General features: G+C 63.4%; 55 protein-coding genes (2 of these 55 cut by a window edge). 34 read left to right on the forward strand and 21 right to left on the reverse strand.

All coding sequences use genetic code 11. The features are described from left to right. From gap to AC1RQ5_RS26015, 10 genes are all read left to right on the forward strand, one after another. Positions 1-557, forward strand: partial view of a type I glyceraldehyde-3-phosphate dehydrogenase gene (gene gap, locus AC1RQ5_RS25970; RefSeq protein ID WP_493202826.1) — the 3' portion only. It extends 454 nt beyond the left edge of the window; the window shows 557 of its 1,011 coding nt (coding positions 455-1,011); the start codon falls outside the window, past its left edge; its stop codon occupies positions 555-557. 147 nt (positions 558-704) lie between these two features. Further along, positions 705-1,898, forward strand: a complete 1,194-nt coding sequence (locus tag AC1RQ5_RS25975; RefSeq protein WP_493202828.1) for a phosphoglycerate kinase — start codon at positions 705-707, stop codon at positions 1,896-1,898. A gap of 57 nt (positions 1,899-1,955) precedes the next feature. Beyond that, on the forward strand, positions 1,956-2,192 hold the full coding sequence (locus AC1RQ5_RS25980; protein ID WP_493202830.1) for a hypothetical protein: 237 nt from the start codon (positions 1,956-1,958) through the stop codon (positions 2,190-2,192). Positions 2,193-2,363: 171 nt separating this feature from the next. After that, positions 2,364-3,431, forward strand: a complete 1,068-nt coding sequence (fba, locus tag AC1RQ5_RS25985) for a class II fructose-bisphosphate aldolase (RefSeq protein WP_398481520.1) — start codon at positions 2,364-2,366, stop codon at positions 3,429-3,431. A gap of 85 nt (positions 3,432-3,516) precedes the next feature. Then, positions 3,517-3,723, forward strand: a complete 207-nt coding sequence (locus AC1RQ5_RS25990; RefSeq protein ID WP_398481518.1) for an antitoxin MazE family protein — start codon at positions 3,517-3,519, stop codon at positions 3,721-3,723. Continuing rightward, positions 3,720-4,046 (forward strand): type II toxin-antitoxin system PemK/MazF family toxin, encoded by a 327-nt coding sequence (locus tag AC1RQ5_RS25995; protein ID WP_493202833.1) that lies wholly within the window; start codon positions 3,720-3,722, stop codon positions 4,044-4,046. Before AC1RQ5_RS25990 ends, AC1RQ5_RS25995 begins: the two co-directional genes overlap by 4 nt. Positions 4,047-4,096: 50 nt before the next feature. After that, a complete protein-coding gene (locus tag AC1RQ5_RS26000; protein WP_493202834.1) occupies positions 4,097-5,119 on the forward strand; it encodes a class I fructose-bisphosphate aldolase in 1,023 nt (340 codons plus the stop codon). Then, a complete protein-coding gene (locus AC1RQ5_RS26005) occupies positions 5,116-5,799 on the forward strand; it encodes a thiamine phosphate synthase (RefSeq protein ID WP_493202836.1) in 684 nt (227 codons plus the stop codon). The genes AC1RQ5_RS26000 and AC1RQ5_RS26005 overlap by 4 nt, the downstream gene beginning before the upstream one ends. A gap of 23 nt (positions 5,800-5,822) precedes the next feature. Continuing rightward, a complete protein-coding gene (locus AC1RQ5_RS26010) occupies positions 5,823-6,884 on the forward strand; it encodes a tetratricopeptide repeat protein (RefSeq protein WP_493202838.1) in 1,062 nt (353 codons plus the stop codon). Positions 6,885-7,087: 203 nt separating this feature from the next. Beyond that, positions 7,088-7,882, forward strand: coding sequence for an inositol monophosphatase family protein (locus AC1RQ5_RS26015; RefSeq protein ID WP_398481510.1), 795 nt, complete (start codon positions 7,088-7,090; stop codon positions 7,880-7,882). Between the two features lie 155 nt (positions 7,883-8,037). Here the strand turns inward: AC1RQ5_RS26015 and AC1RQ5_RS26020 are convergent, their stop codons facing one another. The 4 genes from AC1RQ5_RS26020 to AC1RQ5_RS26035 all read right to left on the reverse strand — a co-directional run bounded on the left by AC1RQ5_RS26020 (position 8,038) and on the right by AC1RQ5_RS26035 (position 14,497). After that, positions 8,038-11,205 carry a multidrug efflux RND transporter permease subunit gene (locus tag AC1RQ5_RS26020; protein WP_493202840.1) on the reverse strand — a complete coding sequence of 1,056 codons (3,168 nt, stop codon included), beginning with the start codon at positions 11,203-11,205 and terminating at the stop codon, positions 8,038-8,040. Positions 11,206-11,215: 10 nt separating this feature from the next. Then, positions 11,216-12,427 (reverse strand): efflux RND transporter periplasmic adaptor subunit, encoded by a 1,212-nt coding sequence (locus tag AC1RQ5_RS26025; protein WP_398482479.1) that lies wholly within the window; start codon positions 12,425-12,427, stop codon positions 11,216-11,218. Between the two features lie 211 nt (positions 12,428-12,638). After that, positions 12,639-13,685, reverse strand: a complete 1,047-nt coding sequence (locus AC1RQ5_RS26030; RefSeq protein WP_493202842.1) for an SAM-dependent methyltransferase — start codon at positions 13,683-13,685, stop codon at positions 12,639-12,641. After that, on the reverse strand, positions 13,682-14,497 hold the full coding sequence (locus AC1RQ5_RS26035) for a DUF1295 domain-containing protein (RefSeq protein WP_493202843.1): 816 nt from the start codon (positions 14,495-14,497) through the stop codon (positions 13,682-13,684). The genes AC1RQ5_RS26030 and AC1RQ5_RS26035 overlap by 4 nt, the downstream gene beginning before the upstream one ends. Positions 14,498-14,677: 180 nt before the next feature. Between AC1RQ5_RS26035 and AC1RQ5_RS26040 the strand changes: the two genes are divergently transcribed. Genes AC1RQ5_RS26040 through AC1RQ5_RS26060 form a run of 5 tightly spaced genes read left to right on the forward strand, consistent with a single transcriptional unit; the run spans position 14,678 to position 17,733 of the window. Further along, positions 14,678-15,700 (forward strand): flagellar motor protein MotA, encoded by a 1,023-nt coding sequence (locus AC1RQ5_RS26040; protein WP_493202845.1) that lies wholly within the window; start codon positions 14,678-14,680, stop codon positions 15,698-15,700. A 3-nt stretch (positions 15,701-15,703) separates the two neighbouring features. Then, positions 15,704-16,735, forward strand: a complete 1,032-nt coding sequence (locus AC1RQ5_RS26045; protein WP_398482471.1) for a peptidoglycan -binding protein — start codon at positions 15,704-15,706, stop codon at positions 16,733-16,735. 1 nt (position 16,736) lies between these two features. After that, on the forward strand, positions 16,737-17,174 hold the full coding sequence (locus AC1RQ5_RS26050) for a GNAT family N-acetyltransferase (RefSeq protein WP_493202846.1): 438 nt from the start codon (positions 16,737-16,739) through the stop codon (positions 17,172-17,174). A gap of 53 nt (positions 17,175-17,227) precedes the next feature. Continuing rightward, complete coding sequence (locus AC1RQ5_RS26055; RefSeq protein ID WP_398482467.1) at positions 17,228-17,455, forward strand: hypothetical protein; 228 nt, start codon at positions 17,228-17,230, stop codon at positions 17,453-17,455. Continuing rightward, positions 17,452-17,733 carry a type II toxin-antitoxin system RelE/ParE family toxin gene (locus AC1RQ5_RS26060; RefSeq protein WP_493202849.1) on the forward strand — a complete coding sequence of 94 codons (282 nt, stop codon included), beginning with the start codon at positions 17,452-17,454 and terminating at the stop codon, positions 17,731-17,733. The genes AC1RQ5_RS26055 and AC1RQ5_RS26060 overlap by 4 nt, the downstream gene beginning before the upstream one ends. Before the next feature lie 9 nt (positions 17,734-17,742). Here the strand turns inward: AC1RQ5_RS26060 and AC1RQ5_RS26065 are convergent, their stop codons facing one another. Continuing rightward, complete coding sequence (locus AC1RQ5_RS26065) at positions 17,743-19,614, reverse strand: ABC transporter ATP-binding protein/permease (protein WP_493202851.1); 1,872 nt, start codon at positions 19,612-19,614, stop codon at positions 17,743-17,745. A gap of 217 nt (positions 19,615-19,831) precedes the next feature. Between AC1RQ5_RS26065 and rpmE the strand changes: the two genes are divergently transcribed. Continuing rightward, entirely contained in the window at positions 19,832-20,059 is a 228-nt protein-coding gene (gene rpmE, locus AC1RQ5_RS26070) for a 50S ribosomal protein L31 (protein ID WP_398482461.1), read from the forward strand. A gap of 130 nt (positions 20,060-20,189) precedes the next feature. Next, entirely contained in the window at positions 20,190-20,987 is a 798-nt protein-coding gene (locus AC1RQ5_RS26075) for a hypothetical protein (RefSeq protein ID WP_493202853.1), read from the forward strand. A 117-nt stretch (positions 20,988-21,104) separates the two neighbouring features. On the opposite strand, the gene mutS is transcribed toward AC1RQ5_RS26075, so the two are convergent. Beyond that, entirely contained in the window at positions 21,105-23,831 is a 2,727-nt protein-coding gene (gene mutS, locus AC1RQ5_RS26080; protein ID WP_493202854.1) for a DNA mismatch repair protein MutS, read from the reverse strand. A 228-nt stretch (positions 23,832-24,059) separates the two neighbouring features. On the opposite strand from mutS, the gene pcaF reads away from it, so the two are divergent. From pcaF to pcaG, 3 genes are all read left to right on the forward strand, one after another. Continuing rightward, complete coding sequence (gene pcaF / locus AC1RQ5_RS26085) at positions 24,060-25,268, forward strand: 3-oxoadipyl-CoA thiolase (protein ID WP_493202855.1); 1,209 nt, start codon at positions 24,060-24,062, stop codon at positions 25,266-25,268. Between the two features lie 121 nt (positions 25,269-25,389). After that, positions 25,390-26,091: a protocatechuate 3,4-dioxygenase subunit beta gene (gene pcaH / locus AC1RQ5_RS26090; protein WP_493202856.1), complete on the forward strand. Its 702-nt coding sequence runs from the start codon at positions 25,390-25,392 to the stop codon at positions 26,089-26,091. Beyond that, positions 26,091-26,672: a protocatechuate 3,4-dioxygenase subunit alpha gene (gene pcaG / locus AC1RQ5_RS26095; RefSeq protein ID WP_398482449.1), complete on the forward strand. Its 582-nt coding sequence runs from the start codon at positions 26,091-26,093 to the stop codon at positions 26,670-26,672. Before pcaH ends, pcaG begins: the two co-directional genes overlap by 1 nt. A 144-nt stretch (positions 26,673-26,816) precedes the next feature. Here pcaG and AC1RQ5_RS26100 read toward each other — a convergent pair whose 3' ends face one another. From AC1RQ5_RS26100 to AC1RQ5_RS26110, 3 genes are read right to left on the reverse strand one after another with little or no spacing between them, the layout of a single operon-like run. Beyond that, on the reverse strand, positions 26,817-28,382 hold the full coding sequence (locus AC1RQ5_RS26100) for a DHA2 family efflux MFS transporter permease subunit (protein WP_398482447.1): 1,566 nt from the start codon (positions 28,380-28,382) through the stop codon (positions 26,817-26,819). 4 nt (positions 28,383-28,386) lie between these two features. Next, positions 28,387-29,541 carry an HlyD family secretion protein gene (locus AC1RQ5_RS26105; RefSeq protein ID WP_493202857.1) on the reverse strand — a complete coding sequence of 385 codons (1,155 nt, stop codon included), beginning with the start codon at positions 29,539-29,541 and terminating at the stop codon, positions 28,387-28,389. After that, on the reverse strand, positions 29,534-30,010 hold the full coding sequence (locus tag AC1RQ5_RS26110) for a MarR family winged helix-turn-helix transcriptional regulator (protein WP_493202859.1): 477 nt from the start codon (positions 30,008-30,010) through the stop codon (positions 29,534-29,536). The genes AC1RQ5_RS26105 and AC1RQ5_RS26110 overlap by 8 nt, the downstream gene beginning before the upstream one ends. 170 nt (positions 30,011-30,180) lie before the next feature. Between AC1RQ5_RS26110 and AC1RQ5_RS26115 the strand changes: the two genes are divergently transcribed. Genes AC1RQ5_RS26115 through ispG form a run of 3 tightly spaced genes read left to right on the forward strand, consistent with a single transcriptional unit; the run spans position 30,181 to position 32,955 of the window. Beyond that, positions 30,181-30,666 carry a Fur family transcriptional regulator gene (locus tag AC1RQ5_RS26115; protein WP_398482483.1) on the forward strand — a complete coding sequence of 162 codons (486 nt, stop codon included), beginning with the start codon at positions 30,181-30,183 and terminating at the stop codon, positions 30,664-30,666. 41 nt (positions 30,667-30,707) lie between these two features. Further along, a complete protein-coding gene (locus tag AC1RQ5_RS26120) occupies positions 30,708-31,658 on the forward strand; it encodes a DMT family transporter (protein WP_493202861.1) in 951 nt (316 codons plus the stop codon). 13 nt (positions 31,659-31,671) lie between these two features. Next, positions 31,672-32,955, forward strand: coding sequence for a flavodoxin-dependent (E)-4-hydroxy-3-methylbut-2-enyl-diphosphate synthase (gene ispG, locus AC1RQ5_RS26125; protein WP_493202863.1), 1,284 nt, complete (start codon positions 31,672-31,674; stop codon positions 32,953-32,955). Between the two features lie 26 nt (positions 32,956-32,981). Here the strand turns inward: ispG and AC1RQ5_RS26130 are convergent, their stop codons facing one another. The 5 genes from AC1RQ5_RS26130 to AC1RQ5_RS26150 all read right to left on the reverse strand — a co-directional run bounded on the left by AC1RQ5_RS26130 (position 32,982) and on the right by AC1RQ5_RS26150 (position 37,499). Further along, positions 32,982-33,287 carry a type II toxin-antitoxin system RelE/ParE family toxin gene (locus tag AC1RQ5_RS26130; protein WP_493202865.1) on the reverse strand — a complete coding sequence of 102 codons (306 nt, stop codon included), beginning with the start codon at positions 33,285-33,287 and terminating at the stop codon, positions 32,982-32,984. Beyond that, positions 33,287-33,508: a hypothetical protein gene (locus AC1RQ5_RS26135; protein ID WP_493202866.1), complete on the reverse strand. Its 222-nt coding sequence runs from the start codon at positions 33,506-33,508 to the stop codon at positions 33,287-33,289. Before AC1RQ5_RS26135 ends, AC1RQ5_RS26130 begins: the two co-directional genes overlap by 1 nt. Before the next feature lie 589 nt (positions 33,509-34,097). Then, positions 34,098-35,702 (reverse strand): Na+/H+ antiporter, encoded by a 1,605-nt coding sequence (locus AC1RQ5_RS26140; protein WP_493202867.1) that lies wholly within the window; start codon positions 35,700-35,702, stop codon positions 34,098-34,100. 168 nt (positions 35,703-35,870) lie between these two features. Beyond that, a complete protein-coding gene (locus AC1RQ5_RS26145; protein ID WP_398484626.1) occupies positions 35,871-36,560 on the reverse strand; it encodes a DUF1345 domain-containing protein in 690 nt (229 codons plus the stop codon). Positions 36,561-36,572: 12 nt separating this feature from the next. Beyond that, the gene (locus tag AC1RQ5_RS26150) at positions 36,573-37,499 is read right to left on the reverse strand and encodes a polyprenyl synthetase family protein (RefSeq protein WP_493202869.1); all 927 of its coding nucleotides are present in this window, start codon (positions 37,497-37,499) and stop codon (positions 36,573-36,575) included. Positions 37,500-37,667: 168 nt separating this feature from the next. Here AC1RQ5_RS26150 and mtgA point away from each other — a divergent pair, with 168 nt between their 5' ends. From mtgA to AC1RQ5_RS26165, 3 genes are all read left to right on the forward strand, one after another. Beyond that, positions 37,668-38,330: a monofunctional biosynthetic peptidoglycan transglycosylase gene (gene mtgA / locus AC1RQ5_RS26155; RefSeq protein WP_493202871.1), complete on the forward strand. Its 663-nt coding sequence runs from the start codon at positions 37,668-37,670 to the stop codon at positions 38,328-38,330. Positions 38,331-38,607: 277 nt separating this feature from the next. Further along, entirely contained in the window at positions 38,608-38,793 is a 186-nt protein-coding gene (gene rpmF, locus AC1RQ5_RS26160) for a 50S ribosomal protein L32 (RefSeq protein WP_211911819.1), read from the forward strand. Between the two features lie 301 nt (positions 38,794-39,094). Next, positions 39,095-39,811 carry a hypothetical protein gene (locus tag AC1RQ5_RS26165; RefSeq protein ID WP_493202872.1) on the forward strand — a complete coding sequence of 239 codons (717 nt, stop codon included), beginning with the start codon at positions 39,095-39,097 and terminating at the stop codon, positions 39,809-39,811. Positions 39,812-39,998: 187 nt separating this feature from the next. On the opposite strand, the gene AC1RQ5_RS26170 is transcribed toward AC1RQ5_RS26165, so the two are convergent. Then, positions 39,999-40,328: a hypothetical protein gene (locus tag AC1RQ5_RS26170; protein ID WP_493202874.1), complete on the reverse strand. Its 330-nt coding sequence runs from the start codon at positions 40,326-40,328 to the stop codon at positions 39,999-40,001. Positions 40,329-40,563: 235 nt separating this feature from the next. Between AC1RQ5_RS26170 and AC1RQ5_RS26175 the strand changes: the two genes are divergently transcribed. Next, entirely contained in the window at positions 40,564-42,279 is a 1,716-nt protein-coding gene (locus AC1RQ5_RS26175; protein ID WP_493202876.1) for an EAL domain-containing protein, read from the forward strand. A 68-nt stretch (positions 42,280-42,347) separates the two neighbouring features. Here AC1RQ5_RS26175 and AC1RQ5_RS26180 read toward each other — a convergent pair whose 3' ends face one another. Next, the gene (locus tag AC1RQ5_RS26180; protein WP_493202877.1) at positions 42,348-43,529 is read right to left on the reverse strand and encodes a GAF domain-containing sensor histidine kinase; all 1,182 of its coding nucleotides are present in this window, start codon (positions 43,527-43,529) and stop codon (positions 42,348-42,350) included. Positions 43,530-43,659: 130 nt separating this feature from the next. Here AC1RQ5_RS26180 and AC1RQ5_RS26185 point away from each other — a divergent pair, with 130 nt between their 5' ends. Together AC1RQ5_RS26185 and AC1RQ5_RS26190 are read left to right on the forward strand one after the other, a co-directional pair. Next, positions 43,660-44,025: a DUF1304 domain-containing protein gene (locus AC1RQ5_RS26185; protein WP_493202879.1), complete on the forward strand. Its 366-nt coding sequence runs from the start codon at positions 43,660-43,662 to the stop codon at positions 44,023-44,025. Positions 44,026-44,285: 260 nt separating this feature from the next. Next, positions 44,286-45,521: an ABC transporter substrate-binding protein gene (locus AC1RQ5_RS26190; RefSeq protein WP_493202880.1), complete on the forward strand. Its 1,236-nt coding sequence runs from the start codon at positions 44,286-44,288 to the stop codon at positions 45,519-45,521. A 160-nt stretch (positions 45,522-45,681) separates the two neighbouring features. Here AC1RQ5_RS26190 and AC1RQ5_RS26195 read toward each other — a convergent pair whose 3' ends face one another. Further along, positions 45,682-46,020 carry a hypothetical protein gene (locus tag AC1RQ5_RS26195; protein ID WP_398481060.1) on the reverse strand — a complete coding sequence of 113 codons (339 nt, stop codon included), beginning with the start codon at positions 46,018-46,020 and terminating at the stop codon, positions 45,682-45,684. 663 nt (positions 46,021-46,683) lie between these two features. Here AC1RQ5_RS26195 and AC1RQ5_RS26200 point away from each other — a divergent pair. Then, a complete protein-coding gene (locus tag AC1RQ5_RS26200) occupies positions 46,684-47,088 on the forward strand; it encodes a DUF930 domain-containing protein (RefSeq protein ID WP_493202883.1) in 405 nt (134 codons plus the stop codon). 190 nt (positions 47,089-47,278) lie between these two features. Further along, complete coding sequence (locus tag AC1RQ5_RS26205) at positions 47,279-48,940, forward strand: SGNH/GDSL hydrolase family protein (protein ID WP_493202885.1); 1,662 nt, start codon at positions 47,279-47,281, stop codon at positions 48,938-48,940. Positions 48,941-49,015: 75 nt separating this feature from the next. Here the strand turns inward: AC1RQ5_RS26205 and AC1RQ5_RS26210 are convergent, their stop codons facing one another. Then, a complete protein-coding gene (locus AC1RQ5_RS26210; protein WP_398481067.1) occupies positions 49,016-49,378 on the reverse strand; it encodes a CsbD family protein in 363 nt (120 codons plus the stop codon). Between the two features lie 162 nt (positions 49,379-49,540). On the opposite strand from AC1RQ5_RS26210, the gene AC1RQ5_RS26215 reads away from it, so the two are divergent. Further along, positions 49,541-50,320, forward strand: coding sequence for an SDR family NAD(P)-dependent oxidoreductase (locus AC1RQ5_RS26215; RefSeq protein ID WP_493202887.1), 780 nt, complete (start codon positions 49,541-49,543; stop codon positions 50,318-50,320). 3 nt (positions 50,321-50,323) lie between these two features. On the opposite strand, the gene AC1RQ5_RS26220 is transcribed toward AC1RQ5_RS26215, so the two are convergent. Both AC1RQ5_RS26220 and AC1RQ5_RS26225 read right to left on the reverse strand, forming a co-directional pair. Further along, complete coding sequence (locus AC1RQ5_RS26220; protein ID WP_493202889.1) at positions 50,324-51,229, reverse strand: Bug family tripartite tricarboxylate transporter substrate binding protein; 906 nt, start codon at positions 51,227-51,229, stop codon at positions 50,324-50,326. Positions 51,230-51,257: 28 nt separating this feature from the next. Continuing rightward, positions 51,258-52,601: a lytic murein transglycosylase gene (locus tag AC1RQ5_RS26225; RefSeq protein WP_493203578.1), complete on the reverse strand. Its 1,344-nt coding sequence runs from the start codon at positions 52,599-52,601 to the stop codon at positions 51,258-51,260. Positions 52,602-52,898: 297 nt separating this feature from the next. Between AC1RQ5_RS26225 and galU the strand changes: the two genes are divergently transcribed. Then, a complete protein-coding gene (galU, locus tag AC1RQ5_RS26230; RefSeq protein ID WP_398481073.1) occupies positions 52,899-53,783 on the forward strand; it encodes a UTP--glucose-1-phosphate uridylyltransferase GalU in 885 nt (294 codons plus the stop codon). A 123-nt stretch (positions 53,784-53,906) separates the two neighbouring features. Here the strand turns inward: galU and AC1RQ5_RS26235 are convergent, their stop codons facing one another. Beyond that, entirely contained in the window at positions 53,907-55,400 is a 1,494-nt protein-coding gene (locus AC1RQ5_RS26235; protein WP_493202892.1) for a sensor domain-containing diguanylate cyclase, read from the reverse strand. 204 nt (positions 55,401-55,604) lie between these two features. On the opposite strand from AC1RQ5_RS26235, the gene AC1RQ5_RS26240 reads away from it, so the two are divergent. Beyond that, positions 55,605-55,736, forward strand: partial view of a DUF7662 domain-containing protein gene (locus tag AC1RQ5_RS26240; protein ID WP_398481078.1) — the 5' portion only. The gene runs 141 nt beyond the window's last position; only the first 132 of its 273 coding nucleotides appear in the window; its start codon is at positions 55,605-55,607; its stop codon lies off the right edge, out of view.

Raw genomic sequence — 55,736 nt, forward strand, 5'->3', positions numbered from 1 at the left:
GCTCCTGCACCACCAACTGCCTGGCGCCGGTTGCCAAGGTGCTGAACGAGACCGTCGGTATCGAGACCGGCTTCATGACCACGATCCATGCCTACACCGGCGACCAGCCAACGCTCGACACGCTGCACAGCGATCTCTATCGCGGCCGTGCAGCAGCCATGTCGATGATCCCGACCTCGACGGGTGCTGCCAAGGCCATCGGCCTGGTGATGCCTGAACTGGCCGGCAAGCTCGACGGCGTCTCGATCCGCGTGCCGACCCCGAACGTCTCGGTCGTCGACCTCAAGATCATCGCCAAGAAGGCGACGACCAAAGAAGAGATCAACGAAGCCATCAAGAAGGCCGCCGCCGGCGAGCTGAAGGGCGTGCTCGGCACCACCGCGCACCCGAACGTGTCGATCGACTTCAACCACGACCCGCATTCGTCGACCTTCGCCTTCGACCAGACCAAGGTACAGAACGGCACGCTGGTGCGCGTGCTGTCCTGGTATGACAACGAGTGGGGCTTCTCCAACCGCATGGCCGACACGGCCGTCGCGATGGGCAAGCTGCTGTAAGCAGACCGACTAACTCATGGTTCGAGACGCGCGCCTGTGGGCGCGCTTCTCACCATGAGGGTTCTTCTCCAGAACTCCGCCTCATCCTGAGGAGCCGCGCCTCGGCGCGGCGTCTCGAAGGATGAGAGCCAACCGACCGAGCCAGCCATGACCAATTCTTTCCGCACCCTCGATGATGTCGATGTGAAGGGTAAGCGCGTTCTCGTGCGCGTCGATCTCAATGTCCCCATGGACAGCGGCAAGGTCACCGACGCGACCCGGCTTGAGCGCATTGCGCCGACCATCACCAGCATCTCCGACAAAGGCGGCAAGGTCATCCTGCTCGCACATTTCGGCCGCCCCAAGGGCCGCGACGAGAAGAACTCGCTGAAGCCGGTCGCTGCCGCGCTGGCCAATGTCCTCAACAAGCAGATCGCCTTCGCCGACGATTGCATCGGTGAGGCTGCCGCGAAGGCCGTGGCCGCGATGAAGGATGGCGACATCCTCTGCCTGGAAAACACCCGCTTCCACGCCGGCGAAGAAAAGAACGATCCGGCTTTCGTGGCCGAACTCGCCAAGCTCGGCGACATCTGGGTCAATGATGCGTTCTCGGCGGCACATCGCGCGCACGCGACCACCGAAGGCCTCGGCCATAAACTGCCGGCCTATGCCGGCCGCACCATGCAGGCCGAGCTTGATGCGCTCGGCAAGGCACTGGATGCGCCAAAACGCCCTGTGATCGCTGTCGTCGGCGGCGCAAAGGTCTCGACCAAGATCGATCTGCTCGAAAACCTCGTCAGCAAGGTCCAGGCGTTGGTGATCGGTGGCGGCATGGCCAACACCTTCCTGCATGCGCAGGGCATCGGCGTCGGCAAGTCACTGTGTGAAAAGGATCTGGCGCCAACGGCGCTGCGCATTCTCGAGAAGGCCGAACAAGCCGGCTGCGCGATCATCTTGCCGGTGGATGCGACGGTCGCATTCAAGTTTGAAGCCAACACGCCGTCGCAAGCCTATGGCCTCGATGCGATCCCGGCAGATGGCATGATCCTCGATGTCGGCCCGCAATCGATCGAGCGCATCCATGCGGCGATCGACGATGCCGCAACGCTGGTATGGAACGGCCCGGTGGGCGCGTTCGAAATCGCACCGTTCGATCGCGGCACCGTGGTGGCTGCAAAGCATGCCGCCAAGCGGACCAACGAAGGCAAGCTGATCTCGGTGGCTGGCGGCGGTGACACTGTTGCTGCGCTCAACCATGCAGGCGTGGCGGATGATTTCACCTACATTTCCACAGCTGGCGGCGCCTTCCTCGAATGGATGGAAGGCAAGCCGCTCCCGGGCGTCGAAGTGCTGAAGAAGTAGTTTTTAGCAACTTCAGATTGCCGTTGCAGGCCGATACGTTTATGATATGTTCCTGCAATGGCAACCGAACCGATCAACATCACGACAGATATCCTGATCGCAATCCGAGAGGATATTTCGTTATTTCGCCAGTCGGTCGAGCAGCGTCTTGATCGACTGGAGGAAATAAGCCGCAAGCAGCGCCGTGACGCTGCCGGCATGCTCGTCATGATGCGGGCAACGGCTGGTGATTTCGACGAGAGAGTGACCGAAGTTGAAGAACGTGTCGCTGCACTTGAGTCCGGCGAGCATTAGGCGTCTCTTATTTCCGCTTGCTGGAACGGCATACCACTTCGCGCATTAACGCTGGCCGCTCGCGCGACGTCTGGCGTCTTGGATTCGCCTCGGGCTCGCGCTATGAGCGGGGTATCCCTTTGGCGCGAACCCGTGCCCGTCTCATAAAACCATAACTCAGGAGTTTCCCGCATGGCCCGTATCACGTTGCGTCAACTGCTCGATCATGCGGCGGAAAACGACTACGGCGTACCGGCCTTCAACATCAACAATATGGAGCAGGCGCTGGCCATCATGGAAGCCGCCAACTCCGTTGATGCGCCGGTGATCATCCAGGCGTCCCGCGGCGCGCGCTCCTACGCCAATGACATCATGCTCAAGCACATGATGGACGCCGTCACCGAAATCTATCCGCACATCCCGGTCTGCGTGCATCTCGACCACGGCAACGAGGCCGCCACCTGCATGACCGCGATCCAGGCCGGCTTCACCTCGGTGATGATGGACGGCTCGCTGAAGGCCGATGGCAAGACGCCGGGCGACTGGGACTACAATGTCGGCGTGACCAAGACCGTGACCGACATGGCGCATCTCGGCGGCATCTCGGTGGAAGGCGAACTCGGCGTGCTCGGCTCGCTGGAAACCGGCGAAGGCGAAGCCGAGGACGGCCACGGCGCCGAGGGCAAGCTGTCCCATGACCAGCTGCTGACCAATCCCGATGAAGCCGTGAAATTCGTCAAGGAAACCCAGGTAGACGCGCTGGCGATCGCCATGGGCACCTCGCATGGCGCCTACAAGTTCACCCGCAAGCCGGATGGCGACATCCTCGCCATGAACGTGATCGAGGAAATCCACCGCAAGCTGCCGAACACGCATCTGGTGATGCACGGCTCATCCTCGGTGCCGCAGGATCTGCAGGACATCATCAACAAGTTCGGCGGCCAGATGAAGCCGACCTGGGGCGTGCCGGTGGCCGAGATCCAGCGCGGCATCAAGCATGGCGTGCGCAAGATCAATATCGACACCGATAACCGCATGGCGATGACCGGCCAGATCCGCAAGATCCTGTCCGAAAATCCCAGCGAATTCGATCCGCGCAAATATCTGAAGCCGGCGATGGAAGCGATGACCAAGCTCTGCAAGCAGCGCCTGCAGGAGTTCAACACCGCCGGCCAGGCCAGCAAGGTGAAGCGCGTGCTGACCACCGCCGAGATGGCCAAGCGCTATGCCGCAGGCGAGCTGAACGCGAAGATCGCCTGATTGCACGCATCCCGAACGGATGCACGCATGACTTGCAGACCAGGACGACTTTCGCTATGTTACATGTAACAAAGTGGAGGTCGTCATGGCGACAGGCGCCGAACGGGTCCGCAAGCACCGCGCAAAGATGAAGGCCGCCGGCCTGAAGCCGGTGACCATCTGGGTGCCGGATGTGAATTCGCCGGAATTCAAGGCGCAGATCGCGCGCGAGATTGCAGCGATCAATGCCAGCCCGGATGAGAAACAAATTCTCGAAGAGCTTTCCGGCATCGAGATCGATGGCTGGACATGAAACGGGGCGACCTTGTGACCGTGGTCATGCAGGGAGCTTATGGAAAAGCACGCCCTGCTGTCATCGTTCAGGCGATCTGGGATGAAGGTCTGGATTCCGTAACATTTCTACCGCTAACCAGTAACGTAACGAGCATTGCTCGAACGCTTCGAATCCTGATCGAGCCAAACGCCGACAACGGGCTCGAGGTGAGATCGCAGGTGATGGCCGACAAATGCGCAACCTTGCCGAGGTCAAAAATCGGCGAGGTATTCGGGCATCTCGACGCCCATGATATGGACCGGGTTAACCGCGCCCTCGCCGTTTTCCTCGGATTTGCCTGACATCCGTCGTTATTGTCCGTAAGAAGCAGCCATCTTTCAGGACCGCTCCGATGAACCTCGCCGATCTCAACAAAATCGCCCGCGCCATGGTCGCGCCCGGCAAGGGCCTGCTCGCGGCCGATGAGTCCTCGGGCACCATCAAGAAGCGGTTCGATGCGATCGGCGTGGAATCGACCGAAACGACGCGCCGCGACTATCGCGAGATGCTGTTCCGCTCCCGCGAGGCCATGAGCAACGCCATTTCCGGCGTCATCCTCTATGACGAGACGATCTGGCAGGATGCCAAGGACGGCACGCCGCTGGTCCGCCTGATCGAGGAAGCCGGCGCCATTCCCGGCATCAAGGTCGACGAAGGCACCCAGACGCTGCCGAACTGCCCCGGCGAACTCATCACCGTCGGCCTCGACAGACTGGCCGAACGGCTGCCGAAATATTACGAGCGCGGCGCGCGCTTTGCCAAATGGCGGGCGGTGATCGATATCGGCAGCGGCATCCCGTCGATGGCCGCGATCTCGGTGAATGCCCATGCGCTCGCGCGCTATGCGGCGCTGTGCCAGCAGGCGCAGATCGTGCCGATCGTCGAGCCGGAAGTGCTGATGGATGGCGATCACGATATCGATCGCTGCGTCGAGGTGACGACGCGCGTGCTCAACAAGACCTTTCAGGAATTGCGCATCCAGCGCGTGGCGCTGGAGGGCATGATCCTGAAGCCGAACATGGCGATCTCCGGCAAGACATCGAAGACGCAGGCAAGCGTCGGCGACGTCGCCGAGAAGACCGTCCGCATGTTGAAGAACTGCGTCCCCGCATCGGTGCCGGGCATCGCGTTTCTCTCCGGTGGCCAGTCCGATGAAGAGGCCACCGCACATCTCGACGCGATGAACAAGATCGGCGGCTTGCCCTGGCCGCTCACGTTCTCCTATGGCCGTGCGCTTCAGGCCGCGCCGCAGAAGGCGTGGGCAGGCAAGGCCGAGAACGTGGTCGCCGGACAACAAGCTTTCACCCATCGCGCGCGGATGAATTCGCTCGCCGCGTCCGGCACATGGACCGCCGAACAAGAAAAGGCTGCATGATCTTGGCTGCTAAATCTCCAGCGCCCCCCGCTCCGCGGCTTTATCTCGCGACGCCCGTGATTGAAGACCCGGCCGCGCTGGTTGGCGCATTGCCGGCATTGCTCGGCAAGGCCGATGTCGCCGCCGTGTTGCTGCGCCTGGCGCCTTCGGATCCGCGAAGCCTCACCAGCCGCATCAAGGCCGTCGCTCAGGTGGCGCAAAATGCAGACGCCGCATTGCTGGTTGAAGGCCATGCCGACCTCGTCGCGCGCGGCGGCGCCGATGGTGCGCATTTGCCCGGCCTCGCGCCCATGCAAGAGGCGCTACCGGCGCTGAAGCCCGACTGGATCGCCGGCTGCGGCGGATTGACGACGCGGCATCACGCGATGTCGGCCGGTGAAGCCGGCGCCGACTATGTGCTGTTCGGCGAGCCGGATACCAAGGGCCAACGCCCGTCCGCAGATGCCATTGCGGAGCGCGTGGAATGGTGGGCTGAATTGTTCGAACCGCCTTGCGTTGCCTATGCGGCCACGCTTGCCGAAGCCGAACAGTTTGCTGCCGCCGGTGCAGACTTCGTGCTGGTCGGCGATCTCGTCTGGGACGATCAGCGTGGCGCCGCTACAGCGCTCGCCGAGGTCGAACAAGCGATCAAGCAGGGCCATGCCGCGCTGCTTGCGCGCTTCCAAGCGGCACAGGGCTGAGTTTCGTGAAGACGCTGCGCACAATGCTCGTGACGACCGGCTGCCTGCTCACGACGGCGGCCTTCGCGCAGATGTCGCTGACACCGCCTGCCGCCCAGACACCGCCAAGTCAGAAGGCTGCCCCGAAGCAGCCGCCGGCCAAGGCGCCTGCGAAAGCGCCGGACGCCGCGAAGAAAGCCCCCGACAGCGCCAAGAAGGCGCCGCCCACGAAGCAGCCGGAAAAAACCGCCGAAGAGCCCGTCGATCCCCGCGCCGACCTCGTCTACGGCGCCTATCAGCGCGGCCTGTACAAGACCGCCCTCGACCTCGCCACCAAGCGCGCCACGGAGAACAATGATCCGAAGGCGATGACCATGCTGGGCGAGCTCTATTCCAACGGCATCGGCATCAAGCGCAATTATCAGCAGGCTGCGGAATGGTACAAGCGCGCCGCCGATCGCGGCGACCGCGAGGCGATGTTCGCGCTGGCGATGCTGCGCATATCCGAACGGACGAATCCGGGCGGCCGCGACGAGGCCGTGAAACTGCTGGCGTCCTCCGCCAAACTCGGCAATCCCAAGGCCGCCTATAATCTCGCGCTGCTCTATCTCGACGGGCAGACCCTGCCGCAGGACGTCAAGCGCTCGGCCGAGCTGCTGCGACAGGCCGCCGACGCCGGCAATCCGGAAGCGCAATATGCGCTGGCCACCTTCTACAAGGAGGGCACCGGCGTGGAGAAGGACATCAACAAGGCGGTCCGCCTGCTGCAGGCGGCCTCGATGGCCGACAATGTGGATGCCGAGGTGGAATATGCCATCGCGCTCTATAACGGCACGGGAACCTCGAAAAACGAGGCGGCGGCCATCACCCTGCTCCGCAAGGCAGCCCGGCAGAACAGCCCGATCGCGCAGAACCGCCTCGCCCGGGTGCTTGCCTTGCGCACAAATACCGATGACCGGATGGAAGGCCTGCGCTGGCACATCGTGGCCAAGACCGCCGGCAAGGGCGACCTGATGCTGGACGAACTGCTGGCCGGCGCGAGCCCCCAGGAGCGCGCCCAGGCCCAGCAGGCGGCCAATAAATGGCTCGGCTCGACGCTGAAGTGACTATTTGCGGCCCGTAGGGTGGGCAAAGGAGCGGAGCGACGTGCCCACCACCGCTTACGGGTTGAGATGGTGGGCGCGCTCCGCTTTGCCCACCCTGCAGTCTGAAACGATCCACCCTTGACGCGATGGCCCCCAACGGGCACCCATCGCCCTAGCAACCCCCATTCTGAAGACCTGACGACAGGTCGTCGCGAGACGAGATCATGATCAATTCGGCCCTTATGAACGTCATGGTGAAGGCCGCGCGCCGCGCCGGCCGCAGCCTCAAGCGTGACCTCGGCGAAATCGAGCATCTGCAGGTGTCTCTGAAGGGCCCTGCCAATTTCGTCTCCCTCGCCGACAAGCGCGCCGAGGAGATGCTCTATACGGACCTCAACAAGGCGCGCCCCGGCTACGGCTTTCTCGGCGAGGAAGGCGGCAGCCGCGAAGGCACGGACAAGAGCCACACCTGGATCGTCGATCCGCTCGACGGCACCACCAACTTCCTGCACGGCATTCCGCAATTCGCGATCTCGATCGGCCTTCTCCGCGAGGACCAGATCATTGCCGGCGTGATCTACAATCCCGGCAATGAAGAACTCTACATGGCCGAGAAGGGCGCCGGCGCGTTTCTCAATGACAGCCGCCTGCGCGTGGCCGGCCGTCAGCAGCTGCATGACTGCGTGATCGCCTGTGGCCTGCCGCATATCGGCCGCGGCGATTTCGAGCTGTCGCGCAACGAAATGGCGGCGCTGCAGCCGAAGGTCGCCGGCCTCCGCCGTTTTGGCGCAGCGTCGCTGGACATGGCCTTCGTGGCGGCCGGGCGTCTCGATGGCTATTGGGAGCGCAACCTGCAGCCCTGGGATGTCGCAGCCGGCATCATCATGATCAAGGAAGCCGGCGGCCTCGTCAGCGATATCGATGGCGGCGACCTGCTGAAGACCGGCGATGTCGTGTGCGGCAACGAAGTCGTGCACAACACGCTGGTGAAGCTGCTGCGGCCTTTGTCGAAGAAGTAAGCAAGGCGTAGGGCGGATGAGTCGTAGCCGTCATCCGCCGCGGAGTTTCCCAATGAATTCGGCCGGCGGATGACGCTTCGCTCATCCGCCCTACGCTCTGAACAAAAAAGCCCGGATGGCTCGCCGCCATCCGGGCTTTTTTGTTTGCGGTCTCGTCAGCCGTGCGAAGGGGCCGGTGTCGCAGCGCCTTCGGTGTCTTTCGCGTCTTCCTTCGCCTCATCCTTCTTCGGCTTGTCCGGTGAGAACAGGTTCTGCACCCAGACGAAGAAGATCGGCACGAACAGCAGCGCCAGGATGACCACTGCGAGCATGCCACCGGCGACGCCGGTGCCGAGCGCCTGCTGGCTCTTCGAGCCTGCGCCGGACGACACCACCATCGGCAGCACGCCGCAGATAAAGGCCATGCCGGTCATCACGATCGGGCGGAAGCGCAACTGACATGCCTCCATCGTCGCATCGTAAAGCGACTTGCCCTGGGCGCGCAGATCCTTGGCGAATTCGATGATCAGGATGGCGTCCTTGGCCGCCAGACCGATGATCGTGATCAGGCCCACCGTGAAATAGACGCCATTGGGCATGTCGCGCAGCGTCGAGGCCAGCACCGCGCCGATGATGCCGAGTGGCACCGTCATCAGCACGGCCACCGGGATCGTCCAGCTCTCGTAAAGCGCCGCGAGAATCAGGAACACCACCAGCGCCGACAATCCGAGCAGCAACGGCGCCATCGAGCCCGACAGCTTCTCCTGCAGTGACTGCCCCGCCCATTCATAACCGAAGCCGCGCGGCAGTTTGCCTGCCAGCCGCTCCATCTCGTTGATCGTGTCGCCCGACGTGAAGCCGGGCTTGGCCTCGCCGGAAATACGGATCGCCGGATAGTAGTTGAAGCCGATGATCTGGCTCGGACCGCGCGCCCATTCCACCGTGGCGAAGGACGAGAACGGCACCAGCTGGCCGCGATTGTTCTTCACATTGTAGTTCAGGATATCCGATGCATTCATACGCATGGCTGCATCCGCCTGGACCAGCACACGCTGCATACGCCCGCGGTTCGGGAAGTCGTTGGTGTAGGCCGAACCGAGATTGGTCGAGATCGTGTTGTTGATGTCCTCGAACGTGACGCCGAAAGCGCCGGCCTTTTCACGGTCGATCGTCAGATTGACGATCGGTGCCTGTGGCAGGCCTTCGATATAGGCGTTCTGGATGACGGAGCCGGCATTGGCTTCGGTGACCAGCTTGTTGGCCGCTTCGACCAGCCCCTCAAAGCCCTTCTGGCCGCGATCCTGCAGACGGAAGCTGAAGCCCGCGGAGACGCCGAGATTGTCGACCGGCGGCGGCTGCTGGCCGGAGATTTCGGCGTCGCGGATGCTGGCGAGATCCTTGTTGATGTCCTCAACGATCTGCGCCGCGGATTCCTTGTCGGATCGCTCCGACCAGTCCTTCAGCGAGATGAAGGCCTGGGCGGTATTGAGGCCCTGACCAAGGAAGCTGAAGCCGGTCAGGAACACGACATTGGCGACGCCTTCCTTCTTGGCGAGATATTCCTCGACCTGCTTGATGGCGCCTTCGGTACGGGCATAGGACGAATCCGACGGCGTCTGCACGTCGGTGGTGATGAAGCCCTGGTCGTCGATGGGCAGGAAGCCGCCAGGCATGCGCACGAAGGCCCAGCCGAGGCCGACCAGCAACGCCACATAGACCAGCATCAGGCGACCGGTGCGCTTCAGCGACCACGCCACCGTGCCGGTGTAACGATCGCGCACATTGTCGAGGCCACGATTGAACCAGCCGAACAGGCCGGAATGCGAATGGCCGTGGCCCTTCTCGATCGGCTTCAGCAGGGTCGCGCACAATGCCGGCGTCAGCGACAGCGCCAGCAACGCCGAGAAGGCGATGGCGGCGATCATGGTGACAGAGAACTGCTTGTAGACGATGCCGACCGAACCGGGGAAGAACGCCATCGGAATGAACACGCCCATCAGCACCAGCGTGATGCCGATGATCGCGCTGGTGATCTGGTCCATCGCCTTCTTGGTGGCTTCCTTCGGCGACAGCCCCTCTTCGCTCATGATGCGCTCGACGTTTTCCACCACCACGATGGCGTCGTCGACGAGAATGCCCACGGCGAGCACCATGCCGAACATGGTCAGCATGTTGATGGAATAGCCCACCGTCAGCAGCACCGCGCTGGTGCCGAGCAATGCGATCGGCACCACGATGGTGGGGATCAGCGTGTAGCGGAAATTCTGCAGGAACAGGAACATCACGATAAAGACGAGGACGACCGCCTCGAGCAGCGTCATCAGCACCTTGTTGATGGCGGCATTGATGACCGGCGTGACGTTGTAGGGAATCTCGATCTTGATATTGGCCGGGAAGTTGTTCGACAGTTCCTTCATCTTGGCGTCGATGGCGCCCGCGGTCGCGACCGCGTTGCCGGTCGGCGACATCAGCACCGCCAGGCCAGCCACCGGCTTGCCGTTCTGGCGCGTCTTGAACTGATAATTAAAGCCCGCGATCTCGACCCGCGCCACATCGCGCAGGCGCACCGCCGAGCCGTCCGGATTGGCGCGCAGCACGATCGCGCCGAATTCCTCCGGCGTGGTCAACTGGCCCTTGACCAGCACCAGTGCCGATGTGCGCTGCTCCGCGGGGCTTGGCTCCGAGCCGATCGCGCCCGACGCCACCTGCGCGTTTTGCGCCGTGACGGCCTTGCTGACATCGTCGGAAGTGAGGTTGTAGCCGACCAGCTTGGCCGGATCGACCCAGACGCGCAGCGCGCGCTCCGTCGAATACAACTGCACGCGGCCGACGCCGGGAATACGCCGGATCTCGCCGACGATATTACGCGTCATGAAATCGCCGAGGCCGACCTCATCGAGGCTGCCATCGGTGGAACTGACGGTGATGATCTGCAGCACCTGCGCAGATGCTTCCTGGATGCGGATGCCCTGCTGGATCACCGCACGCGGCAGCCGCGGCTCGACGCGCTTGATGCGGTTCTGTGCTTCGACCGATGCTGCGCTGATTTCGGTGCCGGGCTCGAAGCTGGCGAGAATTTCGACGGAGCCGAGGGAGTCGCTGGTGGATTCGAAGAACAGCAGGCCGGGCGTGCCGTTGAGCTCTTCCTCGATCAGGCGGGTGACGCTGTTGTAGAGATTTTCGGGCGACGCACCGGGATAGCTGGCGCTGATCGAAATCAGCGGCGGCGCGATGATCGGATATTGTGCGATCGGCAGCAGCGGGATTGCGATCGCGCCGAACAGGCACGTGAAAAGCGCGACGACCCAGGCGAAAATCGGCCTGTCGATAAAAAATCTAGCCATGTTCTCTTACTCAGGGCCGCGCTTGCGTGGTCTTCTGGGGCTCGCCGGAGAAATTCGCCGCCAGGCTTGGATCAGACCACTTCACGGTCTTGACCTTGTCGCCAGCCGTGAACTTCTGGAAGCCCTCGACGACGATCTGCTCGCCGCCCTTGAGGCCTTCCATCACGAACCACAAACCATCCTGCACGGCGCCGGTCTTGACCGGCTGCACCGCGACATGGCCGTCGCTCTTGACGACGAAGACTTCGGCACCACCACCGCCATTGCGCTGGATCGCCTGTTGCGGAACGGCGATGGCATCGGTGTCGATGCCCTGCTCGATCTGCACGCGGACATACATGCCCGGCAGCAGTTCACGCTTCGGATTCGGGAATTCGCCGCGCAGCGTCACCTGGCCGGTGAAGGTATCGACCTTGGCTTCCGAGAACAGAAGCTTGCCGACCAGCGGATAGATCGAGCCGTCGTCGAATACGAGGCGCACCTTGGCGGCATCGGGCGCGATGCGCTCGAGATCGCCGGTCTCGAACGAGCGGCGCAGATTGTTCAGCTCCGACACCGACTGCGTGAAGTCCGCATAGATCGGATCGAGCTGCTGGATGGTGGCGAGATTGGTGGTGTCGTTCTGCGCGACCAGCGCACCTTCGGTCACAAGCGCCGCACCGACGATGCCGTCGATCGGGGCACGGATGGTCGCGTAATCCAGATTGAGGCGGGCGCGGGCGACATCGGCCTTGCGCGCGGCGATCTCCGCTTCGGCCTGGCGCTGGGCGCCGGTCGCACGCTCGCCTTCAGCTTCGGACACGGCTTTCTGCTGCGCCAGATTCGTCAGGCGTCGCGCCTGCAGTGTGGCCGTCTCATAGGCGGCCTCAGCCTTCTGCAGCGACGCCTTGGCAGCCTGCAGTTCAACTTCGAACGGCTTCGGGTCGATGCGATACAGCGTATCGCCCGCCTTCACCTCGGTGCCCTGATGGAAGGCACGCTCGATGATGATGCCGGACACGCGCGAGCGCACGTCGGCGACGCGGGTCGGCGCGATACGGCCCGGCAGTTCACGCACGATGGCGCGCGCCTGCTGCTTGACGGTTACGACGCTCACCTCGGTCTCCGGTGCTGCCGGCGCCGCTGCCACCGCATCCTTCGGTTCGTTGCATCCCGCAAGCACAGGCGCGAGCCCTGCCAGCAGAAGCGCGAAGCCTGCAGCGCGTGCATTGATGATCGTCATCGATTTTAATTTCCCAATTTGCAATTCGAACAAGCATCGACGTCTGCGTAGGACATGATCGCCTCTCACGCGCAGACGGATTTATCGAACGTGATACGGGCAAAATAAAAACCGCCCTATTGCAGCGCAACACATATCGTGGCGGCGCATTGCCACACAGTCTATCACGTTGAAAACAAATACGCATTCAGGCTTCACGCGAACGTGACGCCTATGGAACTCTTACCATGCGGTTAACCGCGGTCATGCGGTAGTGACTGACGCCCCACTCGCTGCCATCGGCGAAGCCGAACAGACCTTCTGTCGCCAGGAAGAACCAGCGCCAGCGCCGCATCCATAGCGCAGTGTCGCGTCCATAGACGGGCTTGAAAATGCGTTCGATGGCATCGCGATGCGCATCGAAATTGTCGAGCCAATCCCGTGCGGTGCGCGCGTAATGCGTGCCGCTCCAGGCCCATTCCTTTTCGACCGCGAAGATGTCGCGATATTGCTGGACCAGCGAGTGGCTCGGCATCACGCCGCCGGTGAAGAAATGCTGCGCGATCCAGTCTTCCTTGTCGCTGCGATCGAACAGATAAGTACCGGAGCGATGGGTGAAGATATGCATGAAGAAGCGGCCATCCGGGGCCAGCCATGATTTCACGCGCGTCATCAGCTCGCGCCAGTTCATCATGTGTTCGAACATTTCCACCGACACGATGCGATCGAATGTCTGCTCGGGCTGGAAGACATTCATGTCCTTGGTGACGACGCGCAGATTCGCATAACCGCACTCCACGGCCTGCGCCTCGATGTAAGCGCGCTGCGAGTTGGAATTGGACACCGCCGTGATCGATGCATTCGGAAACTGCCGCGCCATCGAGAGCGACAGCGAGCCCCAGCCGCAGCCAAGTTCGAGAATAGACTGGCCATCCTGCAGATCGGCATGCTCGACCGTCTGACGCAATGCCTCTTCCTCGGCTTCCCGCAAGGTCGTGGCCTCGTCCTTGTAGAAGCAGCTCGAATATTTCCGGTTGGGACCGAGCACGAGCGCGAAGAATTCCGCGGGCACTTCGTAATGCTGCTCATTCGCAGCATCCGTGTGCTCGGCCACGGCCCGCGTGGCCATTTCGCGAGCGAAGATCGCGTCGGTCTCCCGATCGCATTCAGCGAGTTTCAACGCCGTGCGTGCGCATAGCTGCTGGATGCCGGCACGGATCACCAGATCGGGCAACGGCACGCGCTCGGCCGTCTCGATCATGCGCGCAACAAAGCTCATGCAGCGGCTCCCGGACGGCGCGGCGGCAGCGGGAAGAACACGCTGGTGCGGGCCTGATAGGCGCGGTAGCCGTCGCCGCGCGATTTCAACATCTGCTCTTCCAACGGCGGCACGCCGGTGACGTGACGCAGGATCCAGTACATGAACAGCGGCGCCAGCAGCGTTGCGAGGCTCCACGGATAATTCACCGACAATGCGATGACGGGATAAGCCAGCCAGCCGAACCATTCGAAGAAGTAATTCGGATGTCGCGACCAGCGCCACAGGCCGATGTCGCAGACTTTGCCCTTGTTGGCGGGATCGGAGCGAAAGGTTTTCAGTTGCCTGTCTGCCAGCGCCTCGCCGGCAATGCCGGTGAAGAGGATCAGCACGCCGAGATAATCCTGCAACCGCAGCGCGTCCGACGGGAAGCGCGACGCGACGAAAATGGCGAACACCAGCGGGACCGAGCCGAGCCCCTGGTTCTGCAGAAAGAGAAACATCTTTCGCGGCGAATCGGCGCCCCATTCCTTTGCGAAGGCGGCATAGCGCGGATCATCGGTGATGCCCGCGGTCCGCGCCGCGATGTGGGAGCCAAGCCGCACCGACCAGATCACAACAAGCGCTGCCACCAGCCACTGCCGAACATTCGGCGGCTGATCGGCGATCGGCCACAGAGCCGCTGCGGCACCCACGAGACCGAGCGAGAATGTCCAGATCGTATCGACCCAACCCGAGTTGCCGGTGCGCTGTTGCACCACCCAGGCAAGAGCCATCAGCACCGACAGCGCCACTGCAATCATCAGCAGTGCCTGCAAGTATACAATCACCATCCTCAGCCCCGTAAACGTCTCATTGCAAAGGTCTTTTACAAATACGCAGCTCATCAAGCGCAGTTTCAGCCTGAAGTTCCGAACAACGTTGCCTTTTCCGCACTATCTGATCTTTTTTTGTCGTCCGGCTGTGCCATATTGCTCGTCCGACCGTGATCCTCCCAAGCAGATGAAGCACCCATGGCGACAGCTCCCTCTTCCCGCTCCGCGATAGAGATCGAACTGACAAAACTGTCATCGCCACGGATCTTCCTGGTCCGCATGCTGGTGTTTCTGGTGCTGTGCGGGCTGATCGGCACGGTGCTGTACAAGCAGATTTATGCGGCTTTCCTCGCCAATCCCGGCCTGAACGCACTGATCGGCGGCGTGCTCCTGATCGGCATCATCCTGTCGTTCCGACAGGTGATACGGCTCTATCCCGAGGTGCGCTGGGTCAACAATTTCCGCATTTCCGATCCCGGCCTCGCGATGGAGCGCCGCCCCACATTGCTGGCACCGATGGCCGCGATTCTCGGCGGCGAGCGCACCGGACGGATGTCGATCTCGCAGCAGACCATGCGGCACCTGCTGGATTCCATCGCCACGCGCCTCGACGAGGCCCGCGACATTTCGCGCTACATGACCGGCTTGCTGGTCTTCCTCGGCCTGCTCGGCACCTTCTGGGGCCTGATCGAGACCGTGGGCTCGGTGGGCAAGGTGATCGAAGGTCTCAAGGTCGGCGGTGATTCCGGTTCGCTGTTCGATACGCTGAAGGAAGGACTTGCCGCGCCGCTGAGCGGCATGGGCATTTCATTCTCGTCCTCGCTGTTCGGCCTCGCCGGCTCGCTGATCCTCGGCTTCCTCGACCTGCAATCGAGCCAGGCGCAGAACCGCTTCTACACCGACCTCGAAGACTGGCTCGCCTCCACCGTCACCGAATATTCCGGCGCGCCTGCCATCGCGCCCGTTGCCTCTGCCACGCCGACTGGCGCGCCGCCGGAATTGCTGGAAGCCATCGAGCGGCTGCGCCGCTCCGTCGAGGACAGCGGCAGCCGCAGCACCTCGACGGCCATGGCCAATCTCGCCGACGCCATCCAGGGCCTCGTCTCGCATATGCGCAGCGAGCAGGAGATGATCCGCGAATGGGCGGACAGCCAGGGCGAGCAGAGCAAAGAGATCCGGAAACTGCTGGAGCACATCGCCCGCCAGCCGGAGAAGAGCTGACCCATGGCGCTCGCACGCGGCCGACGCAACTCTTCCGAGATGAATTACTGGCCGGGCTTCGTCGATGCCCTGTCGACGCTGGTGCTGTCCATCGTCTTCCTGCTGTCGGTGTTTTTGGTCGTGCAGTTCTTCCTGTCGCAGGAAGTGACGGGGAAGGACAAGGCGATCGACGAGCTGAACGCCAAGCTCGCCCAGCTCAGCGACATGCTGTCGCTGGAGAAACTCGGCAAGGTCAATCTCGATGAGCAGCTGACATCGCTGCGCGCCGGCCTCGCCGCCGTGCAGGCCGATCGCGACCGCGTCAAGGGCCTGTATGATGGCCTCGCCGGTGCTGGCGCCGATGCGCAGGGCCGCAACAGCGAACTCAACAAGGCGCTGGATTCCGAGAAGCAGGTATCATCGCGCGCGCTGGCGCAGATCGAGGTGCTGAACCAGCAGATCTCCGCGCTGCGCCGCCAGCTCGCCGCGCTGGAGGATGCGCTCGATGCCTCCGAGAAGCGCGACCGGGAATCCCAGGGCCGCATCACCGATCTTGGCCAGCGCCTCAACGTTGCGCTGGCGCAGCGTGTGCAGGAATTGTCGCGCTATCGTTCGGAATTCTTCGGCCGCCTGCGCGCCATTCTCGGCAACCGTCCGGATATCCGCGTGGTCGGCGACCGTTTCGTATTCCAGTCGGAAGTGTTCTTCGATGCCGGCAAGGCCGAGCTGCTGCCGGAAGGCCGCGCCGAACTCGACAAGGTGGCCAGCGCCCTGACCGAACTCGACAAGCAGATCCCGCAGGAGATCCCCTGGGTGATGCGCGTCGATGGCCACACCGACTCGCGGCCGATCCTCAACAATCCCGTCTTCAAGACGAATTGGGAGCTGTCGGCGGGACGCGCGATCTCGGTGGTGCAGTATCTGGTGTCGCTCGGCGTCCCGGCCCAGCGCCTGCTTGCTGCGGGCTTTGCAGAGTTTCAGCCGCTTGATGTGGCGCAGACGGATGACGCCTACAAGCGCAACCGTCGCATCGAGCTCAAGCTGACTGAGCGATGAGATGACGAAGCTGCGCCCCTATCGCGCCGAGGACGAAGACGCCTCCATCGCGCTGTGGCTGGAGACCTGGAAGCTCGCTTATCCCTCGATCGATTTCGACAAGCGCGTGGACTGGTGGCGCGAGCGCTGGCGCACCGAGCTGGTGCCGGCAGCGCAGATCGTGGTGGCCGAGCAGGACGGTGCGTTAGTCGGCTTCGTCACCATCGATGGCACGGGCTATCTCGATCAGCTCGTGGTCGGCCCTGCACAGTGGGGCAGCGATGTTGCGCGGAAGCTGATGAACGAGGCCAAACGGCTGTCGCCCGGCGGCGTGACGCTGAAGGTCAATGCGGACAATGTGCGGGCTATCAAGTTTTATCTGCGCAACGGATTTGTAAAATCCACTGAGGAAGTGAACTCATCAGGCCGAGCCGTCGATGTGATGGAGTGGAAGACTTAAGAACCCCTTCCAGATATCTTCCCGGCAGAGCCCGTCTGTAGTATACTCCCGCTATGACCAAGCTGCTCGACCAGGCTGTGGAAATCGCTCGCGCCCTTCCGGCGGACGCCCAGGACGACATTGCTCGTATCGTGCTGCAGCTTGCAGGCGATGAAGGCGCACCCGTTGCTCTATCCCCTGAGGAGCGAGCTGCGATCGCCGAGTCAAAAGCGCAAGCGGCTAAAGGGCAGTTCGCGACGGATGACGAAGTCCGCGCCGTCTGGGCCAAGCACGGATTATGAGTCCGCGGTATACACCGCGCGCGCTCAACGACCTCACCACTATCCTCGATTATATCGCGCAGCACTCGCCGACAGGCGCAAAGCGCGTTCACCAGCGTATCCAGCTGACGGTCGATCTGCTCGCGCGCAACCCGTATATCGGCGTCCTGACCGAAGATCCGACGGTCAGGCGAATTACGACATTACCCTATCGATATCTGGTGTTCTACGAAGTCAGCGATGAAGAAGTGATCATCCACACGATACGGCACTCGTCGCGTGCCGCATCAGATTTGTAGCTCGCGGTCTCACACCCCGAACTGCAATCGCGCCAGCCTTGCATAGAGCCCGTTCGCCGCGACCAGCGAGGCATGCGTGCCCTGCTCGACGATGCGGCCATGCTCCATCACCAGGATGCGGTCGCAGGACAGCACGGTGGCGAGGCGGTGCGCAATCACCAGCGTGGTGCGGTGCTTCATCAGCTCTTCCAGCGCGGTCTGCACCAGCGTCTCGGATTCCGCATCGAGCGCCGAAGTGGCCTCGTCCAGCAGCAGCAGCGGCGCGTCGCGCAGGATGGCGCGGGCGATGGCGATGCGCTGGCGCTGGCCACCGGACAGTGTCACGCCACGCTCACCGAGCGGCGCGTCAAATCCTTCCGGCAGACGGCGGATGAATTCGGTGGCGTGCGCCAGATCGGCGGCGCGCTCGACTTCGGCATCGCTCGCATCCGGACGGCCAAAGCGAATATTTTCGCGCGCAGTGGCAGCGAAGACGACCGAGTCCTGCGGCACCAGCGCGATGCGGGTGCGCAGCTCCTGCGGATCGGCCTCACGGATCGGCACGCTATCCATGGAGATGGTGCCACTCTTCGGATCGTAGAAGCGCAGCAGGAGATGGAACAGGGTGCTCTTGCCCGCACCGGACGGCCCGACGATCGCAACCTTCTCGCCAGCCTTGACCGACAGGGAGACACCGGCGGCAGACAGCACGTCGGGACGGGTCGGATAAGCGAAGGAGACATTGTCGAAGGCGAGGTCCCCGCGCGCCGGCACCGGCAAGGCGCGCGGCTTTTCCGGCGCCGCAACATCGGACTTCACATTGAGAAGCTCGAACAGCCGTTCGGAGGCACCGGAGGCGGAGGAAATCTCGCCCCAGACTTCACTGAGCTGGCCGAGGCTCGACGCCGCGAAGGCAGCATAAAGCACGAACTGGCCGAGCCGACCCGGCGTCATTTCGCCGAGCAAGACATCATGCGAGCCGACCCAGAGAATGCCGACCACGCTCGAGAACACGATGAAGATGATGATGGCCGTCAGCACGGCGCGCGCGCGGGTGGCGCCACGGGCGGCTTCATAGGCTTGTTCGACCTCGCCACCGAAACGCGCATTGGCGTAGGACTCATTGGTATAGGCCTGGACCGTGCGCATGCCGCCGACCAGTTCGCTGGCATAGGCGGAGGCGCTGGCCAGCGTATCCTGCGCGTTGCGCGACAGCCGGCGCACCCAGCGGCCGAAGGCTACCAGCGGGATCACGATCAGCGGAATCGCCGCCAGCACGAAGCCGGACAGTTTCGGGCTCGACACCACCATCATGGCGGCGGCGCCGAGGAACAGCACGATGTTGCGGAGCGCGATGGAGACCGAAGCACCGACGGCAGACTTGATCTGCGTGGTGTCGGCGGTGAGGCGCGACACCAGTTCGCCCGAGCGCGACGTATCGAAGAAGGCCGGCGACAGCGCGGTGAGATGCTTGAACACATCGCTGCGAAGATCGGCAACAATGCGCTCGCCGATGGTCATCACCAGATAATAGCGGGCCGCGCTGGCGCCTGCGAGCACCACCACCACCGCGATCATCACGCTGAAATAGCTGTTGATCATCGCGATGCCTTCGGGGCTGAAGCCGAAGTCAATCATGCGGCGAGCTGCGATGGGGACGACGAGGGTCGTGATGGCGGCGATCAGCAGCGATACCAGCGCCAGCAGCGCCCGGCCGCGATAGCGCGCCACATAGGGCGCCAGCGCCAGCAACGGGCGCAGCTTGGCGCGGCTCGGCGCCGGCGGGGTGACCACGGTATCGGCCAATGTGGGCTCTTCCAGCACGGGCTCCGGCTGCGGAACCGGTGCGAGGGCCTTGTCCGGGGCGCCGCGGGAATCGTCGAGCCGTTCGACTGCACTCATGATTTATAACCGTTCTTGTCGTTGCGGCCTCAGATAGGCCGATGCGCGCCGGCTGGCAAATGACATAGGTCAACGGATCCGGGGAAACGGGTCCGGATCAATGGTTCTGGACCAATTGCGACAAGTCCTTGTCGGACGGGCGTTCCTGCGATATAGACGCGGCAAATCCGCCATCGCAATCCCGAGATTCAGGCGCATCTGCGCCGAAGGAACCGTCATGAAAGCCGAAATTCACCCGGATTATCATAACATTACCGTCGTTATGACTGACGGTACCGAGTATCAGACCCGCTCGACCTGGGGCAAGGACGGCGACAAGCTGAACCTCGACATCGATCCGAAGTCGCACCCGGCCTGGACCGGCGGCACCACCCAGCTGCTCGATCGCGGCGGCCGTGTGTCGCGCTTCCAGAAGAAGTTTTCGGGCTTCCTCAAGAAGGACTGAGGCCTCGCGCCCAGCCCGGCTTGCCAGCCTTGAAACGCCCCGCCTCGCGCGGGGCGTTTTCTTTTGGGGAGCATGGTCCCGTCAGCCATGATGCCCGGCGTGACGCCCGAGACGACAAGAAGAACAAAAAATGTCCGCCGATCTCACCTTTGTGGCCATCCTCCTCCTGCGCATGGCAATCACCGCCGCTTTCGTGATTTCCGCCTCGGTCATCACCGAACGCTCGGGCCCGGTGATCGGGGCATTGGTCGCCACGCTGCCGATCTCCGCCGGCCCGTCCTATGTCTTCCTCGCCATGGATCACGATGCCGCCTTCATCGCGCAGGGCGCGCTGGCGAGCCTGCCGATCAACGCCGCGACCATGTTTCTCGGGCTGACCTATATTCTTCTCGCTCAGCGCAACAATGTGGTGATCAGCCTCGGCGCCGCTGTGATCGTCTGGTTCGGGCTCGCTTACTTGATCCGTCTGATCGACTGGACGCTGCTCGGCGGCATCGCTGTCAATGTCGTCACCTTCGCGATCTGCCTGCCGCTGATGCAGCGGTTTCGCCATGCCAAAATGCCGCTGATCACCCGCCGCTGGTACGACATCCCGTTGCGCGCGACGCTTGTCGCCACGCTGGTCGGCGCCGTGGTGACGTTGTCCGCCACCATCGGCCCGACCGGCAGCGGCATGCTGGCGCTGTATCCGATCGTCTTCACCAGCCTGATGCTGATCCTGCATCCCCGCATCGGCGGCCCACCCACCGCCGCAGTGATCGCCAATGGTGGCTGGGGCTTGATGGGGTTCGGGATCGCGGTGGCGCTGATGCAAGTGACGGCGGTGCGTTTCGGCTCGGTGATTGCGCTGAGCGGTGCGCTGGCGACATGCGTGGCCTGGAATCTCGGGCTGTGGGCATGGGGACGCTGGCGGGTGCGCTACGTCTGAGGCTCTCATGGTGAGGAGCGCGTCTTCGCGCGTCTCGAACCATGAGCTGTTTTGCGCAGGAGCTTGCGGCCATCCTTCGAGACGCGGCCAAGAGGCCGCTCCTCAGGATGAGGGTTGTTATTGTTTCGCCACCTTCGCCTTCAACGCATAAAGCGCATCCAGCGCCTCGCGCGGTGACATCTCATCGGGATGCAGCGCCTTCACCGCTTCCATCAACAGATCCGCCTCGCTCGGGGGCGCCGCTTCGTCCGGTGCACGCGAGGTGATGGCGAACAGCGGCAGGTCATCGACCAGCACCTTGGCGCCCTGACCGCGATCCTGCGCTTCCAGTTTTGCCAGCACCGATTTTGCCCGCGCGATCACCGCCGGCGGCAGGCCGGCGAGTTTTGCGACCTGGATGCCGTAGGAGCGATCCGCCGAGCCCGGCAGTACCTCGTGCAGGAACACGACATCGCCGTGCCATTCCTTCACCCGCACCGTCGCATTGAACAGCCGCGGCAGCTTGGCGGAGAGTGCGGTGAGTTCGTGATAATGCGTCGCGAACAACGAACGGCAGCGGTTGCTCTCATGCAGGTGCTCGATCGCCGCCCAGGCGATCGACAAGCCATCAAACGTGGCCGTGCCGCGGCCGATCTCGTCGAGGATCACCAACGCGCGTTCGGTCGCCTGATTGAGGATGACCGCGGTCTCCACCATCTCGACCATGAAGGTCGACCGCCCGCGCGCGAGATCGTCGGCGGCACCGACGCGCGAGAACAGCCGGTCGACGATGCCGATCCGCGCCCGCGAGGCCGGCACGAAACTGCCGATCTGCGCCAACAGCGCGATCAGCGCGTTCTGGCGCAGGAAGGTCGATTTACCGGCCATGTTCGGACCGGTGATCAGCCAGATCTGCCCGGATTTCTGCCCCGGCCCAGGCGACAGGTCACTGGCATTCGCAATGAAGGGCTGGCCATCGCGGCGCAGCGCCTGCTCGACCACGGGATGACGGCCGCCCTCGATGGCGAATAGCAGGGACTCGTCGACTTCGGGGCGGACATAGTTGTCATCCACCGCCAGCTTCGCCAGCGCGGTCGCCACATCGAGCTGAGCAAAGGCATGCGAGGCCGCATAGAGATCGTCGGAATCCTCCGCGACCATGGTCGCCAGCCGCTCGAAGATTTCCAGCTCGAGGCCGAGCGCGCGATCGCCGGCGTTCGCAATCTTGGCTTCGATCTCGCCGAGTTCGGAGGTGGTGAAACGCACCTGTCCGGCCAGCGTCTGGCGGTGGATGAAGCTCGCATTCAGCGGCGGCTGCATCAGCTTGTCGCCGTGCTGCGCGGTCACTTCGACGAAATAGCCGAGCACATTGTTGTGCCGGATCTTGAGACCTTTAACGCCGGTGTCCTCGGCATAGCGCGCCTGCATCGAGGCAACGACAAGCCGCGACGCATCGCGCAGATTGCGGGTCTCGTCGAGCACGGGCTCGAAGCCGGCGCGGACGAAGCCGCCGTCGCGCTTCATCAGCGGCAGCTCGTCATCAAGCGCACGCGCAAAGGTCGCGGCGAGCTCGCGCGACGGCCGGCGCAGGCCGGCCATCGCCGCGGTGATATCCGCCGGCAGGTTCTCGGCCGCACCGAGGCGATCCAGCACCTGGTCCGCCGCCATGACGCCATCGCGGATGCAAACGAGATCGCGTGGGCCGCCGCGGCCGACCGACAGACGCGCCAGCGCGCGCGACATGTCCGGCGCCGTCTTTAGCGCGGCGCGCAGGTCGTCGCGCAGGCCACTATCGGCCACGAATGTCGCCACCGCATCATGGCGCCGCGCAATGCCCGCCGCATCGGTGAGCGGAGCCGCAAGCCGCTGCGCCAGCAGACGCGAGCCGGCAGCCGTGACGGTGCAGTCGATCGCATCGAGCAGCGAGCCGCGGCGTTCGCCGCCCAGCGTTCGCGTCAGTTCGAGATTGGCGCGCGTGGCCGGATCGATCGCCATCGTGGTGCCGACCGCCTCGCGGCTCGGCGGCGACAGCGGGATGCGCTTGCCGATCTGGGTGCGTTCCACATAGGTGACGCAGGCGGCAGCCGCGGTGGCCTCCAGCCGCGACATCGCGCTGAGGCCGTCCATGGTGGCGACGGCGAAATAATCGCACAGCCGGCGCTCGGCGGTGGCGCCGTCGAACACGTCACGGGTCAGCGGCGTGACCGCCGGCAATTCGCGCAGCAGCTGGCTGAGATCGGGATCGCCATAGAGCGCATCCGTCACGATCACTTCATTGGGATTGATGCGCGCAAGCGTCGCGCCGAGTTCGCCGGTCGCGCATTCGGTGACGATGAATTCCGCGGTGGAAATATCGATCCAGGCGAGGCCGATGCGGTCGGCACCTGACGAGCCCTTCGCCCGCGCAATCGCCATCAGATAATTATTGGCGTGGGCATCCAGCAGGTTCTCTTCGGTCAACGTGCCCGGCGTCACCACACGGACGACGTCGCGTCGCACCACGCTCTTGCCGCCGCGCTTCTTCGCTTCCGCCGGATCCTCCATCTGCTCGCAGACGGCGACGCGGATGCCGAGCGAAATCAGGCGGTGCAGATAATCATCGGCGCGCACCACCGGCACGCCGCACATGGGGATATCCATGCCCTGATGCTTGCCGCGCTTGGTCAGCACGATGCCGAGGGAGCGCGAGGCCAGTTCCGCATCCTCGAAGAAGATCTCGTAGAAATCGCCCATCCGGTAGAACAGCAGCAGGCCGGGATTGGCGGCCTTGATCTCTAGATATTGCTGCATCATCGGCGACACCTTGGTGTCGTCCGTGGCGGGGGCCGGCTGTTCCGGGGCGGTAATGGCTTGCTGGATCGTCATGGCGGCGGACGCTAGCAAATTTCACCCCGCTGATCCCATCCGCCACGACGGGAAAGGCCACGTTTTCCCCACCGCAACACCCGGTTGACAAGTCAACCGCGCGCGATTATCCGACATCCAGGGTGTGACAATCCACGCAACAGCCATGATTTGACCGGGTCGGTGGGCCTTCCTACAAACCACCGCGAAAATCCGGCACATGCGCGGATGCAGCCCAGGAGGAAAATGATGAGCGATGTGTTTATTTGCGACGCCGTGCGCACCCCGATCGGCCGTTTTGGCGGTTCGCTCGCCAAAGTCCGCGCCGACGACCTCGCCGCTGCTCCGATCAAGGCGCTGAAAGAGCGCAATCCGAACGTCAAATGGGACGAGATCGACGAAGTCTTCTTCGGCTGCGCCAACCAGGCCGGTGAAGACAACCGCAACGTCGCCCGCATGGCCGCCCTCCTCGCCGGCCTGCCGGAAAGCGTCCCCGGCCAGACTCTCAACCGCCTGTGCGCCTCCGGCCTCGATGCCGTCGGCGCCGGTGCCCGCGCCATCCGCGCCGGCGAAATCGATTTCGCCATTGCCGGCGGCGTCGAATCCATGACCCGCGCGCCCTTCGTGCAGGGCAAGGCGACCGAAGCCTTTTCGCGCGCCGCGGAAATCTACGACACCACCATCGGCTGGCGTTTCATCAATCCCCTGATGCGCGAACAGTATGGCGTCGATGCCATGCCGGAGACCGGCGAGAACGTCGCCCAGGATTTCCAGATCTCGCGCGCCGACCAGGACGCCTTCGCGATCCGCTCGCAGCAGAATGCCGGCAAGGCGATTGCCTCGGGCTATTTTGCGGAAGAAATCGTCGCCGTGCAGGTGCCGGGCGGCAAGGCCGGCCCGATCACCGTGGACAAGGACGAGCATCCGCGCCCCGAAACCACGCTGGAAGGCCTGTCCAAACTGCGCCCGATCGTGCGCAAGGATGGCACCGTCACCGCCGGCAACGCCTCGGGCGTCAATGACGGCGCCGCCGCATTGATCCTCGCCTCGGCCGCCGCCGTGAAGAAATACGGCCTCACTCCGCGCGCCCGCATCCTCGGCCTCGCATCCGCCGGTGTTGCCCCGCGCATCATGGGCATCGGCCCGGTGCCGGCGACGCAGAAGCTGATGGAGCGCCTCGGTCTCAAGATCAGCGACTTCGATCTCATCGAGCTCAACGAAGCCTTCGCCTCCCAGGGCATCGCAGTGCTGCGCCAGCTCGGCGTCAAGGAAGATGCCGACTTCGTCAACCCGCATGGCGGCGCGATTGCGCTCGGCCATCCGCTCGGCATGAGCGGCGCTCGTCTCGCGCTGACCGCCGTGCATGCGATGGAAAAGGGCAAGGGCAAGCTCGCCCTCGCCACCATGTGCGTCGGCGTCGGCCAGGGCGTCGCCATGGCGATCGAGAAGCTGAACTAACCCTCATCCTGAGGAGCGGCCGCAGGCCGCGTCTCGAAGGATGAGCACCACACTCCTCATGGTTCGAGACGCGCGAAGACGCGCTCCTCACCATGAGGGGGCGACCCAAGGGGAAACCAGCATGACGCTAATCTATCCCGTCGAGAGCAATGCGGCGCACGCGCCGCGCCTCTCACCCGGCTACAAGAGCACCACCCTGCGCGCGCCGCAGAAGCAGCGCATCCTGATGCCGCACACGATGTCTGAATTGACCGGTCCCGTTTATGGCCACGAGACCGTGCGTCCCGGCGATCATGATCTCACCACGATGCATACCGGCGAGCCGCTCGGCGAGCGCATCATCGTGCATGGCACCGTGATGGACGAGGACGGCCGCGGCGTACCGAACACGCTGGTCGAACTCTGGCAGGCCAATGCCTGCGGCCGCTATGTCCATGTCTGGGACCAGCATCCCGCCCCGCTCGATCCGAATTTCACCGGCGCCGGTCGCGCCGTGACGGATGCTGCGGGCAACTACAAATTCATCACCATCAAGCCCGGCGCCTATCCGTGGGGCAACCACCACAATGCGTGGCGTCCGGCGCATATCCATTTCTCGGTGTTCGGCCATTCCTTCGTCTCGCGCCTGGTGACGCAGATGTATTTCCCGAATGACCCGCTGTTTCCATTCGATCCGATCTTCAATTCGGTGACGGACGAAAAGGCGCGCCTGCGCATGGTGTCGGATTTCGATCTCGACCACACCGAGCCCGGCTGGGCGCTGGCCTATCGCTTCAACATCGTTTTGCGCGGCCGCAACGCGACCCCGACGGAGACTCACTGATGCCTGGAATTACTCCGTCGCAGACCGTCGGCCCGTTCTATGCTTACGGCCTGACGCCCAACGGCAAATATGCCTGGAACGACGCCTTCACCAACAACCTGCTGACCCCCGACGTCACCGGCGACAAGATCCGCATTGAAGGCGTGATCTATGACGGCGCCGGCAAGCTGGTGCCCGATGCCGTGCTGGAAATCTGGCAGGCCGATGCGCAGGGTCGGTTCGCCGATCCGCAGGACAGCCGCGGGCTGTCGAATTCCAGCTGGCGCGGTTTTGGTCGCTCTGGCACCACAGATGCGGGTGAGTATTCATTCGACACCGTCAAACCCGGCGCCGTCCCCGGCATCGACGGCAAGGATCAGGCGCCGCATATCGTGATGGCGGTGTTCGGCCGCGGCATGACCATGCAGTCGATGACGCGCATCTATTTCGACGACGAAGCGGCGACGGCGGATGACGCCGTCATGCAGCTGGTGCCGGCGGATCGGCGCGGGACGCTGATTGCGAAGAAGACGGCCGCGGGGGTGTATCGGTTCGATATCCACCTGCAGGGGGATAACGAGACGGTGTTTTTCGACGTGTGAGGTTTCCTCTCCCTCTCCCGCTTGCGGGGGAGGGTCGTGGTGGGGGCAGCCCCACGCTTCGGAGTTTGTGGCTGCCCCCACCCGGCGCTACGCGCCACCCTCCCCCGCAAGCGGGAGAGGGAATCCATCACCACCTCAGCTCAATCACTCCATCACCGCCGGATGCTCATCCCCGCCCGGCTTGGCCGCCTGCGCGCGGAGCTGCGCCTTTGATGACCCGATAATCAGCGCCATCGGGATCGCCGCCAGCGTCACCAGCATGATCAGCTGGTAATCCAGCCCGAACGCAATGATCGTCGCCTGCAAGGTCACGATCGCATCCATCATCGCGCGGCCGGTATCGGTCGCCAGATTGATCGCACCCGCCACATTCGGCATCTGCAGTGCATTGTTGAATGGCGTCACATGCTCGACCAGCACCGCATGCGCCATCCGCGTGCCCGATGTCAGGTTGGCGATCACGATCGAAATGCCCACCGAACTCGCCACGTTGCGCAGCAGCGTCAGCATCGAGGTGCCGTCGGTGCGCAGGTGATTGGGCAGCGTCAGGAAAGCCACCGTCGACAGCGGCACGAAGACAAGGCCCAGCCCAAATCCCTGCGCCACGCTGACGATGATGAATTCCGGCACGCCGGTCTGGTCGGTCCATTTCGCGGTGAAATACATCGATACCGACAGCAGCACCATGCCGGTCATGATCAGCGTGCGCGCCTCGATATATTTCATCATGCGGCCGACCAGCATCATCGCCACGAAGGTGCCCGAGCCGCGCGTTGCCAGCAGCAGGCCCGCCGTCAGGATCGGATAGCCGATGACATTTTGCAGGAACGGCGACGACAGCGACATGGTGGAATAGAGCACCAGCCCCATCACGCACATGAAGATACAGCCGCCGACAAAGTTCTTGTCCTTGAAGATCGCGAACTGGATGAACGGCCGATCCGTCGTGAAGGAATGCGCGAAGAAATAATAGAAGCCGACCACCGCCACGATCGCCTCGATGATGATCTCGTTGGATTCCAGCCAGCCGAGCTGCTCGCCGCGGTCGAGCGCCAGCTGCATCGAGCCGATGCCGATGGCGAGCGCGAGAAAGCCGAACCAGTCGAACTTCATCTTCAGGTTCAGATCGGTCTCGTCCATGAACACCATAAGGCCCGCCACGGTGACGATGCCGAATGGCAGATTGACGAAGAACACCCAGTGCCAGGAATAGGTCTCGGTGAGCCAGGCACCGAGCGACGGGCCCATGATCGGGCCAAGCATCACGCCCATGCCCCAGATCGACATGGCCTTGGCGCGCTCATGCAGCGCGTAGGAGTCCAGCATCACCGCCTGTGACAACGGCACCAGGGCCGCGCCAAAGACGCCCTGCAGCAGTCGGAAGCCGACCATCTGCGTGATGTCCTGCGCAAGGCCGCACAGCACCGAGGCGATGGTGAAGCCGGCCGAGCAGACGATGAAGACCTTCTTGCGGCCGAAGCGGTTGGCGATGAAACCCACCGGCGCCGTCATGATGGCGGCGGCCACGATGTATGAGGTCAGCACCCAGTTGACCTGATCCTGCGACGCCGACAGCGAGCCCTGCATATAAGGCAGCGCCACATTGGCAATCGTGGTGTCGAGCGCCTGCATGATGGTTGCGGTCATGGCGCACACCGTCACCATGTTGCGACGCATGCCGGGAACTGCGCTGGGTGAGGACGTGCTCATGGGATCAGTCCTGGGCCGCCTTCGCGGAGGACAGGCCGAGCACGCCTGCCAGCGTACGGCGATGTTCGGTATCGATGGTCGTATAGGTGCTCATGCCGGCCTTGAGCTTCTTCACGGCCGCATCGTCGTAATCGAGATAGATGCGCACAGGCACGCGCTGCACGACTTTCACGAAATTGCCGGTGGCATTCTGCGGCGGCAGGATCGCGAACTGCGCGCCGGTACCGGGCGAGAGCGAGCCGACGGTGCCGTGGAAGGCATGGTTCGGGAACGCATCGACCTCGATGTCCACCTTCTGGCCGACATTCACATAGGTCAGATCCGATTCCTTCATATTCGCGTCGACCCACGGCCGTGCATCGTCGATCACCGTGAGGATCGGCGTCGATGCGGCGACGAAGCGGCCGAGCTGGATATTGTCCACCTGCGTCGCCACGCCCGCGATCGGCGCCTTCAGCACGGTGTGATCGAGATTGCGCTGGGCATCGCCGAGTGCTGCTTTTGCTTGCGAATAGGCCGGAAACTGCTCAAGCGGCAGATCGGGATTGCCGAGCAGCTTGTCCTTGGACGTACCGAGCTGCTGCTGCAGCAATTCAAGCTGCGCGCGCGCCATCACATAATTGGTGGTGGCGGTATCAAGATCGAGCTGCGATCCCGAAAGAGACTTCACCAGCGTCGTCTTGCGTTCGACATCGCGCTGTTTCAGCTCGACGCCCTGGCGCGCGAGTTCGAGCATGTCGCCATATGATTTGATGTTGGATTTCAGCGTCGCGAACGACACCCTGGCATCGTCGAGCTTGGCCTGCGCCTGCTGAAGCGCAAGCTGGAATGGTACCGGATCGATTTCGAACAGCGTATCGCCGGCATTCACATGCTGGCCTTCACGCACCACGACGCGCGACACCTTGCCGGCGATTTCCGGCGTGATCAGCACTTTCTGCGCGCCAACATAAGCGTCGTCGGTGCCGACATAGCGGCCGCCGGAAAGATAGAAGGCGAAGCCGCCGACGAGCACGATCGCCGGCAGCACGATTAGCAACAGCGGACGTCGATAGCGCTTGAAGAAGCCAGCCGCGCCTTGACGCTGCTTGGTCGCGCTCCCCTCGCCGCCGCCGTCCGATGCGTCCTTGTCTGGAAATTTCAGCACGGGGTCAGCCATAAGCCTGTTCCTTGGTCTTGCCCGCGGCAGGCGCAAGCGCAGCACGGATGTTGGATTTGATGGTTTCGAGGTAATCGACGAGCCGGTGCATGTCTTGATCAGCCATCCGGTCGAACGCGACCTGCATCAGATCAGCGCGCAGCACGGCAAGTTTCGCCATCAGCGGGCGCGCAGCGTCGGTGAGATAGAGCCGTTTGATGCGGCGATCGGCATCGTCATTGCGGCGTTCGATCAGGCCGCTGTCGCAGAGCTTGTCGATCAGACGGGTCAGGCTGATCGGCGCCATCTCCATGGCATCGGCCAGCTCGGCCTGCTTCTGCCCTTCGTTGCGCTCGACCTTGGCCAGCACGGCCCATTGGGCGCGGGTCATGCCGAGATGGCGCGCTTCCTTGTCGGCCAGTTGCCGCAGCATCCGCTGGGTTTCGAACAGAGCTGAGAGAAAATCGGTGCCGAGATCCCGGTCGGGCATGGCAAACTCCTAAGTCTGGCTCAAAGTAAGGAAGCTTATATTTTCGACCACCTGTGCCAAAGTGTCGCAGATATGCGTAAAGCGCATAGGTCAGCATTTCCGACGCCTTCTTGGGGAGGTTCATATGGCTGCCATGGGCGAACCGCCGGAAAGTGATTACATTGCTGCTAATGACCGCGCTGAAACCGACTTTCCCCGCCCCGGACCACGATCACGACCGCTGCACCGCGGACGCGATGCATCATGCCGAGCACGTATGCGCCAAGCGCTCGCAAAAGCTGACGCCGATCCGGCGCCAGGTGTTCGAGGCGCTGCTCGCCAGCCACCGCCCGCTCGGCGCCTATGAGATCATCGAGGAACTGGCCAAGACCGTGTCCCGGCCGGCGCCGATCACGATCTATCGTGCGCTCGATTTCCTGATGGCCAACGACCTCGTGCATCGCATCGAGAGCCGCAACGCTTTCCTCGCCTGCGTCCATGATCACGGGACCACATCGATGGTGGCCTTCCTGATCTGCGACAAATGCGGATCGGTCGGCGAAGTCCCGGCGGCACAGGTCGCGCAAAGCCTCAATGACGCCGCCCGCTTGACAGGCTTCACGCCGAAGCTCTCTGTGGTGGAGATCACAGGCACCTGCGCGCATTGCCAGGCCTGAGCCACACATAACAACACGGCGGCAAGCCGGACCGAGGCCAGATGTCTGCAGAGCCAAGCCCATCCCCGCCCGGCGGACGTCCGCTCACCGTCGGCGCCATCGCTCTCGTGCTGATGCTGTGCCTGACCTGGGGCTTCAACCAGATCGCCATCAAACTCGTGCTGCGCGAGATCCCGCCTTACACCCAGGCCGCACTCCGCTCCGCCGGGGCGCTGCTGGTGATTCTCGCCATCGCCTGGTTTCGCGGCGTCAAACTGTTCGAGCGCGACGGCACGCTTGGTGCGGGCCTGTTCGTTGGCACCATTTTCGGCTTCGAGTTCCTGGTGATCTTTCACGGGCTCGAACTGACGACCGCCAGCCGCGCCGTCGTCTTCCTTTATACGATGCCGTTCTTCGTCGCCCTCGGCGCCTATCAGCTGCTCGGTGAACGGCTTCGTCCTGCGCAATGGGCAGGCCTTGCCGTGAGCTTTGCCGGCGTGGCCGTCGCGATCGGCGTTCCGCAGCCCAACGTCACCGCAAGCGTCCTGTTTGGCGACCTCTTGATGATCTTGGGCGCTGCCATGTGGGCGGCGACGACGCTGGTGGTCAAGCGGACCAGATTGATTACCGCCGCCCCCGAAAAGGCATTGGGGTACCAAGTGGGACTATCGATCCCGATTCTTGGCCTCGGCGCACTGCTGGCAGGCGAACGAATTCCCGCGGTTCCCGGCGCCCTGACAATCTCGCTCCTGTCATTTCAGGCGTTTTGGGTGGTCGGACTTACCTTTTTACTCTGGTTCAGCCTGATCAGAACCTACTCCGCCAGCAAATTGGCGGCTTTCACCTTCATCACCCCTTTATTCGGCGTCGCGGCGGGCTATCTGATCCTGGGAGATCAGCTTACCCCCGCCTTCGGGCTGGCTGCGCTATTGGTCATCGCCGGGCTGGTTCTCGTTAACCGACCGGCGCGCTCCGCAGCCACTAACGCATTGCTGAATGTCACTAAAACCTGATATTCGAGACCCCATGAACAAGTTCGAAATTCCGCAGGATGTCGCCGGCCCGGCGCCGCGCCATCTCACCACGCAGGTCATGGTCGGCAATGTCGCCGTCGGCGGCGGCGCGCCGATCGTCGTGCAGTCGATGACCAACACCGACACCGCTGACATCCAGGGCACCATCGACCAGGTCGCAGCGCTGTCGCGCGCCGGCTCCGAGATGGTCCGCATCACCGTCGATCGCGACGAGGCTGCCGCCGCTGTGCCGCATATCCGCGAAGCGCTCGACAAGCAGGGCATCACGACCCCGCTGGTCGGCGACTTCCATTATATCGGCCACAAGCTGCTCGCCGAATATCCGGCCTGCGCTGCGGCGCTCGACAAGTACCGCATCAATCCCGGCAATGTCGGCTTCAAGAGCAAGCGCGACAGCCAGTTCGCCGACATCATCGAGATCGCGAACAAGAACAACAAGGCCGTCCGCATCGGCGCCAACTGGGGGTCGCTCGATCAGGAGCTGCTCACCAAGCTGATGGACGAGAACGCGCTCTCGGCAAATCCGAAAGACGTTCGCGCGGTGACGCGCGAAGCCATGGTGCAGTCGGCGCTGCTGTCGGCTGCGCGTGCCGAAGAGCTCGGCATGCCGAAGAACAAGATGATCCTCTCCGCCAAGGTCTCGGCGGTGCAGGACCTCATCGCGGTCTACCAGACGCTGGCCTCGCGCTCCGACTATGCGATCCATCTCGGCCTCACCGAAGCCGGCATGGGCTCGAAAGGCATCGTTGCCTCTTCGGCCGCGCTCGGCATCCTGCTGCAGCAGGGCATCGGCGACACCATCCGCATCTCGCTGACGCCCGAGCCCGGTGGCGATCGCACGCTGGAGGTTCAGGTCGCGCAGGAACTGCTGCAGACCATGGGCTTCCGCACCTTCGTGCCGCTGGTGGCCGCCTGCCCCGGCTGCGGCCGCACCACCTCGACCACGTTCCAGGAACTGGCCCGCTCGATCCAGGATTTCATCCGCGTCGAAATGCCGGGCTGGAAGACCCAGTATCCGGGCGTCGAGAATCTCAACGTCGCGGTCATGGGCTGCATCGTGAATGGTCCCGGCGAATCCAAGCACGCCAATATCGGCATCTCGCTCCCCGGCACCGGCGAAACCCCGGCGGCCCCGGTGTTCGTCGACGGCGAAAAATTCCGCACGCTGCGCGGCCCGACCATCGCGGCCGACTTCAAGGCGCTGGTGATCGACTATATCGACCAGCGTTATGGCAAGGGCAACCAGACGCCCGAGATCATCACCGCGGCCGAGTAAGCCCGGCACATCATCGACGACAGAAATCAGCCGGCGCGCGGATCATCCGCCGCCGGCTTTTTTCGTGCTGTGTGGCGGACGTGCAGGATCACGACCTCGCCAAGCGATTCATCGACGGCGTAGTACAGCATGTAAGGATAACGCACGATCGCGAGCGTCCTCGTGCCGGCTTCGCTCGTTTCCTCGCCGGTGTACGGAAAAAGTTCGAGACGTTCGCTGGCATGCTCGATCCGCTCGACGACAGATCGCGCACCCATCCCGCTGTGATCGTTGATATAAAGAAATATCGTTTCGAGTTCGATCAAGGCGGTCTTTGACCACCTGACTTCCATCAGCGAAAGCGATCGAAGAGGGCGGTGACCTCTTCTCGACTTGCTAGCTGTCGTGCGCGCATCTCAGCGAGCCCACGGCGTACTGCTGCGACTTCGTCTTCCGTCAACTGACGAACGTGTTTCGCACTAATCTGCCTGAACGACGCGACAAATTCCGCCTGCGCCTCATCAGACCAAGTGGCCACTTGTTCGAACATGAATTCCACATCGTCGCGGGTCATGCCTAAACAATAGCACATTCCAGATGCGCTCGCAATTTTTTCTATTTATAGTTTTGTTTCACATACTGACGCCCACAGAGCGATCAATGGTGCTTAGCATTCGTCACCGAACACCGCCGCTCCGTAAAGCCTGCGGCGTCTTGCTCACGGCGCTAACACTCGTCTTTGCTCCAGCCTGCGTGGCGCAAACCTTCAGCCTGCCGAGCCGAGTATCGCGAGACGGTCCCGCCTCATCGTCGCAAATGCCGCCACCGCCGATCTCGGCCATGAAACCGCAAGGCAGAGCTCACGGCAACGCCTGGGCAAGGCAGTTTTATCTGCAAGTTCGACGTTGCTGGAGACATCCGCAGAACTACGATCGCGATCCCGTCGAAGCAGTTTTCGTGATCAAGCTGACGCGAACCGGTCATCTCGATGGTTCGCCAACGCCACTCCAGTTGCCGAAAACGGACTACGAAAAGAGGTATCACGCCAGTGCCCTTGCGGCACTTGTCACCTGCCAACCGTACCACCTTCCGCAAGACGCCTATGACAGATGGCGACGGTTCGAACCTGTCTTTCACGAACGCGCCCGGTAAGCCGGGTTGCGCTAAAGCGGCATCCGTTGATATTCCCGGTTGATCAGCCCTGCCTCTTCGAGATCCAGATCCCGCTCAATCCGACGCCGGCTCTCATCCGTGATCTTGCCGTCTCGCAATTGCGCGTGGATGAACTTGCGCTCTTCCTTGATCAGTTCGCGCACCAGATCAGTGCCGAGGGCAGAGACATCGACTTCGGGATCGAGTTCGCTCGGAAGCTGGTTCGATCGGCTCTCATGTCGTGCGCGGAGAATTTTCACGACCTCGTCCGAGAGTTCGCGATCATCGGTCATCGCATCCAGCGATGCCAGCGCCTTGGCCAGTGCTTCGCGGCGGGCATGCAGTTCGGCCTCGTGCTCGGCGATATGTTCACGCTGGCCGATCTTGTCCATTTTCATCCATTTCACCACCAGCGGCAGGCCAAGGCCGAAGCCGACCAGCGTGATCAGGATCACGTTGAAGGACACGAACAGGATCAGGTCCCGCGCCGGAAAGGCCTCGCCGGACACCATTGTGAACGGGAGAGCCAATGCCGCGGCAAGCGAGACGGCGCCGCGCACGCCGGTGAAAGCGAGCACAAACGTCCATTGCCAGTTCGGCGCGGGATCGCGTTTCTTCAGGCCGGCGCTCAGCATGCGCGGCACATAGATCGCTGCGTAGACCCAGACAAAACGCGCAACGACGATCACGGTCATCACCAGCGCCGTCGCGGCGATGATCTCGGCGATCGGAAACGCCTTGGATTTCTCGATCAGGGCCCGCATCTGAAAGCCGGTCATCAGGAACAACAGGCCCTCGATCAGATAGATGATCAAATCCCAGAAGAAGATGCCCTGCAGGCGCGTCGCCGCGGAGATCAGCAGCGGTCCATTCCACGAAATGTAGAGCCCGCAGGCGACGGTGGCGATGACTCCGGAGCCACCAAAATGTTCGGGGATGAGATAGGCGACATAGGGCGTCAGCAGCGACAGCGTGATCTCGACCTGCGGATCACGCGCGCGATGACGCAGGCGCAGGCTGAGCCAGCCGATGAGAATGCCGAATGCGAGCTCGCAGGCGAGGATGGCAACGAAGGTGCCGCCCGCTTTTGGCAGCGAGAATGCGCCGGTGGTGATCGCAGCCACGGCGAAGCGATACAGGATCAGCGTGGTCGCATCATTGGCGAGCCCCTCGCCTTCCAGCACCACCAGCAGCCGCCGCGGCAGCCCGAGTTTGCGCGCAACGGCGAGCGGCGCCACCACATCCGGCGGCGCGACAATGGCACCGAGCAGGAAGCCGACGCCCCAGGGCAAGCCGATGAGATAATGCGTGGCGGTGGCCACGAGACACGCCGTGAAGATCACGCAGCCGACAGCGAGCAGCGTGATCAGCCGCAGGCTGAAACGGAATTCGCGCCAGCTCATGGCGACCGACGCCGAATAGATCAGCGGCGGCAGCACGCCGAGGAGCACCACTTCGGGCGGCAATTCGAGCGCTGGCATGCCCGGGACGAAAGCGAGGCCGATGCCGACCAGCAGCAACAGGATCGCCGGCGCGATATTGGCGCGCTTCGCGAACCACGCCGTGGCGCCCAGCGCTGCGACCAGAGTGAGGAAAATAGCGAATTTGGCTTCCACGCGCGCGTCACCTGTTGCTGCGACACTTTGCCCGGATGGGGATGGAGGTCAATGACACGCTTACACTTGTCGTCACCCGGCTCGACCGGGTGACCCAGTAATCGCCGCTGCCTCGGTGTCCACTGGATCGCCCGGTCAAGCCGGGCGATGACAACGGACGGATCGAAGCTAGATCGCACTCGCGGCGATATTCACCATCAGCGCCACCAGCGCCGTGTTGAAGATGAAGGACACGATGCCATGCGCTGTCGCCGTGCGGCGGATGCTCTTGTCGGTGATGCCGACGTCCGACGTCTGCGCCGTCATGCCGATAACGAAGGCGAAATACACAAAGTCCCAGTAGTCCGGGTCTTCCTTCTCATCCCCATCGGGAAAAGCCAGTCCGCCCGGCTTCGGGCCGCGATAATATTCGTGGGCATAGTGCAGCGAGAAGATCGTATGCACCGCGGCCCAGGACAGCGTGATGGTGATCACCGCCAGCGCGAGCTCGGGCGTGGCGCTCTTGGTGGCGCCGAGCTCGAACACGATGGCGGCGATGGAGGCAAAAGCACCGAGTGCCGCCACCAGAAGGATGACAAAACTGCCATCGTCCTGAAGCGCGGCATTGCGGCGGATGCGCTTGCTGCCGCCGGTCAGCATCATGCCGAACACCAGCAGCAGATAGAGCCCGGCAAAGACATCCCAGCCGATCAGCAGCCGCGTCACCAGCCGCAGCGAATGCGGCAGCAGCAGGCAGACGACGATGCCGATCGCCAGTGCCGCAAAGGTGCGCGGCCGCCCATAGACGACGCGCAGCGGCACCGGCATCTTGCGAAAGCGGGCAAGGAGCTGATCGAGTTCCTTGCCCGTGTCGGTCATGCGAGGCTTCGCTTAGTTCTTGCGCTCGGCCACGAAGCGGGCGGCGGCGCGGAGCACGTCGCCCTTGTTGCCGAAGATCGCCAGCGACGCGTCCGCCGTCGCGATCAGATCGGCCACGCGCTTCTTGGCGCCATCGACGCCGAGCTGGGTCACGAAGGTCGTCTTGTTGAGCGCGGCGTCGGCACCGGCTGGTTTGCCGAGGGTCGCGGCATCGGCTTCCACATCGAGCAGGTCGTCGGCGATCTGGAAGGCTTCGCCGAGCGCACGGCCGTAATCGTCGAGCGCCTTGTATTCCTTTGGCGTGGCCTGGCCGAGCAGCGCGCCGGCGATGACGCCGTAGCGCAGCAGCGCACCGGTCTTCATCTGCTGCACGCGCGCGACGTCCACCGGCTCCTTGTCGCCAAAGCGACCCTCGCCGGCGAGATCGAGCATCTGGCCACCGACCATGCCGCCAAGACCCGCGCAGCGGGCGAGCGCGCGGGTGAGCAGAAGGCGCACATTGGCGTCGGAGTGAATTTCATCACGGGTCACGATGTCGAACGCCAGCGTCAGCAGCGCGTCGCCGGCGAGGATCGCGGTGGCGTCGTCGGTGGCCTTGTGCAGGGTCGGGCGGCCGCGGCGCAGGTCGCTGTTGTCCATGGCGGGAAGATCGTCATGGATCAACGAATAGCAGTGGATGCATTCGAGTGCTGCGCCGACCAGCAGCGCCGGCTCGCGATGCACGCCGAATACGGCCGCACTTTCAACGACCAGGAATGGGCGCAACCGCTTGCCGCCGCCCAGCGACGAATAGCGCATCGCATCCATCAGCCGCTTCGGGCGCGCGATCTCGTCCGGCAGCACGCCGTCGCTCAGCACCTTGGTCAGGACGGCTTCGGTATCGTCGGCAGTCTGGTCCAGGCGCGCGGCAAAATCTTTGGTGGAAGCACCGGTCGACATTAAGAATAGCTCCAGATCAATTTGGCCGGACAATCCTCCATGGCAGGGGCCACGTCAATTGCGCCTGCGGCACCCCGGCGCGTTTGGTCGCGGCAAGCTTAACTGCCTTGAAAACGGCCCGGAAACTCCGCTTTATCAGCGGGATAGACCTGAGCAGGAAACCCGCTTGTGCGCCTCGTCCGACGCCTCCTTTTGATCGGGATCCTGCTCGTCCTGATCCCCTATGTGCTGACCCCGCTTTATGCGACGGGCCAGCCGGTCTCGACGCTCATGCTATGGCGCTGGATCACCGGGGCGCCGGTGGAGCGGACCTGGGTGGACCTGCGGGCGATGTCGCCGGCGCTGCCGGCCAGCGTGGTAGGCTCCGAGGACGCCAAATTCTGCAGCCATCACGGCATCGACTGGGATTCGCTGCAATCGGCCATCGATGATGCCCAGGACGGCGAGGTGTCAGGCGGCGGCTCCACCATTACCCAGCAGGTGGCGAAAAACCTGTTCCTGTGGCCGGGCCGCAGTTTCATCCGCAAGGGGATGGAGATCCCGCTGGCCATGTGGATTGACCTCGTCCTCAGCAAGCAGCGGATCCTGGAACTCTATCTGAACATCGCCGAAATGGGCCCGACCGGGCAATTCGGTGCCGAATCCGGTTCCCAATTCGCCTTCGGACGCTCCGTTTCAGCGATTTCAGCTCGCGATGCGGCGCTTTTGGCGGCGATTCTGCCGAATCCGGTGACCAGAAGCGCCAAAACGCCGGGACCGGGTGTGCGCCGGCTGGCATCGCGCTATATGGCGCGGGCGCAGTCGTCGGAGCTGGGCAAGTGCTGGAACTAGGCTGTCATCCCGGGGCGCGCCGCAGGCGCAAACCCGGGATCTCAAGCGGCTCTATCATGACGAGGTCCCGGGTTCGCGCCTACGGCGCGCCCCGGGACGACGAGTTTTTGGCAAGAATCCACCCGCGCCACCCTAGCCATGGCGTCACGCATCCGTTATAAGCCCGGCCTTATCAGCGATTTTGCCCGCGCGCTTTGTGCTGGCCGCCCGGAACCGGGCACCGATCGAAAACATCTGCCCAGACGTTCTGGCAAGAGAAGTTGCAAGGAATACTCCTATGGCCGTTCCGAGAAGAAAAACATCGCCGTCGCGGCGTGGCATGCGTCGTTCGGCTGACGCGATCAAGAGCACCGCCTACGTTGAGGACAAGGACTCCGGCGAACTGCGCCGTCCGCACCACCTCGACCTGAAGACCGGCATGTATAAGGGCCGTCAGGTTCTGAAGGTGAAGAAGGACGCCTGATTTCAGGCTGGATGGCCTGCCCCGCGCGACCTCCTTCGTTCCGATAAGAATACCAGACCCCGCTTCGGCGGGGTTTGTCGTTTGTGTAGTGTCGTTTGATCCAGTCAGGGTTGTGGCGAAGCCTGCGCAAAGCGGCAGCGGGCGCAACACTTTCCCAAAGCATGCCGCGCCTCCGCATAAGTTCATTTCTGAACTGTACTTCCGCCCGAATTCGCTACAACACTAGCGCAAACGCAGGTTCCCCGATGATGCGCCCGCATCGTCATGCGTTCGTTTCTCTCGCGCGAAAAAGGCTCTCCCGATGATCGGTTTTCCGCTGCTGCTGATTCCGGTGGCGATCTGCAACATCATCGTTTTCCTGATGCCCGACCTGTCGCTGGCGGGCCCGGTGGAGCTGTTCTCCGTCACGCTGCCATCGCTGGATGTCATCCGCATCTCGCTGAAGGATGTGCTGGTCGCGCTATCGATCCTGCTGCTGCTGCTCGAGGTGATGCGCGCCGCCCGCCCGGCCTCGAAATATTTCACCGATCATTTCCTGTCGCTGCTGGTGGCTGGCGGCGCGGCCTATGAATTCGTGATGCTGCCGAAATTCGGCAACTCCACCTTCTTCATCATCACGCTGGTGGCCTTCGTGGACTTCTTCGCCGGCATCTCGCTGCGCGCCCGCCGTCCGCGCCGGGTTGCCGCCCCCGCCTATGCCGAGCCGGCCCCGCATTATCATCCTGCGCCGGCCCCGGTTGCGCCGGCACCTGCCCCAGTCGCCGTCACGCCTGCGCCTGCTCCGGTCGCACCGGTGCCGCCCGCTACCTCGGTCGCCGAATCCGTGCTGACGGAGAGAGCCGAACCGAAGCTTGAGCGCATCGAGCCGACGATCGAATCAAGGGTCGAGCCAAAGATCGAATCGCATGGCGAGGCCAAGCCGGTCGCACCAGAGGTCGTCGCCCATACGTCGCCGCAGATTACCTCGCCAGATCTGCAACCGGATGGATCGAATCCGGATAACAAACCGAAGAGCTGAGGTCTTCTCCCTCCCCCAATCCGCGAAGCGGGGAGGGTGGCCTGAGCGTAGCGAAGGTCGGGTGGGGTCTATCCCCACGTGACGTCAGAGTTTGTGGAAGCACCCCACCCGTCTCGAAGCTCGCTAAGCGCTCGCTTCGATCCACCCTCCCCGCTGCGCCGCTTCGCGGCTTGGGGGAGGGAAAAGGTTACGCCACGCGCGTCAGGCGGTTCGTGGTGGTCCCCGCCGCATAAACACCCGCGGCCTTCCGATACGCCGCTTCCACATCCACGATCTCCGCCCGCCGCAGCACGCGCGTCTGCGGCACTTGCTCGGCTGTGGCGATCAGATGGGTGATGAAGGAGGCATCGGGCCGCACGCTGCGCAGCGAGGCCGGGATCGCGCGCGCGACCGGCCCGGTCGGTGTGATAGCACGCGTCTCCTGTTGAACAGTCTCCCGCTCGATCACGACATCGCCCGCGCGCCGCATCGGGTGCGGCGTGGTCGGGGATATGCGGCTGGTCGCCGAGATCGACATGGTTAAGCGCGCTCGCGTCTCAAATCAGGACGGAGGGTGGTCCCTCCGGTACCATCGTCGCAAGTCCCGTGCCGGCGCTCTCCACAACTCCCTCTGCTTGCGCGGGTCTTGCGCAAACCCGCCACATAGCTACGATTTCTCCATTGTTTAGCAACTTGGACTAACTTTTTTCAGCACTCACGCCGTATTGTCGTGGCACGAATCACGCCAGCAGCGTCCCGAAACGAGGCGACATTTGACATCCGCCCCACCCGATCCTGCCTCAAAGCCGCAGCCTGCTTTCTCCGAGGCAGACATCCTGGCGCGTCTCGGCCAGGCCGCCTTCGTCTGGGACATCGCCAGCGACACCATCACCTGGACCGCGCCGGCCGCATCCATCTTCACCGACATCCCCACCGACACCATCGCCCGCGGCACCGACTTCGCAGCCCTGATCGAGCCGCATCGCGCCGTGCGCAGCGAGGCGCTGGTCTCGGCGCTGCAATCCGGCGGCACCTATCGCATCGATTACGGTGTGCGCGCCTCCACCACCGCGCCGCTGCTGTGGATCGAGGAAAACGGCAGCGTCCGCACCGGCTCTGACGGCCGGCCGCTGCGCGTCGAAGGCATCGTGCGCATCAACAACGAGCGCCACGCCCATGACGAGCAACTCGTCAAACTTTCGCAGCGCGATCCCGTCACCGGCGAACTCAACCGCACGCATCTGCTCGCAGCGCTCGCCGAGTCCATCGAGGAAGCCACGCGCTTCCGTGCCAGTTTCGCCTTCATGCTGATCGGCATCGATCATCTCGGCCGCATCAATGACGCGTTCGGCTTCGATGTCGCCGACGATGTGATTGCCGAACTCGCCCAGCGCATCCGTGTGCGATTGCGTGGCGGCGATATCATGGGGCGCTTCTCCGGCAACAAATTCGGCTTGGTGCTGAAGAACTGCACCGCCGACGACGCCAATATCGCGGCCGAGCGCTTTCTCGCCGGCATTCGCGACGACGTCATTCCAACCAAGTCCGGCCCGGTCTCCGTCACCGCTACCATCGGCGCGATCAGCATTCCGCGCTATGGCCGCGACGTCAACGAAGCCGTCAACCGCGCGCAGGAAGCACTGGATGCCGCCAAGCGCCGCCGCCGCGGCAGCTTCAATCTGTGGCGTCCTAATGTGGAGCGCGACGCCCAGCGCCGCGTCAATATCCGCGTCACCGACGAGATCGTCAAAGCGCTCAACGAGCGTCGCATCGTCTGCGCCTTCGAGCCTGTGGTGCGCGCCGATCGCAGCGGCCCCGCCTTCTACGAAGCGCTGGTGCGCATGAAGCAGGACGACGGGCAACTACTACTCGCCCCGGACATCGTGCCGGTGGCCGAGCGTCTCGGCCTGATCCGCCTGGTCGATCACCGCGTGCTCGAACTGGTCATCGCCGAATTGGCTGAGACGCCCGATGTGCAGCTGTCGCTCAACATCTCGCCGGCCACCACCACCGACCCCGACTGGTGGGCGACCATCGAATCCATGATGCGCGCGCATCCCGGCGTCGCGGAACGCCTCATCGTGGAGATCACCGAAACGGTGGCGATCCAGGATCTCGACGACATCCGCGGCTTCGTCAATCGCCTGAAGGCGCTCGGCAGCCGTATCGCCATCGACGATTTCGGCGCCGGCTACACCTCGTTCCGCAATTTGCGCAAGCTCGCGGTGGACATCGTCAAGATCGACGGCGCCTTCGTGCAGAACATCGCCCATTCCGCCGACGACCGCGCCTTCGTGCAGACCCTGATCGATCTCTGCCGCCGGCTGGAGATCCAGACCGTGGCCGAATGGGTGCAGGACGAGACCAGCGCGCGGATGCTGCAGGACTGGGGCTGCAATTATATTCAGGGGCGATTGACCGGGCTGGCTTCGGCGGAACGGCCGTGGCTGCAAGGCACCGAAGCCGTAGGGCGGATTAGCGAAGCGTAATCCGCCAACCGAGTGCAGTGACAAAGAACGGCGGATTACGGCTTCGCCTCATCCGCCCTACGTCCGCCTCACACCAGCGGCATCCGAAACACGAACCGCGTCTCATCCACCGTCGAGGTCGCGCTCAGCATGCCGCCATGGGCGCGCCCGATCTCGGAGGCGATATAGAGCCCGAGGCCCAGGCCTTCCTGATTGCCCTGCCCGGCGCCGCGGGAAAACGGCTGGAACAGCTTGCCGAGAATCTCCGGCGGAATCGGCGCGCCGTGATTGGTCACCGACAGTTCGAGCTGCGTCAGCCCCGTCTCCGCGCTCACGGTGATCGGCCGGGCGGGATCGCCGTAAGCCAGCGCATTGCCGAGCAGGTTCGACAGCAACTGACCAATGCGCGCGGGATCGCAATCCACCGGCCGCTTCAGATCGAGCACCAGATCGATCTGGCGGCCCGGCGCATGGGCCTGCAACTCGCCCACCACCTGCTGCAGCACCGGCGCCAGATCCTGCGCGGTGCGCGTCAGCGTCAGCCCGTCGCCGAGCCGGCCGCGGGCGAAATCCAGCACATTGTCGATCAGCCCGGCCATCCGGCGCACGCTGTTCTGCATCAAATCGAGATAGCCGAACTCTTCCTCGCTCAGCGCCGCCTTGCGCAGCCGCCGCGCCACCGCAGCGATGGACGCCAGGGGATTGCGCAGGTCGTGGCCGAGCACCGCAATGAACTGTTCGCGCAATTCAGAAGTCTTGCGCTCATCCGACAGGTCGGCCTCGCTGAGCGCCAGCTTGTCCACCACATTCAGGTGGAACCCGATCAGCTCGGCGAACAGCTTGAACATGCCGAGCGTCTCCGGCGTGTTCAGCACATGCGGGTCCGGGTCGATGGCGCAGAGCGTGCCGAAGAAGCTGCCGTCGGCGAGAAAGATCGGCATCGAGATATAGCTCTGCAGCCCATAGATCGCCGGCGTGTGATGGCCGCTATAGACGGCATCCTGCGCCACATGGTCGATCACCACGGGCTCGCGATGCTGGCGGATCTCGTGGCACAGCGTGCTCTCGACCTTCAGCTCGCCGCCGGGCACGAGGCCGAAGGCAATCTCGTCGCGCACCGCGCAGCAGATCCAGCGGCTGTCGGTGACCCGCGCCACCGCGGCAAATCGCATCCCGGTGGTGCGGCACACCACTTCGAGGATTTTGGGCACGGCCTCGATCCGCTGGACGGCAGCAATGTCAGTCTCGAAGGCGGGCGGCAGTGCGGTCACGTGGCAAACTCGATGGCAATGATCGACTATAGGCCGGCTGCGCGTGCGGCCACAACAATCATCCGCCTGTAGCGGCCGATCGCGACGTGCTAGAGCCTTGTGGTAAGGGGATCATGACCGGGGGATTGCGATGACTGTGTTGGGTAACGGACTGACGGCGCTGGTGGCGCTGCTGCACGTCTACTTCCTCGTGCTGGAGATGTTTCTCTGGCAGAAGCCGCAGGGCCTGAAGACCTTCAAGAACACGCCGGAGAAAGCCGAGATCACCGCGGTGCTGGCCGCCAATCAGGGCCTCTATAACGGCTTCCTCGCCGCCGGCCTGATCTGGGGACTCCTGCATTCCGCACCCGCCTTCGCATTCCAGATCAAGGCGTTCTTTCTGCTGTGCGTGATCGTGGCCGGCGTCTATGGCGCCATGAGCGTGAGCAAGCGGATCCTGTATGTGCAGGCGGTGCCGGCGGCGCTGGCGCTGCTGGTGTTAACACTCACAAAATAAAGCGGAGCGCTGATCTTCACCTCTCCCCACCGGGGAGAGGTCGGATTGCGAAGCAAGCCGGGTGAGGGGGCGCCGCAGGCAACGTCACTCGTGGAAGCCCCCCTCACCCGCCGCGAAGACGCGGCGACCTCTCCCCGGAGGGGAGAGGTGCAGAACGCCCTCATCTTGCCAACCCCAAATCCTTCCCTCACACTCTACCTCAACGACGGCGCCCCGTAATGGAGGGAGACCGTCGATGACACATCAGGGAAGGCAACGACATGAGAGCCACGCTCGTTCATTCGGTCGCCGCATGCGCCATTGCGACCGCGCTATCTGCAGCATCTTTTAGCACCCCCGCATCCGCCCAGAAAAAATACGATCCCGGCGCCTCCGACACCGAGATCAAGATCGGCCAGACCGTGCCGTTCTCCGGCCCCGCCTCGGCCTATTCATCCATCGCCAAGACCCAGGCCGCCTATTTCAAGATGATCAACGAGACCGGCGGCATCAATGGCCGCAAGATCAACCTGATCCAGTATGACGACGCCTATTCGCCGCCCAAGGCCGTGGAGCAGGTGCGCAAGCTGGTGGAGTCCGACGAGGTCCTGCTCACCTTCCAGATCATCGGCACGCCCTCGAACGCCGGCGTGCAGAAATATCTCAACACCAAGGGCGTGCCGCAGCTGTTCGCCGCCACCGGCGCCACGCGCTTCACCGATCCGAAAAACTTCCCCTGGACCATGGGCTACAACCCCAACTACCAGACCGAAGGCCGGATCTACGCCAAGTATATTTTGAAGAACCACCCGAATGCGAAGATCGCGATCCTCTGGCAGAATGACGATCTCGGCCGCGACTATCTCACCGGCATGAAAGCCGGCCTTGGCGACAAGGCGGCATCGATGATCGTGTCGGATGCGAGCTACGAACTCGCCGACCCCACCATCGACTCGCAGATCGTAAAACTGAAATCCTCCGGCGCGGATCTCCTGTTCAACGCCTCGACGCCGAAATTCGCGGCACAGGCGATCAAGAAGGTCGCCGATCTCGGCTGGAAGCCGATCCACATCGTCGACATCAATGCGACGTCGGTGGGCGCGGTGCTGGTGCCGGCCGGGCTCGAGAACAGCAAGGGCCTGATCTCGACCAATTACGGCAAGGATCCAGCCGATCCGCAATGGAAGGACGATGCCGGCATGAAGCGCTATCTCGCCTTCATGGAGAAATACTATCCCGACGGCGACAAGAACTCGAACTTCAACACCTATGGCTATGGCAATGCCCAGCTGATGGTGGAAGTGCTGAAACGCTGCGGCGATGACCTGACGCGGGCGAATGTGATGAAGCAGGCGACCAGCCTGTCCAATCTCGTCTTCGACCTGTCGCTGCCGGGCTTTGTCGGCTCCACCTCGCCGACGGATTATCGCGTCAACAAGCAGCTGCAGATGCAGCGCTTCAATGGCGAGCGCTGGGAGCTGTTCGGGCCGATCATCGAGGATGACTCGGCGGGGTAGTCGGGAGAGCTGGCGCTCCGCGGCTTCGCCGCTCTCACTTGTCGCCACCCGCGAAAGCGGGTGGCCCAGTAGACACCGTCAACGCAGCTCTAGCACGATAGCCAGAGCTTACTGGATCGCCCGGTCAAGCCGGGCGATGACAGTAGGTGCGAGAGGCTACTTAAGCCGCCTTCGTGAACATCGTCAGCACGCCGTCCGCGATATTCACCGCGACCACTTGTGCCGAGCTCACGCCCTTTTCCTTCAGCGCATTCGCGGCCGCCGGCGAGGCATCGATCGACGCGCGCAGGCCCTTCATGTCCTCGTCGCTGGTCTTGGACACGACCTCATCGACCTGCGTCTTCACCGCATCGGGCAGCGTTTTGACGTCGATCACCTGGATCTTGTTGATCTGCACGGTGGACTTCGGCGCCGCACTTTCCGTGGGCGCCGATCCCTGCGCCATCACGAGCGCGGGCGTGCCGAGGGAGAGCGAGGCGGCGAGAGCAAGAGCAGTCATGGTGCGCATGGTCGGTCCTTTCCGTTGATTGGACGTCCAGCGGTAACGCGGAAGTGTGCGGAAGGTCTGGAGGGGATGGGGCGATCAGGTGAGGAGAATGCGGCGATGATGTGGGGCTTTGGAGAACGAAGCAGCGACGCTCGTTCTTCTCCCTGCCCCAAGCGTGGCGTAGCCACGCGCAGTGGGAAGGGTGGATCGATGCGAGCGTTCAGCGAGCATCGAGACGTGTGGGGCCGCCCGTTGCGCGGCGGTGAAGGCCGGTCATGGCCGACATCATCGCAAGAATGACCAGGACTATGCGCTTGCTGGCGCGTCATCCCCCTCATTGCAGGGGGACACAGGTGAAAAGCCACTTCGCGCGATGGCGCGGCAGGGACGGCGCGTGGGCGGGTGAAACGACAAACCGATCCTCACTTGTCGTCGCCCGGCTTGACCGGCGATCCAATACACGACGGCGGAAGTGATGAGGCACCGCACGAGCGTCGATGCCTGCTCGGTGTCTGCCGGGTCACCCGGTCAAGCCGGGTGACGACAAAGGAGCGTCCGCGACTCGCGCCGCGCGACCTCATCGCCTCCTGAAACCCTCAGTCGCTGGCCAGCGCGGCGCGGCTACGCTATCGGACACATCCCGTCACAAATCCCTCCCCGCATGCGCACGGCCTCATGAAAACTTCTGCTGTCACGCTCGCGCTCGCCGCGATCCCGGTTGCGATCTCTGCATCTGCCGTCGCCGCACCCGATGCGCGCTTCATGCGCGCGCTCGACAAGCTCGATCCAAAGACCCGGCTGGAGCAGATCTGCGATCTCGAGGCGATGCGGAAAATGAGCGCGAGCGGCTCGGCCGGCGCGCGGGTGGATCGCGCCAAATCCGACGTGATCATGCCGCCGCAGCACATGGGCAATACGCTGGTGGCCAAAGGCGGCGCCTATCGGGCCGGCGGCAAATGGTACCAGATGTCCTTCACCTGCAAGGCGACGCCGGACCACAAGACCGTGCTGGATTTCAGCTACAAGACCGGCGCCCTCATTCCGCCCGCGAAATGGCAGACTTACGGGCTCTGGAAGTAATCCGGCGCCCCGCGCTAACCCTTTTCCGAAAAGATCGCCGGATAGCTTGACGTTCCCCGCCCGCAAGGCTTGATGGCGATCATCAAGGCTGCCCGCTTGCGGCCCGAATCCGGGTATAATCCGGATGGAACTTATTGGAATCCGGGCCTGCGCGCCCTCTCCTGTCCTGCGGTCGAGGCCATCAGTCCGAATGTCCGACAAGCCGAAAGCAACGAAAGCCAGATGGCGGCCAGATCTCTGGCGCCGTGAGCGGCTGACGCTGGCTGTCGGCGTCACGACCTTGGCGCTGCTGGTCGGCATTGCCGGCACGGCCTCGGCGCAGTTTTTCGGTTTCGGCGGCCCGCCTCAGCCGCAGCAACGCCAGCAGCCGCGCGGCGGCGGTGGCGGCTGGTTCGGCGGCGATTTCTTCCAGCCGTTCCAGCAGCAGGCGCCGCAACAGCAGGCGCCGCGCCGGCGCGAGGATTTTTCCCGCGCGCCGCAATCCGACAAGACCAACGCATCGGCCGAGCGCAACGTGCTGGTGCTCGGCGACAGCATGGCCGACTGGCTCGGCTATGGCCTGGAAGACGCCTATTCCGAACAGCCGGACATGGGCGTGATCCGCAAGCACAAGACCGTGTCCGGCCTGCTGCGCTATCAGCCCAGGGGCGAGCCATCCGACTGGGCGGCGGCAGCCAAGGGCATTCTCGCCAGCGAGAAGGCCGACGCCATCGTCATCATGCTCGGCCTTAGCGACCGCATCCCGCTCCGCGAGCCCGACAAGAAGGCCGCCAAGAAGGAAGGCGCCGCCGATGTGAAGCCCGGCGACAAGCCGGCCGATAGCGCGGACAACAACACTGACGATGCCGATATCGCCGATCCCGGTTCGATCCTGAACGAGCGCGGCGCGCGCGGCGGCGGCATGGTGGATTTCCGCGACGACCGCTGGGGCGAGCTCTACGCCAAGAAGATCGAGGAGATGATCACCATCGCCAAGAGCAAGGGCGTGCCCGTGCTGTGGGTCGGCCTGCCCGCGGTGCGCGGGCCGAAGGCGATGGCCGATATGGTCTATCTCAACAATCTCTATCGCGATGCCGCGGCCAAGGCCGGCATCACCTATGTCGATGTCTGGGATGGTTTTGTCGATGAATCCGGCCGTTTCCTGCAGCAGGGCCCGGATTTCGAAGGCCAGAACCGCCGGCTGCGTACGCCGGACGGCGTCTATTTCACCAAGGCCGGCGCCCGCAAACTGGCGCATTATGTGGAGCGCGAAATTACCCGCCTGCTCTCCGGCCGCTCGGCGCCGATCGCGCTGCCGACCGAGCCGGCGCAGCCTGATGTGGCTGTCGTGCCCGGCGGTCCGCCGCCGCGTCCGCTGGCGGGCCCGATCGTGCCGCTGGTGGCAGCCTCCATCGGTGGCGACACGCTGCTCGGCGGCCCCGGCGCCAAGGCGCTGACGGTCGATCCCCTCGTGGCGAAGACGCTGGTGAAGGGCGAGCCGCTCAATGCACCGGCCGGACGCGCCGATGACTTCGCCTGGCCACGCCGCGAGATCGGCCGTGAACAGGCCAAGGGTGACGTGCCGATGGCCGCGGTGATGCCGACGCCATCGAGCTCGGCCGGCGCAACATTGCCCGACGGCATGACGCCGATCATCGCCCCGACCGCACCGAAGCAGCAGGCGAAGAAAAAGACGCCGGTCGCCACGGAAACACCGTCCTTCTTCGGGAATCTGTTCGGCAATGACGAGCCGCGCCGTCCGGCGCAGCAGGGAGCCCCCCAGCGGCCCCGTCCGCAGCAGCAAGGCGGCCCGCGCCCGCCGGCCAATGTCGGCCCCGCCGCCTCCGCCCCCTCCGGCTTCATTTTCCGCTAAACGCCTGATTCCAGGCAAAAAAATCCCCCGACCGCTTGCGCGAACGAGGGATTTTCAGTGAGCTAAATCAATCGCTTAGTAGTTGAAGCGATTGGGACGACGGCGCGGCGGGCGCGACATCAGCATCGCCAGCGCAAAGCCGATGCCGCCGGCGATCAGCAGCGAGCCGAGCGGATTGTCGCGCACCTTGTCGGTGAGCGCCTGCGTGCCATCGCGATAGGTGTCGCTGTCGAGCGCATCCTTGGCGTAGCTCGCGGCCTTCTCGGACGCATCGCGCACGCCGTCTTTCACCTGGCCATACAGGTTCTGCACGGTGCCTTCGGCTTCGCGCGTGCGGCCCGAAATCTCGGTGCGCTCGTCGCCGGTTGCCTTGCCGACAACGCTTTCGATCTTGCCGGCGGCATCTTTCGCGGCACCTGCAATGCGGTCCTTATCCATCTCAATCACTCCGTGAGGGAAACTCTCGCCGGTGTAATGCCCGAAGCGCTTGCTGGTTCCCTCACGATGTTGCGGGCCGCGAGAAAGCACGTGACCTCGTCGCCGATCGATGCAAGCCTTTGCGCAAGCCTCAAAATGAAGGCGAAACATCGGAGGATTCCCTTGTCGGATTACAAGACACTCAGCCGCTCCGTGCGCGGCCTCACGGTTCTCGTCACAGGTGCCGCAAGCGGCATGGGCCGCGCGACGGCGCGCGTGTTCGGCGAGGAAGGCGCGAATGTCGCCGTCACCGATCTGTCACCTGAAGGCACGCGAGAGGTCGCGGACGCGATCACGGCAAGCGGCGGCAGCGCACGCGCATGGACGCTGGACGTCGCCGATCCCGAGCGTATCAAGACCGTGGTCAATGACGTCGCATCGCATTTCGGCGGGCTCGACATCATCGTCAACAATGCCGGCATTTCGGTTTCCACCGAGATCGACAAGGATGGCTACGACGACGCATGGGATCGCGCCATTGCCGTCATGCTGACCTCGCATCAGCGCACCATCCGCGCGGCCTTGCCTTATCTGCGCAAATCAAAATGCCCGCGCATCGTCAATGTCGCCTCCACCGAAGCGCTTGGCGCGACGGCGTTGCACAGTCCCTATTCCGCAGCAAAGGCTGGCGTGACAGGTCTCACACGTTCTCTCGCGGTCGAACTCGGCCGCGAGGGCATCACGGTGAATTGCATCTGTCCCGGCCCGATCACGACAGGCATCACGCAGCGCATCAGCGACGAGCACAAGGTCATCTTCGCCAAGCGCCGCACGGCATTGCGTCGCTATGGCGACCCCGAAGAGGTCGCACATATGACGGTGAGCCTGTGTCTGCCGGCGGCGTCCTATCTGACGGGCGCGGTGATTCCGGTGGATGGCGGGCTGATGGCGCGCAATGCCTGAGCGCTAGATGCGCTCGATCTTCGCCTTGTCGAGCACCTCGCTCCAGCGCTTCACATCCGAGGCAAGGAGGTCGATCACCTCTTTCGGCTGTGAGGCCTTGGCCTGACTCCCGAGCGCGAGCAGACGCTCCTTCACGGCTTCGTCCTTGAGCAAGGTCGTGGTCGCCGCATGCAGGCGGGCTACGATGTCGTCGGGCAACGCCGCTGGACCAACAAGCGCATACCAACCGGGCGCGGCGTAGTTCGGAAAGCCCGCTTCCGCGACGGTCGGAATATCCGGGAAAGACGCAAAGCGCTGCGCGGTGGTGACAGCCAGCGCGCGAAACTTGCCGGCCTTGATCTGCTCAATCATCGAGATCGGCGGATCGACCATGAAATCGACGCGGCCCGCGATCACTTCGACCACAGCCTGCGCGCCGCCGCGGAACGGAATGTGCTGGAATTTGACGCCGGCCAATTGCGCCACCTGCTCGACGATCAGGTGGGGACCTGACCCAACGCCGGGCGTGCCGTAGGTGAAAGGCTTGTCCGGTTGCTTCTTCGCGGCAGCGATGAGCTCGGCGAGTGTCTTGAACGGCGCATCCGCATTGCAGGAGAACATGTAGGGCGCTTCAGACACCTGACAGATGCCCTTGAGATCATCGACCGGCTTGTAGCTCAGGCTCTTGTAGAAGGCCGACGACGCACCGTAAGTCGCGGTGATCAGCGAGATCGTATAACCATCCGGCGCCGAGCGTGCGAGCTGTGCACCAGCCAGCGTTGTGCCCGCGCCGGGCTTGGTTTCGACCACGACGGTCTGGCCGAGAGTCTTTGCAAGACCTTCCGCAAGCACGCGCGACGTCGCATCGGTGCCGCCGCCCGGCGCGAAACCATGCAGCAGCGTGATGGTCTTGTCTGGCCAACGTAGCAAGAGACGTGCCGCGGCCACGCGGATCGGCTTAGCGGCCGCGCAGCCGATCCAGGATTTCAGAAGTTGCAAAACCGTCGGCGGGCGCGCCGATGGACGCCTGGAAATTGCGCAGCGCCTCGCGGGTCATGCTGCCGAATTGTCCATCCGGCGTGCCTTTGTAATAGCCGCGCTGAACCAGCAGCTGCTGCAACTCCAGCCGCTCGGCGCGCGAGAGCACGCGCTCCTGGCGCGGCCAGGGCTGCACGAAAGGCGGACCGCCGCGCAGTTTGTCGGCGAAGTGGCCGATCGCCATCGCATAGGCTTCCGCCGGATTGTATTTCATGATGACGCGGAAATTCTGCATCATCAGAAAGCCCGGTCCCTGCGCGCCGGCCGGCGCAAGCAGATACGCCTTCTCCGTGCCGCGCGAAAATGGCTGGCCATTGGCGCGCTTGAGGCCGAGTTGCTCCCATTGAGCCAGCGTCAGCATCTTGGCGCGATCGGCCTGCATATAGTTGAAACCCTGCGGCACCACGACTTCGTAGCCCCAAGGCTGTCCGCTCTGCCAGCCATCCTTCTTCAGGTTGTTGGCGGTGGAGAAAATCAGGTCGGTGGGATTATCGACCACGTCGCGGCGACCATCGCCGTCGCCATCGACGGCGAAACGCTTGAAAGCCGTCGGCATGAATTGCGTGGGCCCGAACGCGCCGGCCCATGAGCCTTTGAGTTGCTCGCGGCGCAGGTCGCCGCGATGCAGGATTTCGACCGCCGTGAGAAATTCGTCCTTGAAGTAAGGCTGGCGGCGGCCGACGCAGGCGAGCGTGGCGGTCGAGCGCACCACGTCGCGATCGCCGATCATGGTCGAGTAGTTGGATTCGATGCCCCAGATGGAGGCGACGATATAGCGATCGACGCCATAGGCGCGCTCGGCGGCATCGAAGATCGTCTTGTATTGCGCCAGCACCTCGCGGCCCTTGGCGGCGCGGTTGTCGTTCACCAGGATGTCGAGATAGTCCCAGATCGCCTTGGTGAATTCCGGCTGCGAATCCATGAGATCCATCAATCGCAGATCGGGTGTCAGCCCGGCGGTGATGTCGCGATAGTTCTGTTCGGAAATGCCGCGCCGTGCGGCATCAGGCCACAGTCCGGCAACGCAGCTGTCGAAGTTCGCCGCGGCCTCGCGAATCGCGCCGGAGGTCATCAGCGGATGGCCGGACGCGCCGTCTTCGCCGCTCCATGGCAAAGGCGGACTGGCGCCTGTGGCAGGCGCTGGCGCGCTCGGTGCCTGAGCCTGACGCTGGCCGGGACTGAAGATGTTGTCGAGGAAATTAAGCGGATTGCCGGACTGTGCATACGCAGCAACGGGCGATACGGCCAACGCGACGCCCATCATGATCGCGGCCAATCGCTTGCGGCGCATGATGTCCTTGCGTCCGCTCAATCCTGTAGTCGTCATCCGGCAATTCCATTCGTAACGGTGTGATGACAAGAGGTCGGAGAGGGTTTCGATCCGCTTAATACTAGTCCGATTCCGGCGGCAAGTCAGACGCCCGGCTCGTCTGGAATACCGATAGAGACAGGGGGCTGGACATACATCCGCCTTTGTTACCGCTTGCAAAGGGAACCTGGGCGCGCGATCTTTGTTGTGTTGCCTACACCCCTTCCTTTCCAGCTCACTGCAAAGCTCCCGATGAAAATTCGTAAAGCCGTTTTCCCAGTCGCTGGTCTTGGCACCCGCGTCCTTCCCGCCACCAAGGCGATGCCGAAGGAAATGCTGACCATCGTTGACCGCCCCCTGATTCAATATGTCGTCGATGAGGCCCGCGAAGCCGGCATAGAACATTTCATTTTCGTCACTGGCCGCAACAAGGGCGTCATCGAAGACCACTTCGACCGTATGTTCGAACTCGACGAGACGCTGAAGGGCCGCAACAAGACCGCCGAAATGGAGCAGCTGGCGAGCTCCCAGCCCGGTGCCGGCGATACCAGTTTCACGCGCCAGCAGGCGCCGCTCGGCCTCGGCCATGCGGTCTGGTGCGCGCGCCACATTGTTGGCAACGAGCCCTTTGCCGTGGTGCTGCCGGACGAGCTCGTGCTGAATTCACCGGGCGCCTTGAAGCAGATGGTGGATATCGCCCAGAGCGTCGATGCCAAGTCCAATCTCGTGGCCGTCGAAGAAGTGCCGGTCGAGTTGACCCATCAATACGGCATCTGCAGCATCGGCGAGCGTCACCCGACCCATACCAACGCCTTCAGCGTCAACGGCATGGTCGAGAAGCCGCCAAAGGGCACCGCGCCGTCCAACCTGTCGATCACCGGCCGCTACATCCTGCAGCCCGAGATCTTCAAGATTCTGGAAACGCAGGAGCGCGGCGCCGGAGGCGAGATTCAGCTGACCGACGCCATGATCGGCCTGGCCAAGCAGCAGCCCTTCTTCGGTGTGAAGTTCGAAGGCGAGCGCCACGATTGCGGCTCAAAGGCCGGCTTCCTGCGCGCCAATATCGCCTATGGCCTGCGCCGGCCCGATCTCAACGAAACGCTCCGCGCGGACATGCTCCGCTATCTCGGGCAGTAAGAATGTAGGATGGGTTGAGCGAAGGCGCGTAGCGCCAGAGCGAAAACCCATCACCGCATGCTCTGGCGCTTGTTGTGATGGGTTATCGCTACGCTCAACCCATCCTACACGTTCGAGATTGTCTCACGCCGCCATCGACCGGTGCGTGTCCTCTGCGACGACGCACTGGTTGCGGCCTGCGGCCTTGGCTGCGTAGAGCGCCTTGTCGGCGGCTTCCACCAATCCGGTCCATTCCATGGTCACCAGCGGACGCATGCTGGCGACGCCGATGCTGACCGACAACTGGGCAGGGTCGGCAGGAACGAGTTCGACCCGTTGGCGGATCTTCTCTGCGACCTCACAGGCATCCTGCGCCGACGCACCCGGCAGCAGGACGGCAAATTCCTCGCCGCCATAGCGCGCAGCACAATCGCCCGAGCGCTTGGCCGCGGCCGAGATGCAGCCCGCAATGGCGATCAGGGCCTGATCGCCGGCCTGATGCCCGAATGAATCATTGAAGATCTTGAAATAGTCCGCGTCCACCAGCAGCAAGGCGATCGGCCTCGCGGAACGGATGGCACGGCGCCATTCCATCTCGATGGACGCATCGAACTTGCGGCGATTGCGCAATCCCGTGAGCGCATCCGTGGTGGCGAGCTCTTCGAGCCGGCCTTCGGCGCGCGCGCGGCGGCTGATCTCGCGGGCGAGAAACACCGTTCCCACGCTGATGAAGGCAATCAGTGCCAGCATGATGGCGCCGATACGCCAAGCCTGCTTCTGCCACAGCGTATAGATGCCGGTCCATGGCCGGCCGACGATGACGATCAAGGGGCGCCCGCTGTCGCGCCAGACGAACAGCCGCATGATGTTGTCAACGGCCCCGACGCCAGAATAGCTGCCATTGGCGCGGGCCAGCACGCGCATCACGCCCGGCGTCTTGCTGAGATCCTTGCCGATCACATTCAGATCGAACGGAGCCCGCAGAAGGACGATGCCGTCGCGCCGAACCGCTGTGATCGTCTCGCCGGGATTGAGACGCAGCCGGTCGAACAGATCGAGGAAGTAGGAGAACCGGATCGACCCTGCGACGACACCGGCAAAGTTGCCTTCGGTATCGGTGATGCGACGGCTGAGCACGACCGAATAGGCGCCGCGATGCATCCGCGGCACGCTGATGAACAGGCCGCGCTCGCCATCCAACCGGTGAACCTTGAAGAAATCCTCGTTCGCCCGGTTTTCCTTGGCGGGATCGAGCGAGGCGGCGTCGATCGTCAGATCGCCCTCGGCATCGAACACCTGAATGGCGCCGAATTGCGACGACGAGGCCGCCTTGTCGAACAGGATGAGCTGACGCATTTCGCGGCTGAGCAGGCCGAGCTCGGGTGTGTTGATGCCCGACACCACCGCGCGCAGCGACAGGTCATATTGTTCGATGGTACGCCCGATATCGGAATCGATGGAGGTGGCGAGATTTTCGCTGGTCTGCTTCGCCAGCGCCTGTTCGGCGTGGCGCATATCGAGCATGACGCTGCCGCAAATGGCAGAGAATCCGACGATCGTGACCGCCGACGACAGAATCAGCAGCTTGGCCGACAATGGCCACCGTCGCATTCCAATGACTGAATTCCAAAAACGCATAAAGTAAAACTCCCGCCATGACGCATCGCACGCGAAAGCTTGCCGAGCGCTTAAATACCCGCGCCCGGTTCCCCACGGCGTTAACGAAGGATTTCTGAGACCGTTCAAGTAGCTGATACGGTGTGAAGCTACCGAACAGGCGGTGGCGCACGGCGGCATAGCCGCGTATGACGGTCCGGACGCCCAAACTCCCGAGGACCATCCGTGCCCGACTACGATCTCTTGCGCGCCTATCTGGCGACCCAGACCAAGGATGAAATCGTCCTGACCATGGATGCGATCGAGGAGATCATCGACGACGCCTTGCCGCGCGCCTCGCACCGGGCCTCGTGGTGG

The organism is Tardiphaga sp. GW821-FHT12E02 (assembly GCF_058807155.1).

What these genes read in the sequence shown, in the direction of transcription:
- ispG (WP_493202863.1), top strand. Translation starts at nt 31,672, where the DNA reads ATGAACAAGTTCGAAATTCCGCAGGATGTCGCCGGCCCGGCGCCGCGC.
- AC1RQ5_RS26185 (WP_493202879.1), top strand. Translation starts at nt 43,660, where the DNA reads ATGACTGTGTTGGGTAACGGACTGACGGCGCTGGTGGCGCTGCTGCAC.
- AC1RQ5_RS26020 (WP_493202840.1), bottom strand. Translation starts at nt 11,205, where the DNA reads ATGGCTAGATTTTTTATCGACAGGCCGATTTTCGCCTGGGTCGTCGCG.
- AC1RQ5_RS26210 (WP_398481067.1), bottom strand. Translation starts at nt 49,378, where the DNA reads ATGGATAAGGACCGCATTGCAGGTGCCGCGAAAGATGCCGCCGGCAAG.
- AC1RQ5_RS26190 (WP_493202880.1), top strand. Translation starts at nt 44,286, where the DNA reads ATGAGAGCCACGCTCGTTCATTCGGTCGCCGCATGCGCCATTGCGACC.
- AC1RQ5_RS26060 (WP_493202849.1), top strand. Translation starts at nt 17,452, where the DNA reads ATGAGTCCGCGGTATACACCGCGCGCGCTCAACGACCTCACCACTATC.
- rpmF (WP_211911819.1), top strand. Translation starts at nt 38,608, where the DNA reads ATGGCCGTTCCGAGAAGAAAAACATCGCCGTCGCGGCGTGGCATGCGT.
- AC1RQ5_RS26165 (WP_493202872.1), top strand. Translation starts at nt 39,095, where the DNA reads ATGATCGGTTTTCCGCTGCTGCTGATTCCGGTGGCGATCTGCAACATC.
- AC1RQ5_RS26005 (WP_493202836.1), top strand. Translation starts at nt 5,116, where the DNA reads ATGATCTTGGCTGCTAAATCTCCAGCGCCCCCCGCTCCGCGGCTTTAT.
- AC1RQ5_RS26065 (WP_493202851.1), bottom strand. Translation starts at nt 19,614, where the DNA reads ATGAGTGCAGTCGAACGGCTCGACGATTCCCGCGGCGCCCCGGACAAG.
- AC1RQ5_RS26115 (WP_398482483.1), top strand. Translation starts at nt 30,181, where the DNA reads ATGACCGCGCTGAAACCGACTTTCCCCGCCCCGGACCACGATCACGAC.
- pcaH (WP_493202856.1), top strand. Translation starts at nt 25,390, where the DNA reads ATGACGCTAATCTATCCCGTCGAGAGCAATGCGGCGCACGCGCCGCGC.
- galU (WP_398481073.1), top strand. Translation starts at nt 52,899, where the DNA reads ATGAAAATTCGTAAAGCCGTTTTCCCAGTCGCTGGTCTTGGCACCCGC.
- AC1RQ5_RS26135 (WP_493202866.1), bottom strand. Translation starts at nt 33,508, where the DNA reads ATGACCCGCGACGATGTGGAATTCATGTTCGAACAAGTGGCCACTTGG.
- AC1RQ5_RS25990 (WP_398481518.1), top strand. Translation starts at nt 3,517, where the DNA reads ATGGCGACAGGCGCCGAACGGGTCCGCAAGCACCGCGCAAAGATGAAG.
- AC1RQ5_RS26015 (WP_398481510.1), top strand. Translation starts at nt 7,088, where the DNA reads ATGATCAATTCGGCCCTTATGAACGTCATGGTGAAGGCCGCGCGCCGC.
- AC1RQ5_RS26030 (WP_493202842.1), bottom strand. Translation starts at nt 13,685, where the DNA reads ATGAGCTTTGTTGCGCGCATGATCGAGACGGCCGAGCGCGTGCCGTTG.
- AC1RQ5_RS25975 (WP_493202828.1), top strand. Translation starts at nt 705, where the DNA reads ATGACCAATTCTTTCCGCACCCTCGATGATGTCGATGTGAAGGGTAAG.
- AC1RQ5_RS26120 (WP_493202861.1), top strand. Translation starts at nt 30,708, where the DNA reads ATGTCTGCAGAGCCAAGCCCATCCCCGCCCGGCGGACGTCCGCTCACC.
- fba (WP_398481520.1), top strand. Translation starts at nt 2,364, where the DNA reads ATGGCCCGTATCACGTTGCGTCAACTGCTCGATCATGCGGCGGAAAAC.
- AC1RQ5_RS26130 (WP_493202865.1), bottom strand. Translation starts at nt 33,287, where the DNA reads ATGGAAGTCAGGTGGTCAAAGACCGCCTTGATCGAACTCGAAACGATA.
- AC1RQ5_RS26035 (WP_493202843.1), bottom strand. Translation starts at nt 14,497, where the DNA reads ATGGTGATTGTATACTTGCAGGCACTGCTGATGATTGCAGTGGCGCTG.
- AC1RQ5_RS26235 (WP_493202892.1), bottom strand. Translation starts at nt 55,400, where the DNA reads ATGCGTTTTTGGAATTCAGTCATTGGAATGCGACGGTGGCCATTGTCG.
- pcaG (WP_398482449.1), top strand. Translation starts at nt 26,091, where the DNA reads ATGCCTGGAATTACTCCGTCGCAGACCGTCGGCCCGTTCTATGCTTAC.
- AC1RQ5_RS26100 (WP_398482447.1), bottom strand. Translation starts at nt 28,382, where the DNA reads ATGAGCACGTCCTCACCCAGCGCAGTTCCCGGCATGCGTCGCAACATG.
- AC1RQ5_RS26010 (WP_493202838.1), top strand. Translation starts at nt 5,823, where the DNA reads ATGCTCGTGACGACCGGCTGCCTGCTCACGACGGCGGCCTTCGCGCAG.
- AC1RQ5_RS26170 (WP_493202874.1), bottom strand. Translation starts at nt 40,328, where the DNA reads ATGTCGATCTCGGCGACCAGCCGCATATCCCCGACCACGCCGCACCCG.
- AC1RQ5_RS26195 (WP_398481060.1), bottom strand. Translation starts at nt 46,020, where the DNA reads ATGACTGCTCTTGCTCTCGCCGCCTCGCTCTCCCTCGGCACGCCCGCG.
- AC1RQ5_RS26145 (WP_398484626.1), bottom strand. Translation starts at nt 36,560, where the DNA reads ATGACCGACACGGGCAAGGAACTCGATCAGCTCCTTGCCCGCTTTCGC.
- AC1RQ5_RS26110 (WP_493202859.1), bottom strand. Translation starts at nt 30,010, where the DNA reads ATGCCCGACCGGGATCTCGGCACCGATTTTCTCTCAGCTCTGTTCGAA.
- AC1RQ5_RS26225 (WP_493203578.1), bottom strand. Translation starts at nt 52,601, where the DNA reads ATGATGGGCGTCGCGTTGGCCGTATCGCCCGTTGCTGCGTATGCACAG.
- AC1RQ5_RS26200 (WP_493202883.1), top strand. Translation starts at nt 46,684, where the DNA reads ATGAAAACTTCTGCTGTCACGCTCGCGCTCGCCGCGATCCCGGTTGCG.
- pcaF (WP_493202855.1), top strand. Translation starts at nt 24,060, where the DNA reads ATGAGCGATGTGTTTATTTGCGACGCCGTGCGCACCCCGATCGGCCGT.
- AC1RQ5_RS26205 (WP_493202885.1), top strand. Translation starts at nt 47,279, where the DNA reads ATGTCCGACAAGCCGAAAGCAACGAAAGCCAGATGGCGGCCAGATCTC.
- AC1RQ5_RS26050 (WP_493202846.1), top strand. Translation starts at nt 16,737, where the DNA reads ATGACGAAGCTGCGCCCCTATCGCGCCGAGGACGAAGACGCCTCCATC.
- mutS (WP_493202854.1), bottom strand. Translation starts at nt 23,831, where the DNA reads ATGACGATCCAGCAAGCCATTACCGCCCCGGAACAGCCGGCCCCCGCC.
- AC1RQ5_RS26105 (WP_493202857.1), bottom strand. Translation starts at nt 29,541, where the DNA reads ATGGCTGACCCCGTGCTGAAATTTCCAGACAAGGACGCATCGGACGGC.
- AC1RQ5_RS26045 (WP_398482471.1), top strand. Translation starts at nt 15,704, where the DNA reads ATGGCGCTCGCACGCGGCCGACGCAACTCTTCCGAGATGAATTACTGG.
- AC1RQ5_RS26000 (WP_493202834.1), top strand. Translation starts at nt 4,097, where the DNA reads ATGAACCTCGCCGATCTCAACAAAATCGCCCGCGCCATGGTCGCGCCC.
- AC1RQ5_RS26040 (WP_493202845.1), top strand. Translation starts at nt 14,678, where the DNA reads ATGGCGACAGCTCCCTCTTCCCGCTCCGCGATAGAGATCGAACTGACA.
- AC1RQ5_RS25995 (WP_493202833.1), top strand. Translation starts at nt 3,720, where the DNA reads ATGAAACGGGGCGACCTTGTGACCGTGGTCATGCAGGGAGCTTATGGA.
- AC1RQ5_RS26025 (WP_398482479.1), bottom strand. Translation starts at nt 12,427, where the DNA reads ATGACGATCATCAATGCACGCGCTGCAGGCTTCGCGCTTCTGCTGGCA.
- AC1RQ5_RS26150 (WP_493202869.1), bottom strand. Translation starts at nt 37,499, where the DNA reads ATGTCGACCGGTGCTTCCACCAAAGATTTTGCCGCGCGCCTGGACCAG.
- AC1RQ5_RS25980 (WP_493202830.1), top strand. Translation starts at nt 1,956, where the DNA reads ATGGCAACCGAACCGATCAACATCACGACAGATATCCTGATCGCAATC.
- AC1RQ5_RS26075 (WP_493202853.1), top strand. Translation starts at nt 20,190, where the DNA reads ATGTCCGCCGATCTCACCTTTGTGGCCATCCTCCTCCTGCGCATGGCA.
- rpmE (WP_398482461.1), top strand. Translation starts at nt 19,832, where the DNA reads ATGAAAGCCGAAATTCACCCGGATTATCATAACATTACCGTCGTTATG.
- AC1RQ5_RS26055 (WP_398482467.1), top strand. Translation starts at nt 17,228, where the DNA reads ATGACCAAGCTGCTCGACCAGGCTGTGGAAATCGCTCGCGCCCTTCCG.